51 protein-coding genes (1 of these 51 running past the window's edge) are annotated in these 56,591 nt (G+C 63.7%); 30 read left to right on the plus strand and 21 right to left on the minus strand.

What is annotated here, in order from left to right; translation table 11 throughout:
• Positions 1-127 precede the first annotated feature (127 nt).
• The 9 genes from KJB29_RS16705 (at position 128) to KJB29_RS16745 (ending at position 10,115) form a co-directional block, all read left to right on the plus strand.
• The gene (locus KJB29_RS16705; RefSeq protein ID WP_215735480.1) at positions 128-352 is read left to right on the plus strand and encodes a hypothetical protein; all 225 of its coding nucleotides are present in this window, start codon (positions 128-130) and stop codon (positions 350-352) included.
• 76 nt (positions 353-428) lie between these two features.
• Entirely contained in the window at positions 429-1,415 is a 987-nt protein-coding gene (locus KJB29_RS16710) for an alpha-ketoacid dehydrogenase subunit beta (protein ID WP_215735481.1), read from the plus strand.
• A gap of 23 nt (positions 1,416-1,438) precedes the next feature.
• Positions 1,439-2,734, plus strand: a complete 1,296-nt coding sequence (locus tag KJB29_RS16715; protein WP_215735482.1) for a dihydrolipoamide acetyltransferase family protein — start codon at positions 1,439-1,441, stop codon at positions 2,732-2,734.
• 46 nt (positions 2,735-2,780) lie between these two features.
• Positions 2,781-3,506 (plus strand): cobalamin B12-binding domain-containing protein, encoded by a 726-nt coding sequence (locus KJB29_RS16720; protein ID WP_246561816.1) that lies wholly within the window; start codon positions 2,781-2,783, stop codon positions 3,504-3,506.
• A complete protein-coding gene (locus KJB29_RS16725; protein WP_215735483.1) occupies positions 3,503-4,525 on the plus strand; it encodes a uroporphyrinogen decarboxylase family protein in 1,023 nt (340 codons plus the stop codon). The genes KJB29_RS16720 and KJB29_RS16725 overlap by 4 nt, the downstream gene beginning before the upstream one ends.
• Positions 4,522-5,118, plus strand: a complete 597-nt coding sequence (locus tag KJB29_RS16730) for a DUF1638 domain-containing protein (RefSeq protein WP_343213576.1) — start codon at positions 4,522-4,524, stop codon at positions 5,116-5,118. The genes KJB29_RS16725 and KJB29_RS16730 overlap by 4 nt, the downstream gene beginning before the upstream one ends.
• Complete coding sequence (locus tag KJB29_RS16735) at positions 5,111-6,961, plus strand: GAF domain-containing protein (RefSeq protein ID WP_215735484.1); 1,851 nt, start codon at positions 5,111-5,113, stop codon at positions 6,959-6,961. The genes KJB29_RS16730 and KJB29_RS16735 overlap by 8 nt, the downstream gene beginning before the upstream one ends.
• Positions 6,958-7,599: a lipoyl(octanoyl) transferase LipB gene (gene lipB / locus KJB29_RS16740; protein ID WP_215735485.1), complete on the plus strand. Its 642-nt coding sequence runs from the start codon at positions 6,958-6,960 to the stop codon at positions 7,597-7,599. Before KJB29_RS16735 ends, lipB begins: the two co-directional genes overlap by 4 nt.
• Before the next feature lie 65 nt (positions 7,600-7,664).
• Positions 7,665-10,115 (plus strand): Lon protease family protein, encoded by a 2,451-nt coding sequence (locus tag KJB29_RS16745; protein ID WP_215735486.1) that lies wholly within the window; start codon positions 7,665-7,667, stop codon positions 10,113-10,115.
• A 74-nt stretch (positions 10,116-10,189) separates the two neighbouring features.
• On the opposite strand, the gene KJB29_RS16750 is transcribed toward KJB29_RS16745, so the two are convergent.
• The 6 genes from KJB29_RS16750 to KJB29_RS16775 form a co-directional block, all read right to left on the minus strand.
• A complete protein-coding gene (locus tag KJB29_RS16750; RefSeq protein WP_215735487.1) occupies positions 10,190-11,656 on the minus strand; it encodes a S8 family serine peptidase in 1,467 nt (488 codons plus the stop codon).
• The gene (locus KJB29_RS16755; RefSeq protein WP_215735488.1) at positions 11,653-13,566 is read right to left on the minus strand and encodes a RiPP maturation radical SAM C-methyltransferase; all 1,914 of its coding nucleotides are present in this window, start codon (positions 13,564-13,566) and stop codon (positions 11,653-11,655) included. The genes KJB29_RS16750 and KJB29_RS16755 overlap by 4 nt, the downstream gene beginning before the upstream one ends.
• A gap of 10 nt (positions 13,567-13,576) precedes the next feature.
• Positions 13,577-15,418 carry a RiPP maturation radical SAM C-methyltransferase gene (locus KJB29_RS16760; RefSeq protein WP_215735489.1) on the minus strand — a complete coding sequence of 614 codons (1,842 nt, stop codon included), beginning with the start codon at positions 15,416-15,418 and terminating at the stop codon, positions 13,577-13,579.
• 75 nt (positions 15,419-15,493) lie between these two features.
• Entirely contained in the window at positions 15,494-16,909 is a 1,416-nt protein-coding gene (locus tag KJB29_RS16765) for a hypothetical protein (RefSeq protein WP_215735490.1), read from the minus strand.
• A gap of 113 nt (positions 16,910-17,022) precedes the next feature.
• Positions 17,023-17,541 carry a hypothetical protein gene (locus tag KJB29_RS16770; RefSeq protein WP_215735491.1) on the minus strand — a complete coding sequence of 173 codons (519 nt, stop codon included), beginning with the start codon at positions 17,539-17,541 and terminating at the stop codon, positions 17,023-17,025.
• A 7-nt stretch (positions 17,542-17,548) separates the two neighbouring features.
• Positions 17,549-19,645, minus strand: coding sequence for a hypothetical protein (locus tag KJB29_RS16775; protein WP_215735492.1), 2,097 nt, complete (start codon positions 19,643-19,645; stop codon positions 17,549-17,551).
• 483 nt (positions 19,646-20,128) lie between these two features.
• Here KJB29_RS16775 and KJB29_RS16780 point away from each other — a divergent pair, with 483 nt between their 5' ends.
• Together KJB29_RS16780 and KJB29_RS16785 are read left to right on the plus strand one after the other, a co-directional pair.
• Positions 20,129-20,704, plus strand: coding sequence for a ComEA family DNA-binding protein (locus KJB29_RS16780; RefSeq protein WP_215735493.1), 576 nt, complete (start codon positions 20,129-20,131; stop codon positions 20,702-20,704).
• A gap of 48 nt (positions 20,705-20,752) precedes the next feature.
• Positions 20,753-21,160, plus strand: coding sequence for a YidB family protein (locus tag KJB29_RS16785; protein WP_215735494.1), 408 nt, complete (start codon positions 20,753-20,755; stop codon positions 21,158-21,160).
• An 82-nt stretch (positions 21,161-21,242) separates the two neighbouring features.
• Here the strand turns inward: KJB29_RS16785 and KJB29_RS16790 are convergent, their stop codons facing one another.
• Positions 21,243-22,301 carry an Ig-like domain-containing domain gene (locus KJB29_RS16790; RefSeq protein ID WP_215735495.1) on the minus strand — a complete coding sequence of 353 codons (1,059 nt, stop codon included), beginning with the start codon at positions 22,299-22,301 and terminating at the stop codon, positions 21,243-21,245.
• A 201-nt stretch (positions 22,302-22,502) separates the two neighbouring features.
• A complete protein-coding gene (locus KJB29_RS16795) occupies positions 22,503-22,985 on the minus strand; it encodes a hypothetical protein (RefSeq protein ID WP_215735496.1) in 483 nt (160 codons plus the stop codon).
• 154 nt (positions 22,986-23,139) lie between these two features.
• Here KJB29_RS16795 and KJB29_RS16800 point away from each other — a divergent pair, with 154 nt between their 5' ends.
• Positions 23,140-24,012, plus strand: a complete 873-nt coding sequence (locus KJB29_RS16800) for a diacylglycerol/lipid kinase family protein (RefSeq protein ID WP_215735497.1) — start codon at positions 23,140-23,142, stop codon at positions 24,010-24,012.
• Here KJB29_RS16800 and KJB29_RS16805 read toward each other — a convergent pair.
• Positions 23,969-25,078, minus strand: a complete 1,110-nt coding sequence (locus KJB29_RS16805; protein ID WP_215735498.1) for a TIGR04283 family arsenosugar biosynthesis glycosyltransferase — start codon at positions 25,076-25,078, stop codon at positions 23,969-23,971. The two genes, KJB29_RS16800 and KJB29_RS16805, sit on opposite strands and share 44 nt — an antisense overlap.
• A gap of 99 nt (positions 25,079-25,177) precedes the next feature.
• Here KJB29_RS16805 and KJB29_RS16810 point away from each other — a divergent pair, with 99 nt between their 5' ends.
• Both KJB29_RS16810 and KJB29_RS16815 read left to right on the plus strand, forming a co-directional pair.
• Positions 25,178-25,495 carry a DUF4258 domain-containing protein gene (locus KJB29_RS16810; protein WP_215735499.1) on the plus strand — a complete coding sequence of 106 codons (318 nt, stop codon included), beginning with the start codon at positions 25,178-25,180 and terminating at the stop codon, positions 25,493-25,495.
• 5 nt (positions 25,496-25,500) lie between these two features.
• The gene (locus tag KJB29_RS16815) at positions 25,501-25,734 is read left to right on the plus strand and encodes a type II toxin-antitoxin system MqsA family antitoxin (protein WP_215735500.1); all 234 of its coding nucleotides are present in this window, start codon (positions 25,501-25,503) and stop codon (positions 25,732-25,734) included.
• An 89-nt stretch (positions 25,735-25,823) separates the two neighbouring features.
• Here KJB29_RS16815 and KJB29_RS16820 read toward each other — a convergent pair whose 3' ends face one another.
• From KJB29_RS16820 to KJB29_RS16840, 5 genes are all read right to left on the minus strand, one after another.
• The gene (locus KJB29_RS16820) at positions 25,824-26,762 is read right to left on the minus strand and encodes a chemotaxis protein (RefSeq protein ID WP_215735501.1); all 939 of its coding nucleotides are present in this window, start codon (positions 26,760-26,762) and stop codon (positions 25,824-25,826) included.
• A 161-nt stretch (positions 26,763-26,923) separates the two neighbouring features.
• A complete protein-coding gene (locus KJB29_RS16825; RefSeq protein ID WP_215735502.1) occupies positions 26,924-28,984 on the minus strand; it encodes a molybdopterin oxidoreductase family protein in 2,061 nt (686 codons plus the stop codon).
• A 163-nt stretch (positions 28,985-29,147) separates the two neighbouring features.
• Positions 29,148-30,713, minus strand: coding sequence for a sensor histidine kinase (locus KJB29_RS16830; RefSeq protein WP_215735503.1), 1,566 nt, complete (start codon positions 30,711-30,713; stop codon positions 29,148-29,150).
• 6 nt (positions 30,714-30,719) lie between these two features.
• A complete protein-coding gene (locus KJB29_RS16835; protein WP_215735504.1) occupies positions 30,720-31,583 on the minus strand; it encodes an ABC transporter substrate-binding protein in 864 nt (287 codons plus the stop codon).
• A 20-nt stretch (positions 31,584-31,603) separates the two neighbouring features.
• A complete protein-coding gene (locus KJB29_RS16840; RefSeq protein ID WP_246561820.1) occupies positions 31,604-33,379 on the minus strand; it encodes a TonB-dependent receptor in 1,776 nt (591 codons plus the stop codon).
• A 501-nt stretch (positions 33,380-33,880) separates the two neighbouring features.
• On the opposite strand from KJB29_RS16840, the gene gptM reads away from it, so the two are divergent.
• The 3 genes from gptM to KJB29_RS16855 are packed head-to-tail and all read left to right on the plus strand — an operon-like array spanning position 33,881 to position 35,880.
• The gene (gene gptM, locus KJB29_RS16845) at positions 33,881-35,173 is read left to right on the plus strand and encodes a geopeptide radical SAM maturase (RefSeq protein ID WP_215735506.1); all 1,293 of its coding nucleotides are present in this window, start codon (positions 33,881-33,883) and stop codon (positions 35,171-35,173) included.
• 33 nt (positions 35,174-35,206) lie between these two features.
• On the plus strand, positions 35,207-35,440 hold the full coding sequence (locus tag KJB29_RS16850) for a DUF4160 domain-containing protein (protein WP_215735507.1): 234 nt from the start codon (positions 35,207-35,209) through the stop codon (positions 35,438-35,440).
• Positions 35,437-35,880, plus strand: a complete 444-nt coding sequence (locus KJB29_RS16855) for a DUF2442 domain-containing protein (RefSeq protein ID WP_215735508.1) — start codon at positions 35,437-35,439, stop codon at positions 35,878-35,880. Before KJB29_RS16850 ends, KJB29_RS16855 begins: the two co-directional genes overlap by 4 nt.
• 66 nt (positions 35,881-35,946) lie before the next feature.
• Here the strand turns inward: KJB29_RS16855 and KJB29_RS16860 are convergent, their stop codons facing one another.
• The gene (locus KJB29_RS16860) at positions 35,947-37,041 is read right to left on the minus strand and encodes an AAA family ATPase (RefSeq protein WP_215735509.1); all 1,095 of its coding nucleotides are present in this window, start codon (positions 37,039-37,041) and stop codon (positions 35,947-35,949) included.
• A gap of 140 nt (positions 37,042-37,181) precedes the next feature.
• On the opposite strand from KJB29_RS16860, the gene KJB29_RS16865 reads away from it, so the two are divergent.
• The 5 genes from KJB29_RS16865 (at position 37,182) to KJB29_RS16885 (ending at position 40,365) form a co-directional block, all read left to right on the plus strand.
• Complete coding sequence (locus KJB29_RS16865) at positions 37,182-37,736, plus strand: chromate transporter (RefSeq protein ID WP_215735510.1); 555 nt, start codon at positions 37,182-37,184, stop codon at positions 37,734-37,736.
• Positions 37,736-38,260 carry a chromate transporter gene (locus KJB29_RS16870; RefSeq protein WP_004511729.1) on the plus strand — a complete coding sequence of 175 codons (525 nt, stop codon included), beginning with the start codon at positions 37,736-37,738 and terminating at the stop codon, positions 38,258-38,260. Before KJB29_RS16865 ends, KJB29_RS16870 begins: the two co-directional genes overlap by 1 nt.
• A gap of 94 nt (positions 38,261-38,354) precedes the next feature.
• Positions 38,355-38,600: an AbrB/MazE/SpoVT family DNA-binding domain-containing protein gene (locus tag KJB29_RS16875; RefSeq protein WP_215735511.1), complete on the plus strand. Its 246-nt coding sequence runs from the start codon at positions 38,355-38,357 to the stop codon at positions 38,598-38,600.
• Entirely contained in the window at positions 38,597-39,007 is a 411-nt protein-coding gene (locus KJB29_RS16880) for a type II toxin-antitoxin system VapC family toxin (RefSeq protein ID WP_215735512.1), read from the plus strand. The genes KJB29_RS16875 and KJB29_RS16880 overlap by 4 nt, the downstream gene beginning before the upstream one ends.
• Before the next feature lie 8 nt (positions 39,008-39,015).
• Entirely contained in the window at positions 39,016-40,365 is a 1,350-nt protein-coding gene (locus tag KJB29_RS16885) for a radical SAM family protein (RefSeq protein ID WP_215735513.1), read from the plus strand.
• Here KJB29_RS16885 and KJB29_RS16890 read toward each other — a convergent pair.
• Positions 40,340-40,618, minus strand: coding sequence for an acylphosphatase (locus tag KJB29_RS16890; protein WP_215735514.1), 279 nt, complete (start codon positions 40,616-40,618; stop codon positions 40,340-40,342). The genes KJB29_RS16885 and KJB29_RS16890 overlap by 26 nt on opposite strands.
• A complete protein-coding gene (ligA, locus tag KJB29_RS16895; protein WP_215735515.1) occupies positions 40,615-42,630 on the minus strand; it encodes an NAD-dependent DNA ligase LigA in 2,016 nt (671 codons plus the stop codon). Before ligA ends, KJB29_RS16890 begins: the two co-directional genes overlap by 4 nt.
• Before the next feature lie 250 nt (positions 42,631-42,880).
• Here ligA and KJB29_RS16900 point away from each other — a divergent pair, with 250 nt between their 5' ends.
• The 3 genes from KJB29_RS16900 to KJB29_RS16910 all read left to right on the plus strand — a co-directional run bounded on the left by KJB29_RS16900 (position 42,881) and on the right by KJB29_RS16910 (position 47,261).
• Positions 42,881-44,077, plus strand: a complete 1,197-nt coding sequence (locus KJB29_RS16900) for an OmpA family protein (protein WP_215735516.1) — start codon at positions 42,881-42,883, stop codon at positions 44,075-44,077.
• A gap of 84 nt (positions 44,078-44,161) precedes the next feature.
• Positions 44,162-45,013 carry a KPN_02809 family neutral zinc metallopeptidase gene (gene ypfJ / locus KJB29_RS16905; RefSeq protein ID WP_215735517.1) on the plus strand — a complete coding sequence of 284 codons (852 nt, stop codon included), beginning with the start codon at positions 44,162-44,164 and terminating at the stop codon, positions 45,011-45,013.
• A 211-nt stretch (positions 45,014-45,224) separates the two neighbouring features.
• The gene (locus tag KJB29_RS16910; protein WP_215735518.1) at positions 45,225-47,261 is read left to right on the plus strand and encodes an ATP-dependent helicase; all 2,037 of its coding nucleotides are present in this window, start codon (positions 45,225-45,227) and stop codon (positions 47,259-47,261) included.
• 160 nt (positions 47,262-47,421) lie between these two features.
• On the opposite strand, the gene KJB29_RS16915 is transcribed toward KJB29_RS16910, so the two are convergent.
• On the minus strand, positions 47,422-48,087 hold the full coding sequence (locus KJB29_RS16915) for a peroxiredoxin (RefSeq protein WP_246561823.1): 666 nt from the start codon (positions 48,085-48,087) through the stop codon (positions 47,422-47,424).
• 156 nt (positions 48,088-48,243) lie between these two features.
• On the opposite strand from KJB29_RS16915, the gene KJB29_RS16920 reads away from it, so the two are divergent.
• The gene (locus KJB29_RS16920) at positions 48,244-48,759 is read left to right on the plus strand and encodes a peptidylprolyl isomerase (protein WP_215735519.1); all 516 of its coding nucleotides are present in this window, start codon (positions 48,244-48,246) and stop codon (positions 48,757-48,759) included.
• A gap of 126 nt (positions 48,760-48,885) precedes the next feature.
• Here KJB29_RS16920 and KJB29_RS16925 read toward each other — a convergent pair whose 3' ends face one another.
• The 3 genes from KJB29_RS16925 to KJB29_RS16935 are packed head-to-tail and all read right to left on the minus strand — an operon-like array spanning position 48,886 to position 52,593.
• The gene (locus KJB29_RS16925) at positions 48,886-50,946 is read right to left on the minus strand and encodes a diguanylate cyclase (protein ID WP_215735520.1); all 2,061 of its coding nucleotides are present in this window, start codon (positions 50,944-50,946) and stop codon (positions 48,886-48,888) included.
• A gap of 26 nt (positions 50,947-50,972) precedes the next feature.
• Positions 50,973-52,355 (minus strand): TldD/PmbA family protein, encoded by a 1,383-nt coding sequence (locus tag KJB29_RS16930; RefSeq protein WP_004511740.1) that lies wholly within the window; start codon positions 52,353-52,355, stop codon positions 50,973-50,975.
• A complete protein-coding gene (locus tag KJB29_RS16935; protein WP_004511741.1) occupies positions 52,348-52,593 on the minus strand; it encodes a DUF4911 domain-containing protein in 246 nt (81 codons plus the stop codon). The genes KJB29_RS16930 and KJB29_RS16935 overlap by 8 nt, the downstream gene beginning before the upstream one ends.
• Before the next feature lie 413 nt (positions 52,594-53,006).
• On the opposite strand from KJB29_RS16935, the gene KJB29_RS16940 reads away from it, so the two are divergent.
• From KJB29_RS16940 to KJB29_RS16955, 4 genes are all read left to right on the plus strand, one after another.
• A complete protein-coding gene (locus KJB29_RS16940) occupies positions 53,007-53,885 on the plus strand; it encodes a formylglycine-generating enzyme family protein (protein ID WP_004511742.1) in 879 nt (292 codons plus the stop codon).
• Entirely contained in the window at positions 53,882-55,687 is a 1,806-nt protein-coding gene (gene recQ / locus KJB29_RS16945) for a DNA helicase RecQ (RefSeq protein ID WP_425514125.1), read from the plus strand. The genes KJB29_RS16940 and recQ overlap by 4 nt, the downstream gene beginning before the upstream one ends.
• 58 nt (positions 55,688-55,745) lie before the next feature.
• On the plus strand, positions 55,746-56,303 hold the full coding sequence (locus tag KJB29_RS16950; RefSeq protein ID WP_215735521.1) for a hypoxanthine-guanine phosphoribosyltransferase: 558 nt from the start codon (positions 55,746-55,748) through the stop codon (positions 56,301-56,303).
• Positions 56,304-56,398: 95 nt separating this feature from the next.
• Positions 56,399-56,591: the 5' portion of an NCS2 family permease gene (locus tag KJB29_RS16955; protein ID WP_215735522.1), read on the plus strand. 1,118 nt of this gene lie beyond the right edge of the window; only the first 193 of its 1,311 coding nucleotides appear in the window; the start codon lies at positions 56,399-56,401; the stop codon falls past the right edge of the window.

The following is a 56,591-nucleotide window of genomic DNA, read 5'->3' on the forward strand; positions in this document are numbered from 1 at the left end:
GCCTACTTCCTTCTGAAAGTCCACCAGCACTGCGGACTCCTCAACCAAAGGCGCTTCAACTAAAAAACGAAAGACTCCAAAAAACAAATATGTCCTCGATGAGGAAAGAAGGTTCCAAAGGCAGTTGGTGGCAGCTTGGGCGGCGATAATTGTCGCTCTTCTTACTGGTTTATATGGCGTTTACAACAATAGCCAAAATAGCAAAACCCAGGAGTTACAACTCAAAACGCAAATTGAGGAAAACAGGAAAATTGCAGATTCTATCATCAAGAAAATAGATGCAATGGAAGCGTCTAAGATTGATTATCGACCGGTTTTCAAAGAGATATCTAAAGAGCTGCAACGGAAATGAAACGTTCAACCAGCGCCAAGACCGGCCCAAAAGCAGGCCGGTCAGGCTTTTGGCGTTACAGTAACGGAGGTTTCCTATGCCTGAAATGACCTACCGCGATGCCCTGAACATGGCCCTGAAGGAAGAGATGCGGCGCGACCCGTCCGTGGTTGCCTGGGGTGAGGACGTGGCCCTGTACGAGGGCTCCTTCAAGGTGACCAGGGGGCTTCTGGCCGAGTTCGGCGAGGAGCGGGTGAAGGATACCCCCATCTCCGAGAACACCATCATCGGCGTCTCCATCGGCGCGGCCATGGGTGGCTTGAGGCCCGTGGCGGAGCTGATGACGGTGAACTTTGCCCTCCTGGCCATGGACCAGATCGTGAACCACATGGCAAAGATCCGCTCCATGTTCGGGGGGCAGACCCGCCTCCCCATGGTGGTCCGTGCCCCCGGGGGCGGGGGGAGCCAGCTGGGGGCCCAGCACTCCCAGAGCCTGGAGACCTACTTCATGCACTGCCCCGGCATCCACGTTGCGGTGCCGGCCACGCCTGCCGACGCCCGGGGGCTTCTGAAGGCCTCCATCCGCGACAACAACCCGGTGATGTTCCTGGAGCACGAGCTCCTCTACAACAGCAAGGGGGAGGTGCCCGACGACCCGGAGTTCCTGGTCCCCCTGGGGAAGGCCGAGGTGAAGCGGGAGGGGAAGGATGCCACCATCGTCGCCTATTCGCGCATGACCATCCTGGCGCTGCAGGCGGCGGCGGAACTGGAGAAGGAGGGTATCTCCTGCGAGGTGGTGGACCTGCGGACCCTCTCGCCCCTGGACACGGAGACCTTCGTCGCCTCCGTGAAAAAGACCGGCCGGGCAGTGGTGGTGGAGGAGTGCTGGCGCGCCGCCGGCCTGGGGGGGCACCTGGCCTCCATAATCGCCGAGGAGTGCTTCGACCGGCTCCTGGCGCCGGTGCGGCGGGTGTCGGGGCTCGACGTCCCCATGCCTTACTCGCGCAAGATCGAGAAGCTCTGCATCCCGCAGGTTGAGACCATTGCCGCGGCTGTGCGGGATGTCCTGAGTCAGAAATACTGATAAATAAGGATAAGGAGGCACGGATGCCAACCGATATCACCATGCCCAAACTCTCGGATACCATGACCGAAGGCCGCCTCGTTTCCTGGAAGAAGAGCGTGGGCGAGCGAGTGGAGCGGGGGGAGATCATCGCCGAGGTGGAGACCGACAAGGCCACCATGGAGCTGGAGGCGTTCGCCTCGGGAACCCTCGCCGAGCAGCGGGTGAAACCGGGGGAGCTGGTGGCCGTGGGGACGGTGATCGGCGTCATCGGCGCGGGCGGGGAGATTCCCCCAGTCGCCCCGGAGAAGCCGACGCCATCGCCGGAGGAGCCCAAGCCATCGCCGGAGGAGTCGAAGCCGTCGCCGCAGAAAGCCGAACCGCAGCCGACGCCGGAAGCAACCCCTGCCGCTCCGGCGGGTGACGTGCCGGAGCGGGTCATGGAGCTTCCCGAGGAGAAGGCGTCCGCACCGGCCCCGCCGGAAGCGGAACGCGGCGAGGGTGAGCGGGCTGCCCCCGTGGTTAGGCGGATGGCGCGGGAGCGGGGGATCGACCTGAGCCTCGTGACCGGCAGCGGCCCCGAGGGGAGGATTCTCCAGGAGGATCTGGAGCGGTACCTGACGGAGAAACCGAAACCGGAGAGTGCTGTCGCCGCCGGCGAGGGGAGCGAGGGCGAACCCCTGTCGCGGATGCGGGGCGCCATTGCCCGCGTCACCAGCCAGGCGTGGCAGACCATCCCCCACTTCTACGAGACGGTGGAGATCGCCATGGAGGAGGGGGTTGAGATCGTCCGGGAGCTGAAGGGGAGCGGGAACGAGGTCACCTTTAACGATCTCGTGGTCAAGGCGGCGGCCATGGCCCTGGCAAAGTATCCGAGGCTGAACGCATCCTTCGCCGGCGACCGGATCGTCACCCACGGCGAGGTGAACATCGGGATCGCCGTGGCGGTGGACGACGGCCTCCTGGTGCCGGTGGTGAAGGGGTGCCAGGGGCTCGCCCTGAAGGAGATTGCCCTGGAAACGGTACGCCTCGCGGACCGGGCCCGCAGCGGCAGGATCAGCCAGGAGGAGATATCCGGCGGCACGTTCAGCATCTCGAACCTGGGGATGTTCGGCATCGATGAGTTCGCAGCGGTGATCTTCCCGCCCCAGGCGGCAATCCTGGCCGTGGGGAACGTGGCTGACCGCCCGGTGGTCCGGGACGGCCGGGTGGTGGCGGCGAAGACCATGCGGGTGACCCTCTCCTGTGACCACCGGATCGTTGACGGCGCCTATGTGGCCCAGTTCCTCGGGGAGTTCCGGCGCATCGTTGAAAAACCTGTCCTGATGTTGTTGCAATAATTGCAACTTTGTGGCATTTAGTTCACATCGCTTAGTGTAGTCCACGATGAACGGGGTGAACATGGCGGCGCCGATGCCTGATATGACCAGAGAGGGGACGACGCTTCAGAAGCTTGTTGCTGAAGTGTTGCGGTGTATCAACGATGCCGACCGGGACGGGGCAAGCCGGCTCGTGGACCAGTGGGCGGCAGTTCACGGCTATGGGGACGCCATTGCGGAGATCCTTGAGCCGGTTCTTCGGGCGGTGGGCGACCGGTGGGAGCGGGAGGCTATCTCCCTGGCCCAAAGCTTTGTGGCCGGGAAGGTGGCCGAGGATATCCTGAACAAGGCCCTGGCCGCCGCCCCGAAGGGGGTGTTCGGCGAGGTCAAGGGGCCGGTGGTGATCGGCAACATCGAGGACGATTATCATTCCCTTGGCCGCGGCATGGTCGGCACCTTCCTCCGGGCCGCCGGTTGGGCCGTGATCGACATGGGAAACGACGTGAGCCCTGCCGAATTCGTCGACCGGGCCGTGGAAGCGGGCGCGCGGGTTATCGGGGTCTCGGCCATGATGTTCGTCACTGCCCGGGGAATCCGCGGGGTGCGCGACGAGCTCGACCGGCGGGGACTCTCCGGCAAGATCATGCTTGCGGTGGGGGGGGCCGTTTTCAAGGTCCGTCCCGAGCTGGTGGCGGAGGTGGGGGGCGATGGCACGGCCGGCAGCGCCATGGATGCGCCTGTTCTCTTCAAATCCCTCTGGGAACGCTCGCTGGACGCCGGGGGAGAGCAATGACCGCCGCCGAGAGGATCATGGCCGTCTTCACCGGGGAAAAGCCTGATCGGCCTCCCTTTGCCCTGACCCTGAGTCTCTACGGCGCCCGGCTGATCAACGCCCCCCTGGCCCGCTACTATGCCGATCCGGCCCTCTACGCCCAAGGGCAGGTGCGGGTTGCCGAGCTCGTTTCCCCCGACGTCATCTTTGGCCCTTTTGCCCTGGCCCTGGAGGCGGAGGCATACGGCGCCGAACTCCTCTACCATTCCGACGGCCCCCCCATGGTCCGCCGGCATCCTTTCCGTTCCCCCCGCGACGCCGCATCCCTGTCGCCTCCCGCCATTGATACCTGCCCCGGCCTTGCCTATCTCCGTGGGAGCGTCCGGCGGCTGGCGGACCATTTTTGCGGGAGCGTTCCCCTGGCCGGGGTCCTCACCGCGCCGGTGGATCTGCCGGCCATGCTCATGGGGCTCGACGGATGGCTTGAAACCCTCCTCTTCGAGCCGGCGCTGGCGGAAACAGTGCTGGCGGCCGCCACGGAGCACTTTGCGGCCATGGTCGGGGCCCTGGCCGCGGCAGGTGCCGCCTGCATCGCCATCCCCCTCATGCTGGCAAATCCGACGCTCGTTACTCCCGCGGTCATTTCCCGCTCCATCGTCCCGCCGCTGGCACGGGCCTTCGCCCGAACCCCCATCCCCATCATCCTTCATCACGGGGGCAACCCGGCCATGCCGTTCTTGCCGCTTATGAAGGCCCTTCCCAATGTGGCGGGGTTCGTCATCGGCCCCGGCGACAGCTTCGCCGAGGCCCGCTCCATCGTGGGAGAGGAGAAGCTGCTCCTCGGCAACCTGAACGGGCCGGTCCTGAACCGGCTTACCCCGGAACAGGCAGGGGCGAGGGCCGCCGCGATCCTTGCCGACCGCCGGGATGACCCCCACTTTGTCCTGGCGTCGTCATCCGCGGACGTTCCCCTCGACACGCCGCTGGAAACGCTTCTTGCCGTGCGGGCCGCGGTCGAGGGCCACGGAGGCGGGCGGTGAGGGGCGAAGCCATGCCGGCCGATGTGCTGGTCGTCAGCTGCGGAATCTTCCGTGACGAGCTGGCGGCCCTCGGGCGGGCGGGGAAATTCCCCTGGCCCGTGAGGTTTCTGGATTCCATGCTCCACATGGAGCCGGAACGTCTGGAGCAGGCCCTGACGGCCCTTGTCCAATCCCTCGCCGGGCAGCGCATCGTGCTGCTCTTCGGCGACTGCCAGGCCCGGATGGATCTGCTTACGTCCCGCGAGGGGGTCTGCCGGGTGAAGGGGCACAACTGCTGCGAGCTGGTGCTGGGGAGGGAGGAATACCGGCGGTTGCGGAAAGAAGGGGCCTTTTTCCTGCTTCCCGAATGGACCGCGCGCTGGCGGGAAGTGTTCCGGGAGCGGCTTGGTTTCGTTACCCCGGAAAGCGCGCGGCTCTTCATGCAGGAGATGCACCGGCGCATCATCTATCTCGATACGGGAGTGGTGCCGGTGCCGACGGAAACCCTTGCGGAGATAGGGTGTTACGTCGGATTGCCGGTGGAGGTTAAGGCGGTTGCGCCCGATCGCCTGGCCGATGCCGTCAGGAAGGCGCTGGAGGGTTTCAATGAGTGACGACTCCTATCACAAGTCGTTGAATTTCCTCTTTGTGGAGTTGCTGGAGAATATCCTGCGGCTGGCGGAGAACCCGGGGGAGTGCGGCAGCTACATCACGGCGCAGATCCGCGAGCTGATCGGGGTGCGGATTGTGGCGCTGATGCAGTGCGTCCCGTCTTCCGCGCGGCCGGTGTATGAACTGGTGAGTGTCTGCCCCGGCCGGGCGCAAGGGGGGGAGCGCCCGGAATCCTTGCGGCGTCTTGCCGCACGAAGCCATGCCGTTCATGGGCCCGTTGTCTGGTCGTCCGGGGAGAGCCCGCCGGAGGCGAAGGAGCTTCTCGCCCCGGCGGAAGAATCCGACAGCCTGGTCTTCCCCCTCGATGCCGGCGGTGAAAGGGTCGGCGTCCTCATGCTGCTGGGGGTCATGGAGAGCACCGGCTTCGACACCATCTACGCCTCCCTGGCACGGCTTTCGGGCGTTCTGGCCCTCGTGCTCCGCAACAGTCTCCTCTACAAGGACCTGGAGCGGAAAGTGGCGGAGCGGACCGAGAAGCTGCTGTGGCAGGCGCGGGTGGACGCCGCCCTGGCCGAACTCTATCCCCCCCTCATCTCCACCTATGCCACGTTCAGGGACATAGCGCTCATCGTCCTGGAAAAGGCCAAGGAGTTGACCGGGAGCGACCACGGTTACGTGGGAATCGTCGAGTCGGAAACCGGCGTCATGCACTTGAATCTCACCACCGACATGATGGAGAGGAGTGACTATTTTGCCTCCTCGGGAGGGAAACTGTCGTTCATGCCCGATGCAACCGGGCACTATGGGGGATTGTGGGGGCACTCCCTCAACACGCGCAAACCGTTTTACACCAACGATCCGTCCTGCCATGGCGCCGCATCGGGGGTGCCGCAGGGGCATCTCACCGTTCATCGGTTCCTGTCGGTGCCGGTGGTATTCGGCCACGCCCTCGTCGCCCAGATTTCCCTCGCCAATCCGCCGCGCGATTACACGGACACGGACCTCGGCGCCATCTGCCGGATGTCGGAGTTTTTGGCCCTTGCCATCCAGCGGTTGCGGAGCGAGGAGGAGATCCGCCGGCTCAACACCGAACTGGAGCGGCGGGTCCATGAGCGGACGGCCCAGTTGGAGGCCAGCAACCGGGAACTGGAGAGTTTCTGCTATTCGGTATCCCATGACCTGCGGGCTCCGTTGCGTCATATCGAGGGATACAGCGCCATGCTAGTGGAAGATTACTGCCGGGAGATCAACGACGAGGCCCACGGTTACCTTGAGCGGATCAGAGGTGCTACCGCCAAGATGGAGCAGCTGATAGACGCGCTGCTGAACTTGTCGCGGCTGTCGCGGGAGCCCCTGAGGTGTGTTTCCCTCGACCTGTCGCAGATGGTACGCAAGGTGGCCGAGGATCTCGCACTGTCCGAACCTGCCCGCAGCGTGGCCTTCAGGATCGCCGAAGGGGTTCGGGTGCATGCCGATCCCGTGCTGATGGGGGTGGTCATGACCAACCTCCTTCACAATTCCTGGAAGTACACCGCCAACAAGGAGGATGCGCGGATCGAGTTCGGCACCGCCGAGGCAAACGGCGAGACGGTGTATTTCATCCGCGATAACGGCGCCGGGTTCGACATGCGGTACGTGGGGAAGCTCTTTGGCGCCTTCCAGCGGCTCCACTCCGCCGAAGAGTTCGAGGGGATCGGCATCGGGCTGACAACGGTGCAACGGGTCATCCATCGCCACGGTGGCATCATCTGGGCCGAGGGAAGGCCCGGGGAAGGTGCCTGCTTCTCATTCACCCTTGGCAGCGAAACTCCCCCTGTCCCGCCGAACGTTGCCGACCCGGCATGATGATTCGTGACCTGGGGGAGTTGGAGTTCGAGGCGGCGCTGGCCATTCAGGAAAAACTGGCGGCCGGGGTGGCTGCCGGCACGGCGCCGGAGACGCTTCTCCTGGTTGAGCATCCGCCGGTCTACACTATTGGTCGGGGCGGTTGCCGGGAAAATGTGCTCGACCCCGGAATCCGGGTGGTGGAAACCAACCGTGGCGGCGACGTGACGTTCCACGGGCCGGGGCAACTGGTCGGCTACCCCATCATCGACCTGGGGCGCCGGGGCCGCGACCTTCACCGCTACCTCCGTTTCCTCGAAGAACTACTCATCACTGTGGCGGCCGAATTCGGCGTCGCCGCCCGCCGCGAACCAGGCCGCACCGGCATCTGGACCGACGGGGGGAAGCTGGCTTCCATCGGCGTCGGCGTTCGACGCTGGGTGACGATGCACGGTTTCGCCCTCAACGTCGCCAACGAATTGGCCCCCTTCCGCTCCATCAACCCTTGTGGCATTGTTGCCTGCCCCATCACCTCTCTCTCCGCCATCCTCGGTCGCCCCGTCCCCCTGGGTGACGTCCGCCGTTCGGTGGCCGGGCAGTTTCCGTTCCTCCTCGACGAGCGGCTTCCTTTCCTTGAGACGGCTGAACCGGCCCCCTGACCTTACAAATCCTGAAGGCGTGGTATACTTATTCAATTCAAATGCAATGAATAAGGAGGCCCGTCATGCCACTCCCCAGCCAGAGGAAACTTCTTCCCGAGCAGCTCCGCTGGACCTGCGATCCCGGCCAGTTCGATTTCACCACCACCGACGACCTCCCCGAGCTGGAAGGAACCCTGGGGCAGGCCCGGGCGCTCGCTTCCATCGACTTCGGCCTCGACATCCGGGAGAGCGGCTTCAACCTCTTCCTGACCGGCGAGGCCGGCACCGGTCGCACCTCCACCATCAAGAATATCCTGAAGAAGAAGGCCAAGACCGAGCCGATCCCTTCCGACTGGGTCTATGTCAACAACTTCAAGAGCCCTGACCTCCCCATTGCCCTCGCGCTGCCGGCAGGGAAGGGGACCGAGCTTTCCCTGGACATGGATGAGCTGATCACCACGGTTCGCTCCATCATCCCCAAGGCCCTGGACAGCAAGGAGTACGAGAACAACAAGGCCACCATCGTCGAGGCATACCAGGAGAAGAACAACGAGCTGTTTGGGCAGCTGGAGGCCGAGGCCCAGGAGAAAGGGTTTGCCCTGCAGCGCACCGTCTCGGGGCTCGTCATGGTTCCCCAGAAGGAGGAGCGCAACTACACCCAGGAGGAGTACGAGGCCCTTAGCGACCAGGAGAAGGGGAAGCTGGAGGAGGGGGGGCAGGAACTGACCGAGAAGCTCAACGACGTGCTTCGCCAGGTGCGCGACAACGAGAAGCAGACCAAGGAGAGCCTCGCCCAGCTGGACCGGGACCTGGGCAATGCCTCGGTGGGGCACCACATCGATCCGCTCCGGGAGAAGTACGGTGAGTCCCCCAAGGTTCTGGAGTATCTGAACACCGTTCAGGAGGACATCATCGCCAACCTGGAGGACTTCAAGCCCCAGCAGCAGGTCCAGTCCCCTATTCCGGGGCTCAAGCTCCCCCGCCAGGAGCCCTCCTTCGAGCGCTACCAGGTGAACGTCTTCGTCGATAACCATGACGCCGAAGGGGCGCCGGTGGTCTTCGAACCAAACCCCACCTACAGCAACCTCTTCGGTCGCACCGAGCACATCATGCAGATGGGGGGAACGGCTACCACCAACTTCACCATGATCAAGCCGGGGGCGCTCCACAGGGCCAATAGCGGCTACCTCATCGTCGACGCCCGCGAGGTCCTCGTCAACCCCTACTCATGGGATGCGTTGAAACGCTGCATCCGTAGTGCCGAGATCAAGTTCGAAGACCCCCTGGAGCAGTACCGCTTCATCACCATCGTCTCTATGAAGCCTGAGGCAATACCCCTCCAGGCCAAGATCATCATGATCGGCTCGCCGTGGATCTACTACCTCCTCTACCACCTGGAGCCCGACTACCGGAAGTTCTTCAAGGTGAAGGTGGATTTCGACAGCCGCATCGCCCGCACCCCGGAGGTGCTGAAGGACTATGCCCTCTTCGTTTCCACCCACTGCAAGAACGAGAAGCTCCTCCCCTTCGACCGCAGCGGCGTGGCCGGGCTCATCGAGTATTCGGCCCGGCTGGTGGAGGACCAAGAGAAGCTCTCCTCCCAGTTTATGGAGATCGCCGACCTGATCCGCGAGGCGAGCTACTGGGCCGGCAAGGCGGGGGGGCAGACGGTCACCCATGCCCACGTGGCCACGGCCATCGAGCAGAAGATCTACCGGAGCAACCGGATCGAGGAGCGGATGCAGGAGCTCTTCGACGAGGGGACCATCCTGTCGGCCGTGGACGGCGAGATCGTGGGGCAGATCAACGGCCTGGGGGTGATGCAACTGGCTGACCACACCTTCGGCCGCCCCTCCCGGGTCACGGCGCGGGTCTGGCTTGGCCGGGCCGGCATGGTCAATATCGAGCGTGAGGTGAAGCTCTCCGGCCCCATCCACGACAAGGGGGTCCTGATCCTTACCGGCTACCTGGGCGGGAAGTTTGCCCACGACAAACCCCTTTCCTTCTCCGCCTCCATCTGCTTCGAGCAGAACTACGAAGGGGTGGAGGGGGACAGCGCCTCCTCCACGGAGCTTTACGGCCTCCTCTCCGCTTTCTCCGGCGTGCCGATCCGGCAGGGGATCGCCGTCACCGGCAGCGTGAACCAGCTCGGCATGGTGCAGCCCATCGGCGGGGTCAATTTCAAGATCGAGGGGTTCTACGCCGTCTGCAAGTCCAAGGGGCTCACCGGTGAGCAGGGGGTCATCATCCCGAAGACCAACGAGCGGCACCTCATGTTGAACGACGAGGTGGTCCAGGCGGTACAGGACGGAAAGTTCCACATCTGGAGCGTGGAGACCATCGACCAGGGGATCGAGATCCTCACCGGCGTTCCGGCCGGCGAGCGGCAGGAGGACGGGACCTGGCCGGAAGGGACCATCAACGGCTTGGTGGACAAAAGGCTTCGGGATATGCTGGAAAGCCTGAAGAAGTTCGGGGCGGACAAGGAGGAGAAGAAGGAGCTTCCCGCCGCTGCGACGAACGGAGGCCAGTGACCATGAAACGGATGCTGGCGAATCTTGACAGCATGCTGCAAACGGGCCGCCCGATGATCGGACGGCCCGTTTTGTTACCTGCGCGCTTGCATTCTCGGACCAGACCCGGCCCGCCGCCGGAGCAGCGCCGCGCCCAAGGCACGGGCCGCGCTGGCCATGCCGGCACCCTGCATCCCGGTGGGGAGCCCCAGGTCCACGGCGGAGCGCTGGATCAGGTCACGGACCGCTAGGGGCTGGTTGACGTCGCCGGTCCGAATCTCCGGGTAGGCCTCCAGGATGAGCGCCGCCACCCCCGCAATGAAGGGGCAGGCCATGGAGGTGCCGTCCCACGCGGCATAGCCGTCGGGAACGGTGGAGGGAATCGCCACACCCGGCGCGCAGACGGCGATCTCCGGCCCCCAGTTGGAAAAGGAGGCGAAGAAATGCCGGCCGTCCCGGCCGTAATAGTCGCTGATCTTCAGGGCGTGGGCGCTGTCGGACGGGAAGGTCCCGATGCGGCCTATGGCCGAAACGGCAATCACCTCCGGAAAGGCAGCCGGGTAGCCGACGGCGCCGCCGTCGTTACCCGCCGCCGCCACGCAGGTGATTCCCCGGCCGTGGGCCTCGGCCAGGACCAGGGCCACCTGCTCCGACGGCCAGGGACTTCCCAGGCTCATGCTGATGACGTCGATGTAGTTGTCGATGCACCAGTTGACCGCCTCCAGGAGGTCGCTGAACCTGCCACTGGGGAAGACCTTGAGGGAATAGACCTCCGCCCCCGGCGCCACTCCCCGTATTCCCACCCGGTTGTCGGCCCTGGCCGCCATGATGCCGGCGCAGTGGGTGCCGTGCCCCTTTTCGTCCACATTCCAGGCGGCCGGGTCCTGGCCGTCAAGGGTGTTGAAGCCGCCGCCGGCTGTCAGGTCTTCGTGGTCGGCGATCCCCGAATCGATCACCGCGATCTTGACCCCCTTGCCGGTGAACGCCTTGCTGATCCGGTCCACCCCCAGGGCCCCATGCCCCCAGGTGAAGCCCCCCCGGACCGGGAGTTTCTTCAGGGTCACCGTCAGCTCCTCCTTTGCCGAAACCGTGACCGACGGCACCAGGCGGGACCAGAACCCCTGCGAGGGCGAGGCGATGACGTAGGGGAGAAACCGCTCGTGGACGATCACCTTTGCCACCCCTTTGGCGTCGGTTTTTCCCCGGTAGCTCACCTCCTTGCCGGCGGCGATGACGGTGGCCTCGGCCACCGGCGTTCCGGCCTCGTCGGTCACCTTCACCCGCATGGTGACGGCGGGGCCCTTGGGGATGGCCGGCGGGAGGCCCGGCATGGGGTGGTAGAGCTCCAGTTCCCGGTCCTCCTCCACGATGAGGTCGGGGCGCCGTGAGGCGAGCTTCTCCGCCTCCTCGCGGGTCATCTCCAGCACCCGCTGCCCCCCCTTCAAGGCCCGGAGCGGCTTGGCCCCCGCCGCCGCGGCCAGGCTCTCCAGGGCGGTTTCAACCTCCCGCGGCACAACGGCGCCGCTGCGGCAACCCACCAGGTATCGTCTCTTCTCGGTCATGAAATGCTCCTTGAGTGTGAAGTTATTTTCTTCCTGTCTTGCACCGGCACCGCCAGGCTCAGGTACCGCTCCTCCTCGGCCGCCATGAAACCCAGGGCCACCATGTCGTCGAGGAACTCCCGCACGTCCCGTTCGCGGATGGCAACGGAGGGGAAGCGCTCACGCATCATTGCCACAAGATCGGTCACGGGGCGGATAACGCTGCAGGCCGCGTAAAGCTCCCGCTGGGGCCCTGTCAGCGTCACCTGCCGGTGCATGGCGCCGGGACGGCCGTCGGTGATACGCAGGGTGTCGGTGCTGGGCGCTTCGGCCGAGAGAACCGCACCGGCGGCGTGGGCTTCCTGCCAGTGGGTCACCGCGGCGGAAAAGGGCTTCTCCATGTCCGGTGGCGCCACGTCGGGCCGGTAGTCGAAGTCGAAGAAGTAGGCGATGTTGGCCAGGGCGCCATCGTCCACCGGGTAGAGGTGGCGGTAGAAGGGCTTCGGGCGGACGTTGAGGATGCCGTGGCGCTCCGCCTCGTCGAAATAGGGGCTGAAACGCTGGAGACAGAAGCGCGAAAAGCCGCTGGGGGGCGGCAGGTGATGCACCCGCTCCATGAGGGAGATCATCTGCCGGTAGTCCTCTTCCTGCTCTCCCGGGAAGCCGGTGAGAAAGTTCCAGATGGGATGGACGCCGAATTCGGCGCAATCCCTCAGTAGCTGGATGTTGCGGAGCGCCGTCACCCCCTTGCGCATCAGCTTCAGCACATGGGTGGAGAGGCTTTCGATGCCGGGCTGGATCCAGAGGACCCCGGCCCGGTGCAGCTCCCGCACCTGTTCCCGGGAGAGGTTGGCCTTGGTCTCGTAGAAGATACCCACTGGCAGGGCCATCTCCCGCAGTTTCGGCAGGAGCCCCTCGAAGTAGTCCATGGCGAAGATGCTGTCCACCATGGTCACCTGGCCGATGCCGTGGGGCTTCATGTATCGCCCGTGGAGGTCCCGCAGTTCCGCCGCCGTCCGGTCGGGGCTTTTGCGGCGGAAATGGATTGTCTCGGCGTTCAGGCCGCAGAAGGTGCACTTGGACTTTTCGCCCCACCAGCACCCCCGGGAGCTCTCCATGGGGATGCCGCCCCCCTGGTTGGCGAGGGCTGGCAACCGCCACTGGCGGAGCTGGGCGAACCAGTCGTCGTAGTCGGGAGGGGGAATGGTGTCCAGATCCTCCGCCAGCCGCGGCGGGCCGGTGGCTACCGACTGGTCTCCGTCCCGCCAGACAATCCCCGGTATGTCACCCACTTGCGCCCCCGCGAAAATCCGGCGTACCAGGAGCGGGAAGCTCAGGTCGGCTTCGCCGGAGCAGACGTAATCGATCCACGGGAACTGCCGGTGGAGCTCCACCCCCATGGCGCCGTCGCAGTTGGCCCCGCCGAAGATGACGGCGATATCCGGGTAGTGTTCCTTCACCCGCAGGGCTAGGGCCAGGGACGCCAGGTTCTGCTCGAAGACGCTGGTGAAGGCGACTATCCGGTACTCTTTCCACGGGATGTCGGCGAGACAGGCATCCAGGAACGGGACGGCCAGTTCCCGGACGGCCCGGAACCGCTCCGCCGAGTACCCCGGCTCCTGCCGGAACCGCCCCGCCGCCAGCAGCTCATCGTCGACGCCGGGAAGGAGCCGGCCGAAGAGGGGGCGGGCGAAGCACCACTCGCCAATGAGGGTGTCGCCGTCGTCCCCCAGGTAGTCGCAGATCTTCTCGTAGGTTTCGATCCCCGCCAGGGCGGCGAAACGGAGGTTCAGGTAGCGGATGTCGCACCCGATCCCCTCGCGGCCGAGGATCGACTTCAAGGTGCTGATCCCCGGCGCGGGCCGCTTCACGGAGTAGAAGGGCATGGCGATCAGGAGCACCTTCCCGGGCGGCGCGGTGGCCTCGGTCATGGCAGTCACCTCAGGAGGCCGGGATCGCCAGGCTCAGGTAGCGGGAGTTCTCGCTGACCATGTAGTCCAGCGCCACCATCTCCTCCAGGAAGTCCCGCACGTCCCGCTCCCGCACGGGCGAACGGCTGAAGGTCTCCCGGGTGAAGCCGTAGATGGACGAGAAGTCCCGGGCGCTGCCGCAGAACTCGTAGATCGCCTTGTGGGAGCCCTCAAGGTGCATCAGCAGCTGGCGCGCGGTAGAGCGGGTGTCGCGGATCACCAGGTCAGCCGTCGACTCGGCCCTGCTCTCCAGGTTCTCGCCCCGCTCGGCGCACTGGCGCCAGAACTCCACCGCCTGCTCCAGCTCCTTGTCCCAGCCCGGGGGCGGGGCAACCTTCTCGTCGAACTGGAAGTCGAAGAAGTAGGCCAGGTTGGCGATGCTCTCCTCCCCGAAGGGGTAGATGAACCGGTACGACTCCTCCGGCGTGATGCTGGCGATACCGAAATCCTTGGGGTTGTTGAAGTAGGGGCTGAAGCGCTGCATGCAGAGGGGGATGAACCCCTCCGGCGGCGCCAGGTGGGTGATCTTGTAGATCAGGTCGATCATCTGCCGGTAGTCCTCGGGCTGCTCGCCGGGGGAGCGGTAGATGATGTTCCAGGTGGGGTAGACGCCGAACTGCTTGGAGTGCTTCAGGAGCTGCACGTTCTGGAGCGCCGTCACCCCCTTCTCCATCAGCTTCAGGATGCGGGTGTTGAGGCTCTCGATGCCGGGCTGGATCCAGGCGATGTTGGCCTCAGCCAGCATCCGCACCTGCTCCTCGTTCAGGTTCGCCTTCACCTCGTAGAAGAGCTTCACCGGCAGCTGGAGCTGTTTCAGCTCCGGCAGGAGATCCTTGAAGAAGTCCATGGAGAGGACGTTGTCCACCATGGAGATCAGCTTGAGATTGTGGGGCACCGCGTAGGTGTCGATCAGGTGGAGGAGCTCGTCCACGATCCGCTCCTTCGACTTGCAGCGGTAGCGGATCGCCTTGCCGTTCAGCCCGCAGAATTTGCACTGGGACTTGGCCCCCCACCAGCAGCCCCGGGACGACTCCATGTGGATCTCATAGCAGGCCTCCGGCGGCAGGGCCGACTGGTCCATCTGCCGGAAGTAGTCGCTGTAGTCGGGGACCGGTACGGTGTCAAGGTTCTCCACCACCCGGGCGCCGTGGGCCATGACCGACTCGCCTCCGTGGCGGGTCACCACGCCGGGAATCGAATCCACCGGTTCTCCCTTTGCCAGCCGCTTCACCAGCTCCGGAAAGGTCTCGTCGGCCTCGCCGGAGCAGACGTAGTCGATCTCCGGGAAGCGGCGGTGGAGCTCCACCCCCATTTCCCGTTCGCAGTTGGCCCCCCCGAGGATGATGGTCTTCTCCGGGTACCGCTTCTTGATGGCCCGTGCCAGGGTGAGGGAGGAGAGGTTCTGCTCGAACATGCTGGTGAAGCCGATGATGTCGTAGTCATCCCAGGCCACTTCCGCCAGGCAGCGGTCGATGAATGGCCCGATCTGCGCGCCCACCGCGAAGAGCCGGTCGAAGGAGGCATCCACCGGCCCCTTGTAGACCTTCTGCAGGTAGCGGCGGTACTCCTCGTCAGGGGGGAGGATGCTGCCGAAGTATTCCTTGGCGAAGAGCCGCTCGCCGAAGATGTAACGGGGGTAGATGGCGATGTCCTCGTAGGTTTCCAAGCCGATCATCTGGGCGAAGAGGATGTTGAAGTACCGGATGTGGCAGGGGATCCCCTCGGCTTCGAGCCGCGGTTTCAGGAGGCTCACGCCGATGGCGGGCCACTTGGTGGAGGCGAAGGGCATGGAAATGAGCAGTACGTTCTTCATGGGTTCTCCGTAGGCTAGGGGTGGGAGGGGGTGGAATCCCCCCTCCCGTTGTCGGTTACCGTTGGCTGTGTGGTTTTACCAGAATATCGGCCGTGTCAGCGGCCGCGTCCACGGAAACACCCCTGGCCTGATGATGGGGTACACCGCTGTCATGCCTCCCTGCGGAGTCACCGGCGTAAAGGGGCGGTCCATGGGGCGGGTCAAGGGCCTCTCGATGGGACGGGTTATTGGTCGTTCGATGGGACGGGTTATGGGGCGCTCGATCGGTCTGGTGATGGGGCGCTGAACAGGCCTGGTGATGGGCCGTTCGATGGGGCGGGTTATCGGCCGTTCAATGGGACGGGTCACCGGACGGTCAATAGGTCTGGTAATGGGCCTGGTAATCGGCCGTTCGATGGGCCGAGTCACCGGGCGGTCAATGGGCCGTGTTATGGGGCGCTCGACGGGCCTGGTGATGGGACGCTCGATGGGTCTGGTGATCGGCCTTGGGAGGGGGAGTGCCGCTGCGTATCCCCCTTGAGGAGTGGGTTGGGTAAAAGGCCGGTCCATGGGGCGGGTCAAGGGCCTCTCGATGGGACGGGTTATCGGCCGTTCGATGGGGCGCGTTATGGGGCGCTCGATCGGCCTGGTGATGGGGCGCTGGACAGGCCGCGTTATGGGCCGCTCAATGGGTCGCGTAATCGGCCGTTCAATGGGCCTGGTGATGGGCCGCTCGATGGGCCGGGTTACCGGACGGTCAATGGGTCTGGTAATCGGTCTCTCGATGGGCCTGGTGATAGGCCGCTCAATGGGACGGGTGATTGGTCGTTCGATGGGCCTGGTGATCGGCCTGAGGATCGGAGAGGGAGGCGTTGGGAGCCCTGCCGCTTCCGTGCCGTACCCGCTTTCATAACCGCCGTAGCCGCCCAGTGACGCCTCGTAGTCGGCCATCCCCTGGTAGTAGGCATCGGCGTAGGGGTCTGATGTCTCCTCGTACCCGCCGTAACCGCTGAGCGCTGCCTCGTAGTCGGCCATCCCCTGATAGTAGGCATCGGCATAGGGATCTGATGTCTCCTCGTACCCGCCGTAACCGCCGAGCGCCGCCTCGTAGTCGGCCATCCCCTGGTAATAGGCCTGGGTCACCGGGTCATCCCCGCCTTCCTCCGCGCCATAGCCCAATGACGCCTCGTAGTCGGCCATCCCCTGGTAGTAGGCCTGGGTCACGGGATCGTCCCCGCCTCCCTCCGCGCCATAGCCCAATGACGCCTCATAGTCGGCCATCCCCTGGTAGTATGCCTGGGTGACCGGATCATCGCCGCCTTCCTGGGCGCTTCCGCCGCCGGACAATGATGCCTCATAGTCGGCCATCCCCTGGTAGTAGGCGTGGGTAATCGGATCATCGCCGCAACCGCAGCAGCATCCGCCGGCTGCCGCTGCCGCGTCGGCCATCCCCTGCTGATATGCCTGCTCTTCCGGTGTTGCGCCGTATCCCTGCTGTTCGTTTGGATTCATCGTTCAGGTCCTCCCTTTCATGGTGGCAATTCGCCAAGTCTCGTTATTATCAATCGGTGCGAGGTGTTCGTGTGCAGGTATCCCTCCTTTCGCACATCGTTGTAGTGGTCAGGTTACGGTAGTACCTCTATGTCCAGCGTGTTCGAGACGTACTCTCCGCGGGGGACCTCTTTGAGTAACCGTTTGATCTCGTCGTCCCGGGGGACGTTTAGCCTGCCGAGCCATTCCTCCTCGACGCCGGTGGTGTCTATGGTGAGGCTTACCCGATAGCTCCCCGGCGTCGCGGGGCGGAAGTTGAGGAAGGCTGCCAGGGGGAGAAAGGCTGCTCCGTTGGAGGTCATGCGGGGATCAAACCCCTCGCCCGGCATCAGCAAGCGCATGTCCTGGGGATGGATCTGCGCCACGGTGCCGCACCAGAAGACGCTGCCGGGTTCTTCGCCGGCGTTCGGTCCATTGATCACCGGACGGTATTTGGGGAAACGGAACCCGGCCTCGGAGCCGTCCAGAACCCCCGCCATCCGAAGCGGGCGGTCGGAGACATTTCGGACCTCCACGGAGATGGCGACCGGCTCCCCCACCCGGCAGGGGGTGGCGGGGCCGGTCAGTATGACGGCGAGGGGAGGGGCGGGCATCCGGCTCTCACTCCTCGAGGGCCGCGTCGGCTTCGGCCGTGATCTGCTGCAGCACGGCTGGCTTCAGCCCCTTCTTCGTGAAGGTGTCCACCATCCGGTCGCGGGTATCCTTCGCGTTTTTCTCCTTGCCGGCCGTTCTGTACGCCTTGATCAGCGCCCGGAACGACTGGTTGAGGGTGATGTTGTCGACCCCGACACCGGCCTCGCTGGCATCGGCCACCGCCGTCAGCAATCGGGCGCTCTGGTCCGCCTCCGGCTTGCGGACGGTGAGCTTCTTGTCAGCGGTGATGGTCTTGAAGGCCCGCCCCGCATTGATTCCCCGGACCAGCCGGGCGTAAACCGCCAGTTTGTGCTTGCCGTGCTTGTCGATCACCAGGTCGAAGGCGTCGTTTCCCGCACGGAGTTCATCGGCGTCGGAACCGAGCAGGCTCAGCAGCGTCCCCTGCTCGTTGCCGAAGAAGAGATCGGCCACTTCCTCGTCGGCGGCCGCATGGGGTGAGCGAACCCGCAGGGTCAGGGTGTCGGAGACGATCTCCGAGCCGTCGGGGGCCCGATAGGTCGCCCGCAGATGGTAGAAACCGGGCTGGTCGAAGTAAAAGCCCCCTTTGCCGAAGCCGATGTAGGCGCTTTCGTAGACGGTTGGCCTGGAGGCGTCGAGTTTCACCGGCGGCGAGAAATCGCAGTGCTCGATGAGGGGCTCGTAGGCCACCACCTGCCCATTGGGTTTGCGGATGCCGATCCGGACGTACCCCAGGCTGGGGTGGAGCTGTGCGTGGGCCATCCGGCCGCTCAGGTCCGTTGCCTTCAGCTTGATCTCCACCACCACCGGCTCGCCGAACAGGAAGCTCGCCGGCGCCTCCAGGGCCAGCTTCAGCCCCGACTGGTCCATGAGCGGCTGGGCGAAGGCCTGTTCATTCTGGAGCGCCTCCAGGGCCGAGCCGACGGTGAAGTTGTTCCCCCCCATGATGATGGCGTTGCGGTAGGCGTGGCGCAGGTGGACCACTTCGGGGTCGTCGAAGATGAAGCCGAAGGCGTTCCAGAAGGCCGGCTCGCCACCCGGCGGGTAGAGGTGGGGGTAGTTCATCCACGACAGGGCGTTGGGCCGGTTCGCCACCGCCGGCACGGCATCGGACTTGCCGAAGGAATGGAGCAGGTTGAAGGTGTGTCCCAGTTCGTGAACCGCCGCGAAGAGCTGCAGCCGCTGCTTCTGGGCCGTGGCGCCGCCAAGCCCCTTGTAGAAGGTTGCTGCACCCTGGCGCTGTTTTCCCTGTTGGTCGAACATGATTCCCAGGAGGCCGGGATTCTCGTGCTCGTAGGCGTGGAACAGCCAGGCCTTCCACTGGGGGATGTCATGCCAGAGGGAGAAGTGCTTCACCATGGAGGCGTGGAGCTCGCTGTCGCTCCATTTGAGATTTGTTCCGGCCTCGGCGGTGGGGATGGTGTCGGTGGTGCCGGCAGCGACCATCTCGACCCCGGCCTCGGCGTAGGCGCCTGCAACGGAAAGGGTCCGGGCCGCGCCGCCGGCGGGGAGCGAGCCGGTGTTGTAGGAGCTGAAGGGAGTCACACCCTGCTCGTTGTCCTGCTCCAGTTGCACGGAGCGGAAGTAGATCGACTCGAACGCGCAGACGTATGTTGCCCCTTTGGCCCCTCCCGTGCTGAAGAAGGTCAGGGTCGCGTTGGCCATGGGCTGGAAGATGGTGGTGCGGGAGATCACCACCTGCATCACCGGGTAGGATGTGCCGTAGGAGTAGCTGCCGGTGCCGGTGATGGTCACGGTGGTGGTCGAGACGCTGACCGTGGGGGAGGAGACGACGAAGCTGCCGAAGTAGCTGACCGTGGCGCCGCTCACCTGGTAGAAGTCGCCGCTCACCCGGTTCATGGGGCGGGTGCGATCCACATCCACGCGCAGTTCCAGTATCCACGGCGCTCCACTGCTCCGGTAGCGGCCGCTCACCGGCCGCTTGCGGAGGATGGGGGGAGGGATCGGGCCGGGAACCACCGGGCCCACGGGAAGCCCTCCCGGCCGCGAGGTGGGTTGGTTCCACTGCTCCATCGTTTCGGGATAACAACATGCATCGGGTGAGGCCGGGTCGTAGTTGCACATGGGCTTACCTCCTCAGGGTGCGGTTGCAGGGCGTCTAACGGGACGCCGTACCGTAAACGGAACGGAAGATTCAGGATGCAGGGGGGCGTGAGCGCAGAGGCGCCGCCAATCTTGAATCGTTAAATAACGATGAAAAATGTTGAGCGGTTCGGACTGGTAGGTACCTGTACCGGAAAAGGGAACGGGTGACGCTGAAGCCGGTGACGCCCTCCTGGCGTAACACGTACTGCGGTGCTCCTGGTCGAGGACTCCTCCTGAGCCATTAAATAGGGGTATCGCGGTGGGGACGGATCGTTTTGATCTACTCTAGCAGAGGCCGTGTTCTGCGCAAGGAGAGGGAGTAATTTTTTCGAGGGGTTGAGCGCAGGTTGTTCTCGCAATCCTTTGCTTTGCTTGACTTTTCGGCGAATGTTGATATTAATTTATTGAAATTTGGCAAGGTGAAGTTTTTTTACTACATGACAGGACATGAAAGGGGGAGGTATGCAGCAGAAGGTATCGCGTTGGATTGTTTCTCTGATGGCAGTGGTGGCGTTGGCAGTTTCGGTGCCGGCCTTGGCGGCTCCGAAGGCCAGAGATGTGAAAGCCGTGGCCACAGGTACGGTTGATCTCAATACCGCAACCCAGGCGGAGCTGGAGAAGCTGCCGGGAGTTGGCGCCGCAACGGCCAAGAAGATCATGGCCGGCCGTCCCTACGCCTCGACATCTGAGCTTTCAACAAAGGCAAAGCTGCCGGCCAAGACGGTGGAGAAGATCTCCCCACTCGTCACTGTTGGTGGTGGCGCAAAAGCGGCAAAACCGGCGATGCCGGCTGCGCCCAAGCCCACCATGACCGTGCCAGCCGCCAAGACCCCGGCGATGCCCAAGGCCGCTGCTCCCGCCAAAGTCGCTGTCCCTCCCGTCGGCAGGGGGATGGTCTGGGTGAACCCCGATTCCAAGGTCTATCACAAGGAAGGGAGCCGCTGGTATGGCAAGACCAAGAAGGGTAGCTACATGACCGAGTCCGAGGCCATCAAGGCGGGCTACCGGGCGCCAAAGCAGGGTGGCAAGGAACAATAACCCGCTCGAGGCTTTGGATTTCTCCATCACGGACAGAGGAGGATTATCATGGGACTGCTTGACGAGTTGGTTAGCAAGGCGACGGGAATGCTGGGCGGCGGTCAGGGAGAGGGACAGGAGGGGTTGCTCGGCGGTGTGATGGAGATGCTCGGCGGCCAGGGGGGACTGGGCGGCCTTGTCCAGAACTTCAAGGACAAGGGGCTCGGTGACATCATCTCCTCGTGGGTCAGTACGGGTCAGAACCTCCCCATCAACGCCGACCAGATCAAGGAAGGGCTCGGGAGCGAGACTATCCAGAACCTGGCCGCCAAAGTGGGGATCTCCCCGGACGACCTGAGCTCGAAGCTCTCCGAGCTCCTTCCCGGCGTCGTCGACAAGCTCACCCCCGACGGGCAAATCCCCGAAGGGGGGCTCCTGGAGAAGGGGTTGGAGTTCCTGAAGGGGAAGCTGGGGTAGGGTAAACATCACCGAGGTTGGAACGGAAAGGGGGGACGATGCGGCGCATCGTCCCCCCTTTTTGTGCATGGCGCACTCCGTTTCACGGAAGGGATGTCGGGGTAGCGCCTGTCGTGAATTGCCACTGGGATGTAGTGGCCATTGAGTTGCCGGCCAGGTCTGTCACCCTGATGGAGACCGTGTAGGTAGTGTTGGCTGTCAGCAGGGTCGTTGGTTTCATGGTGACGGTGTTGGTGGTGTAGTCGATGTCCACCTTCGTTGGGTAACCGTTAATGGAGCCGTAGTAGAATGGGGCTATCGGTTCATTGAACGAGACGGATATTGGCGTATTGCGGGGCACGTCGGTGGAGCCGTCCAAGGGAAATTCTGATCCGGGACTCATGATTGGTGCTTCAGTGTCCTTGGCGGGAGGTGGTCTAGTAGTGAAATTCCAGGGGGGAAGTGCTGTCATGTTGTTACCGACCAGATCTGTCGCTGTTGTAGCGATGGTGACTGTATAGGAGGTAGAATAGTCAAGGAGAGTGTCCGGTGTAAAGACCGCCGTATCACCGATGAAGCTGAAAGTTCCGGAAATTTTCTTGGTCGGGTCCGCGGTCGGGGTCAGCGAGAACGCAGCTTTTACGGAGTCGGTATTCATCGGTTCACTGAAGGTTATGGCGATGGTTGAGTTGATGCCGACGCCGGACCCGGTCGGTGCAACGGACTGGACAGTTGGCGGCGTGGTGTCCGGCCCTATGCCGGTTGTGAACGTCCAGGCATGATCGCTTCCCAGGCTGTTTCCCGCCATGTCCTTGGCAGTGGCGGCGATGGTGGCGGTATATGGTGTGTTACCGTTGAGGGCAGGGGGGGTGAACGTTGCCGTGGTGCCGTTATAGCTGAAGGTGCAAGGAATAGTGGTTGAACCTGTGGCCAATGAAAAGGCGGCTTTCACAGAGTCCTGATTCATCGGTTCGCTGAAGGTGATGATGATGGGGGAGGTGGTCCCCACGTTGGTGTCACCGTTGGCTGGCAGGGTCTGGGATATTTCGGGCCGAATGAGATCGATGGTGGTGACTCCTCCCCCACCCCCTCCGCTCCCGCATCCGACGACTAAAGCGCAAAGAACGATTGCGGCGAAAAACAGCTTAATAAACCCCTTCATCACTACTCCTCCTCCCTTGCATCTTGCGGTCTAATCTCCAATACTACCGGTTACATCGTCGATCCAACAAAGTAAGTATTGAATAATATTAATTGACATTCTTTTCCCGTCAAGGAGCTGAGGCGAAAAACAGGATCGCTGAGAAGAAAAAGGCCACCCACGTGGGCGGCCTTTTCTTCGGTTGCAGTGTAACGGAAGGGGCTATTTGACATCACTCGTCGGCTTCGGACCTTGTTTCACCCGGTTTTTCCGCTTTTCCCACCGCTCCTTGGCCTTTTTCCGCATGTCATCGGCTTTCTGGCGCTGTTCGGCGGTTAGCTGCTCACCGATTCTTGCGTGATACTTGTCGCGCATCTCCTGCATCTTTTCACGCTTCTGGACGCGGGTGAGGGTGGTGTCGTTGCGGATGGCCTGCATCTCCTGTATTTCCTCCTGGAGAATCGGCCTGATCTTCTCCTTCTGCTCGGCGCTGAGCCCGAGGTTTGCCTCCATTCGTTGGAGCATCCGTTCCGGGTCCATTTTCCGCATCTTGCCCGCGCCCCTCTTGGGCCCTGTCCCCGCTCCCGTTCCCGCACCCATGCCCGCTCCATCTCCCGGCCCGATCTGGGCCCATGCCCCCTGGTTGATTCCGGCAAGGGAGACGACGACCGCGGCAGCCGCCAGCGCAAAACTGATCCGTTTCATCTCAGTACCTCCTTTTGTTCGGTGGGTTAGCGTATAATATCAAAAACGCGCCATCGGGAATGCCGGTTGACACGGCCGTCCATCAAAATCGTGGTCCCTCTCCCGAGGGGGGTGCTATACTGCCGCCACATGCCATTTCACAAGGAGTTGTTTCGTGCCCCGTTCCTGCACCCTCATCATCAATCCCACGTCGGGGAGCTATTCCGCGTCACTGGTCGACCGGGTGACGGCTCTCCTGGCCGCAGCCGGCTTCTCCCCCTCAGTGCTCCTCACCGGCGGTCCCGACGATGCCGCCGCCTTTGCCGCCCGGGCCTGTGCGGAGGAGGATCATCCCTTTATCGTGGCGGGCGGGGGGGATGGAACCATGAACGGCGTCATCAACGGCCTCGTGCCGGGCAGGGCGACCTTGGCCTTCCTCCCCCTGGGCACCGCCAATGTCTGCGCCCGGGAGCTGGGGATCGGCTCCGTGGACGAGGCGGTGCGCCGGATCATCCGGCAAGAGGCCCGTCCCCTGTCGGTGGGGCTCCTGGAAGGGTTCGGCGTCAGCCGCCGCTTCTTTCTCATGGCCGGCGCCGGGTTCGACGGCTTCGTGGTGGAGGGGGTAATTGGCGAGGAGAAAAAGCGCTTCGGCAAGGGGGCCTACCTCCTCTCGGCCCTGCGGACCCTGTCCGCCTGGGATGGGAGGCCCGTGGAGGTGGAAGCGGCGGGGGCGCGCCGCTCCTGCCACAGCGTCATCGTCTGCAATGCGGCCCACTACGGCGGGAGCTTCGTCCTGGCCCCCGGCGCGAGCCTCTTCGAGCCCCGCTTCCGGGTGGTCTGCGTCGAAGGGGGGAGGCGGCGCGATTACCTCCGGCTCGCCCTGAGGGTGGCTGCCGGGCGCGGAGCCGCCGGTGCGGGGGTCACGGTCTTCGATGCCGATACCGTGACCATCGGCGGCAACAAGGCGGTGCAGGTGGATGGTGACTTCATCTGCCACGGCCCGGTCACGATCCGTTCCCTTCCGGATTTCGCGCGGCTGGTGGTGTAAGGGGCTCCCGGAGGAGCGACAGCCGGAACCAGATCCAGACCAGGAGCGCCGTTGCCCGATGGCCGGCCCCGTTGTCGGTGAGCCGGTCGAAGATGCGGTCGTGGAGATCGAGGCGCGGCGTCTCTCCTTCGCCCACGGGCGTCCCCTGCCGGAAGTGGCGCCGCACGTCGAGGAAAAAGGGAATCTGCCAGGCGTTGGACCGCACGTAACGCCCGGTCTCGCGCCAGAGCCTCCCGCGCTCCCGGCGGGGAAGGGGGCGGAGCAACCTGGCGATGAGGCGGAGTACCGGACCGAGGAGGAGGCGTCCGGCCCGGTCCTGGCTCTGGTAGAGGCGTGGCAGTTCCGCCAGGAACGGATCCCAGCCCATGGCCGCGAAGTTCATGAGGAGGGCGTTCAGGGTCTGGCGCTCCCGCAATCCTTCCGCCTCGAAGCGGCGGGCCGAGGTGACAATCTCTGCCGGCAGGAGCAGCCACTCCCCCAGGGCCGCGATCCGCTCTGCCAGCCCCACGTCCTCCAGGATCGGGAAGGACTCGTCGAAGGGGCCTGCCTCGGCAAAAAAGCGCCGCCCGAGGAGGAGCCCCTGGTCGCCGTGGGTGCATCCGGACCGGTGGAGCCGGGCCTTCCACTCGTAGAAATAGTAGGGGAGGGAAGGGGCGGAATCTGTGCGCTCGAAGCGGAGCCGGAAGTGCCCGGCCACCCGGTGGCTTCCCCCGGCGGCAACCGTCTGCGTGAAGACATCCAGGGCGGTCCGCAGGGCCAGGGGATCGGGGAGCGCGCAGTCGGCGTGGAGAAAGAGGAGAATGTTGCCCGAGGCAGCCGCGGCGCCGGCATTCATCTGCCGCCCCCGTCCCCTGCCCGCTTCGATGACCTGTGCCGCAAAGGGGGCTGCTGCGGCCAGCCTCCGGGCGCTCTCCGGCGTTCCGTCCGTGGAGCCGCCGTCGGCGATCACCAGCTCAAACCTGACCCCCTGCTGGGCGGAGAGCATCGCGAAGAAGCGTTCGAGCCCCTCAGCCTCATCCAGGGACGGGACGATGATGGATACGGCGTTTGAGGTTGTATTTCGCATGGAGATCAAGCCCTTTGGGTTTTCGCTATCATATCATTGTTCAATATCTCAGCGGATTACTTCTTGACAGCGGGCGTCCAGACGCTATAGACAAATTGTATGGCCTTGGATATTAACCGCATCCACTTGCTTGCAGCGTCCGACAGAATTGCCCTCAAGCGTCATTCGATTCTTCGGATGCATCAACGACGTATAAATGCTGACGAAGTGAAAGAAGCTCTTCTGTCCTGCACCCTGGTAGAGGATTATCCTTCCGATCGTCCTTTGCCGAGCGGACTGGTCCTTGGCCGGACAAGCGATGGGAGGGTAATGCATGCGGTGGTTGCGATAGATGTAGTTGAACCGATGCTGTGGGTTATAACCGTGTATGAACCGAGCCTTTCCGATTGGCTGGAAGGCTTCGAGCAAAGGAGATAAGCTCCATGAACTGTCCGCTTTGCAAGGGGAAGATGCTTCCTGGAAAAACCAATTTGCCGTTCACCGTCGAGGGGGAAGGTAACGTCATCGTCGTGATTAACGTTCCAGCCCTTGTCTGTGAACAGTGCGGCGACGATTTTGTCGAGATCGACGTGGTGCGGAAGGTGGAAAATATCATTGACCGCATTGAGCGAGATGGCATCAGTATGGGACTTGTGGAATACGGTAAAGCCGCCTGACAATCTCGTTCCTGTTTTTCGCTGCACGCAAAAGGCCCCGGAGGAATAACCATCCGGGGCCTTTTGCGTGCTTGATGGAGTCGGTGTCGTCAGTTCATGACACCATCCGCGATCTTTACCAGGTTCGGCAGGTCGGGCTTGGTGACGATGTCCAGCGCCCCCAGGTCCTTCCATTTACGCCGGTTATCCTCGGTGGCCAGGGACGAAAAAATCAGCACCGGCAGCTCCTTGAGCACGTCGTCCTTCTTCACGAGGGAGGTGAGGTGGAGGCCATCCATCTTCGGCATCTCCACGTCGGTGATGAGGAGGTCCAGCTCGCTTCTGAGGGGAGTTCCGGTCGACCGGCAGTGGGAGAGCTTGGCGGTGATCATGTTCCACGCCTCTTCGCCGTTCTCCGCCTCCTCCACGTTGTAGCCGGCGGCCCGCAGCGACGAGCAGATGCTGTTGCGGATGAAGGTCGAGTCGTCCGCCACGAGGATGCGGTGGCGGCTCCGGTCGAGGATGGCCCCCTCCAAGAGCTGGTCATGGCCGATCTCGTGGAGGACGTCCATGCAGCAGATCTCGCCGACAATTTTTTCGAAATCGAGGATCAGGATGATCCGGTCCTCCATTTTCACCATGCCGGTCACGTAGGCCGACTCGATGGCCCGTACCGGCGGCTCCACCTGCTCCCACGAGATGCGGTAGATGCGGGAGACGCCGTTCACCAGCACGCCGATCATCATCCGGTTGAATTCCAGGACGATGACCCGGTCCGGGGCGAGGCAGCTCACGCTCTTGCCGAGGGTGGTGGCCAGATCCACCACCGTGATGACCTTGTCACGGAGCTTCATCATCCCCGCGATGGCGGGATGGGCGTTGGGAACTTTCCACATCTGGGGCTTGCGGATGATCTCCCGGACCTTGGCCACGTTGACGCCGAAGTAGGAGGGGATCGCCTCCCCCTTTTCATTGTGTTCATTGAGCATGAACTCGACGATCTCGAGCTCGTTGGTGCCGCTTTCCAGCAGGATAGTGTGGTCAGCCATGGGCGCGTTCCCCTCGTCGCTGTGATCTGCCTTCCGACCGAAGGCCTGATACTCGTATCGGCGGACGTTGGGAAAACTTTAGCGTTAAAGGCCGGGACCGGGGACCAGGGACCATATAATTCCTAAACCATGCGTCTCGATATTTCGTGGTTCTACTCGAATCAGTCTTTCGGCGCTTGGCTTTTACCGGTCCCTGGTTCCCGGTCCCCGGTCCCGGCCTTTATCTCTATCCTCGTGTCATAGAACGTGCTCCCGTTCCCCCGGTCGGTGAGGCGCTGGCTGGTGAGGGCGTTCACAGTCCGGTCGCCGGGGGCGTGCTCCGACCACCAGACTCCCTCGGCCACGGCCACGCCGGGAGGGACCCGGTCGGTCACCGCAAGGGTGAACTCCACTTTGCCCCGTTCGTTGCAGGCGATCACCCGCTCGCCGTCCCCGATTCCCCGCGTCTCGGCCTCGACCGGGTTCACCATGAGGCGCATCCCCCCCTGCCTTTCCCGTAGTTCATCCTGCTCGTAGAAGGAGGCGTTGAGGGCGTAGAGGGTCGGCGCGGTCATGAGCATGAGGGGGAGATTCCCCTCTTCCTCGTGGGTGGGGAGATGCCGGGGAAGGGGTTCCGGCTCCCGGTGGTTGAGGATTTCCACTTTCCCCGACGGGGTCCGGAAGGTGCGGGGGGTGTCCGGGGCCAGGGGAAGCTCCACCCCCTTCCCTTCCTCGAAGCGGGCCAGGTCGATCCCATCCCTCATGGGAGCGGGGATCGCTACAAGGTGCTCGATGATCTCCTCCTCGGTCTGGCTGAAGTACGGTTCGTCGAACCCCATGGCCTCGGCCAGAAACGCGAAGGTGTCCCAGTTGGACCTGCTCTCCCCCACCGGCGGGATGGCCGGCCATGCACGCTGGATGCAGTAGGTGCCGTAGGCCCGGTAGACATCCCCCGTCTCCAGGGACGAGCAGGCGGGGAGCACCACGTCGGCCCATCGGGCCGTGTCGGTCATGAACCGTTCGTGCACCACGGTGAAGAGGTCGTTGCGGGCAAGTCCTCGAAGGATCGCGTTCTGGTCCGGGGTCACCGATGCCGGGTTTGAGTGGTAGACGTAGAGGGACTTCACTGGCGGGTCGGCCAGCTCCGTCAGGGCGTGCCCCAGGCGGTTCATGTTCACGATCCGGGTGGGGCGCAGCATGAAGTCCTCGCGGGTCACCTCCTTCATGGCAAAGGCGGCGCCGGTGCTGGTGGAGGCCAGGAGCCCTCCCCCTCGCTTTCCGTAGGCCCCCACCAGGGCTGGCAGCGCGCAGATGGTGCGGACCGTCATGGCGCCGTTGCCGTAGCGGGAGAGCCCGCTCCCCAGCCGGATGAAGGGTGCCTTTGCCCGGGCGTAGCAGCGCGTCATATCTTCGATGACCGAAGCGGGAATGCCGGTCATGGCGCTCACCCGTTCCGGCGGGTAGCCGGGGAGGACCTGCTCCGCCAGTTCGGCAAAGCCCTGGACCCGCTCCTCTACGAAGGCCTTGTCGATGAGCCCTTCCCGGGCGATGACGTGCATCATCCCCAGGGCCAGGGCGCCGTCGCTTCCGGGGCGGGAGAGGATGACCCGGTCCGCCGCGGCGGCGGTGGGGGTCTCATAGGTGTCGATGAGCCAGACCTGGGCGCCCCGCTTCCTTGCCTCCCTGACTCCATGGAGGAAGTGGATGTTGGTGGCCGCCGCATTGATCCCCCAGAGGATCACCAGATCGCTTTTCGCCACCTCGTCCGGGTGGGGGGACGGCGTATCCCCCATGATCGCCTTCCACCCCGCCTCCTTGGCCGGCGAGCAGATGGTCCTGTCGAGCCGTGACGCCCCCAGCCGGTGGAAGAACGCGTGGCCGCAGTTGCGGTGCACGAGCCCCATGGTCCCGGCGTAGGAGTAGGGGAGGATTGCCTCGGCCCCGTAGCCGGAGATAATCTCCTGCCAGCGGGCCGCGATTATGGCAACCGCCTCGTTCCAGGTGGCGGCGCGGAACTCCCCCATTCCCTTGGGGCCGATGCGGACGAGGGGGGTTGTGAGGCGCAGGGGAGAGTGGACCGTCTTCTCATAGTGGAGCATCTTGGGGCAGAGGGTGCCCCGGGTGAAGGGGTGCTCCGGGTCGCCGGAAACGCGCATGGCCCGGCCGTCCTCCACCTCCACCAGGAGGCCGCAGGTGTCGGGGCAGTCGTAGGGGCAGACAGAGCGTCTCATTTCGGTGGGCATGGGTACCTCGTGGATGTGAAATGCCGGATAACGACTACAAGAATAACACAGAGCAACTGAGCAACTGAGAAATCAATACGGTAATCCAGTTTACTGCCTGACTTGAGGGGGTTAGCAGCTTATATTCTCTTTGCTTTTCTCTGTTGCTCCGTTGCTCTGTGTTTTAGATGCCTTTCGTGGACGACGGCGAGCAGGAAGGCAGGGTGAAGTAACAGGTGGTTCCGGCCCCCGGCGTGCTTTCGAGCCAGACGCGGCCGTCGTGGCGCTCCATGACCCGGTGAACGATGGCGAGCCCCACCCCGGTGCCGGGGAACTCATCGGGGCCGTGGAGCCGCTCGAAGGGCTTGAACAGTTTGCCCACATAGGCCATGTCGAAACCGACCCCGTTGTCTCTCAGGAGGAAGACCTTCTCCCCGTCCCGCTCGATGCTGCCGAACTCGATGCGGGCATCGGGGGTGCGCGACGTGAACTTCCAGGCGTTCCCCACCATGTTCTCCAGGGCCGTCCAGATGAGTTCCGTGTCGCCGTGGGCCGTCACTTCTGGCCCCACCGTCAGCGCCACCTCCCGCAGGGGATCGGCCTGCCGCAGCGTCGCGACGATCGCCCGCACCATGGCGCCCAGGTCCATCTCCCGGCAGGTCATTCCCCGCCGCTGCACGTTGAACAGAGTCGACATGGTAGAGATCACCCGCTCCATCTGCCTTCCCACCGTGGCGATGCGCCGGATATACGCGCGGGCCTCCTCGTCGAGCCGCTCGCCGCAGTCCTCCTTCAGGGCCTTGCAGAGGCCGTTCAGGCGCAAGAGCGGCGCCCGCAGGTCATGGGCGGCCGAATAGCTGAACGACTCCAGTTCCCGGTTTACCGCCTCCAGCTGGGCGGTCCGGTCAATGACCTTATCCTCCAGACGGGCATTCAGCTCCCGCAACTGCCTCTCCGCCTCGTCCCGTTCCTCCCGTCGCTGCCTGAGGGCGTTCACCATCCGGTTGTAGGATGCGGTGAGCTCGCCGATCTCGTCCTCCGATTCCACCGGGAGGAGTACGTTCGTCTCTCCCCTTTCGATGGCCCTGACCTCATCCGACAGGTGGGTGAGGGGACGGGTGATGCCGCGGATGATCAGGTAGACCAGCCCCATTCCAACGGCCAGAAACGCCAGCGCCCCAATGACCGCCGTGGCGGTGAGGCGGCGGACGTGGGCATGGACCTTCTCTTCATCCATCACGACCCGCACCGTCCCGAGGCGCTGGCCGGCCTGGGGCGGCTGTTGCGCCGGCGAGAAGTAGAGGTCGTCATCGTTCCCCTTGCCCTGGAGCGCGAAGACCGGCTCCGAAAACTCCTGCGTCAGGGCGGCGCTGCTCCCGCCATCGCTCACCGATTGCCGGGCCGCGCGGGCCAGGGTCCGGCCATCCCGGTCGACGATGGTTACCTCCAGCACGTCGGGGGTCCGTATCACCCCATCGGCCAGGTCGGCGAGCTGTTCGCGGTTGGCGGCAAAGAGCCCCAGACGGGCGTTATGGGCAAGGAGGCGGGTCAGGAGCTGACCCTCGGTGACAAGATTCTCGTGGAGTATGGCGTGCTGGTTGGTGAGGAAGAAGACGATGAAAACAGCCGAGAGGATAACGATGCCGGCGGCTGTCGTCGAGAAGAGTTTGGCGCGAAAGCTCCCGCGGACGTCCCGTGGCGGGGTGGGGCTCGCCGGTTGGAAAGAATCACAGGGGGAGTTCTTATCCATGGGGGGTCACTCCTTCAACGTGATGCCCAAGTGTTGCGCCACGGAGTGGTTCACCTTCAGGCGCGTCTTTGCGGGATGCTCCGACGTTTCCGCTTGGGGCGAAGCGCCGTCCAGGATGCGGCGGGCCATGCGGCCGGCCTGCCGTCCCATGTCGGCCGGGTCCACCTCGATGGCGGCAACGGCCCCCTGCTGCAGGTACTTGGCGGCAAAGGCCACCACCGGCACCCGGTTTTGCTGGGAGAAGAGGGCGAAGGACTCCATCGTGTCGCGGGTCACCACCGTCGGGTCGGGGAGGAGCCAGAGGGTGTCCACCTTCCCCTTGAGGGAGGAGAGTTCGCGGACCGCCTCGCGGGGGTCGTCGGCCCTGCGGACCACCAGGGTGATGCCGAGCCGCTCCGCCGCCTGGCGGGCCTCCTGCACCAGCGCACCGGTCTTGGCCGGGTTGTAGATGATCCCCACACGCTTGCCACCCAGCCCATTTCCGCAGAGGGAGAGGTAGCGCTCCGCCGGCACGTCCATCTCGATGCCGGTCACGTTGCGTCCCAGGGCGTCGGCGGTTGCGGAGGGGGGCACCATCACGTAGACCACCGGAATCTCGCGGATCTCCCGCACCCTCGCCAGGGCGTCGCGGCCAACGGCCAGCACGAGGCGGGGGCGGGCCTCCCGCACGGCCCGAACCACGTCGGCACCCCGCAGGTCGGAGAGCACGAGCCGCTCCACGGAACGCACGCCGGCCGCGTCCTTGAAGCCATGGAATGCGGCCTCGAAGGGTGCCATGCGCTCGCCCTGCACCACCACGACTTCCGCGGCGAAAGCCGGGAAGCCCCAGAGGAGCAGTACAGCGAGTATGTGGAGGATCAGTCGGTTCATGCGTTCCTAAATCGTTTTCGTTACCACTTGATGCGGAGGCCGCCTTCGAACCAGCGGCTGGGGTTGACAAAGATTTCGTTCGTGTACTGCCTGCCGTTGAACAGGTTATGGCCCGTGAAGAAGAGCTCCGCTTCGGCGTTGGTGCCCTTATAGGCCTTCCAGCCCAGGTTCAGGTCCCAGATGAAGTCGTCGTAGCGGGCATTGAACGCAATGCCCCTCGCAGAGGGTTCGTTCCACCAGATATAGTGCCCCAGGAGGGCGCCCCGGAAGGTGCGGTCGTCATAGTGGAGCCCCAGGTCCCACGTCTGGCGGGGAATTTCCTGAAGCCGCTGGTCGGTGTCGGCGTTCCTGGCGTCGATGAAGACGTAGCCCAGGGAGAGCCAGGTATCAAAGAAGGGGGTGGTGCGGGCCTCCACCTCGAACCCTTGCTTGAGCTGTTTCAGCCGTTCACCGTTGAAGGCGACATCCCGGGCGGTGTTGCGGAACCATCCCGCCTTGAGCCAGAGGAAGGGGATTTCCGTCGTCTCGATTCCCGCGTGGATTGCCCAGATCCGTTCGTTGGTGAAGGTCGGGTCGAAGTTGATGGTCGACAGGCTGTACCCCCGGGCGTAGTTGGCCCGCAGGAGGGTCCGGTCGGTGAGGCTGAAGGTTGCCCCGAGGCTCTGGCTCCAGAACTCGCCGTCGCGGCTGGTCCGGTCATAACGCAGCGCCGGGGTGAGGGTGAACCGCTCCCAGCCGATGGTGTCGTTCAGGAAGAAGCCCCACTTGTCGTTGGTTCCCTCGTTCGACAAAGGCAAGGTGCCGATCAGGGTGAAGGTGTCGCTACTGGTTTTTGTATGGCCGTGGTCGAAATCCATGCCGCCGACCACCGTGTGGAGCCCCTGCCGCCAGGTGAGGAGGGCACTCGCTCCGGCGGTTTCCTCTTTGTTGCCGACGAGTTGGAATGTGTCGCCGGAAGTCAGGAAGAAACGCTTGCTATCCGCATCAAGGAGGGAGCCTTTGAGCGTCAGGTCAAGGGCGAGCCGCTCGGTGAGGTGGTAATTCAGGGCAAGGGTCGAGGTGAGTCGGCTTGTCTCTAAATCGGAGGTGACTCTGCCTTCGGACAGAATGGGGAGCAGTCGGGCGGGGAGCGGGAAGACCCCTTCGCCCGCTGAACCCTTGAGGTAGTTGATGGTGAAGCGGATGCTCCCCTTGTCGCGGAGGCTCCAGAGGAGCTTGGCATAGAGGTTGTTGCTGTCGGAGGCATTATGGGGGCGGAAGCCGTCGGACCGGACGTTGCTGCCCGAAAGGTAGTAGCCCAGCCGTCCCATGGTCCCGGTCAGCTCGCCTTGGGCGTCGCGGGTGCCGCGCTCTCCCCCGGAGAAGGAGGCGGACCCGCCGGGGATGGCAGTTTCCCGGGGGGATTTGGTGATAACGTTGATGACCCCCCCCAGGGCGGAACCCCAGGCCGTGGAGGCCGGCCCCTTCACGATTTCGATCCGTTCGATGTTCCCCACCGGGATCTGGGCGATGACCGCGGCGTTGTCGGCCAGATTGCTCATGGAGACACCATCCACGAGGACCAGAACTTGGCGGAAACGGGAGCCCTGCAGCGAGTAGTCGGCGACGAGTCCACCCTGCAGGTCGACCTGGACCCCGGGGACCCTGTTCAGCACCTCTGCCAGGTTATGGGCGTTCTGGGCTTCGATCTCCGCGGCGGTGACCACGGTGATGTCTTCGGCGCTGCGGGAAAGGGGGCGGGGGGAGCGGGTGGCGGCCGATACCGTCAAATCGCTGGACTCGTAGTAGAGCTCCAACAAATTTGAGTCACTCTCTTCTGCGGCGTAGACGGGGGGGAAGCAGGTAAAAAGAAGGGTAAGACAGACGAAAAATACTGAGATAACCAGTCTAATCAGCGATGTATTTGTCCGGCTCGCCAAGGGGGGCCGGGGGGATCCAATAACGTCGTTGATTGATGGCGATTCGGGCATGTGAGTTGCTTGTGTAATTGATGTAATTTTGGTTATTTGACGTTCGGGGAGGTGTGAAGATTTCATGACTTTTTAGCAGGAAAGTTTTGTTGTGTCACCCGTTATTTTGATGTTGTCGAAAGGGGCGAGGTCAACGGAAGGAGGTGAGCGCCATGACTGAGGAACGTGAGGAAGTGGTTGTTCTCGACGAAGGGGTTGAGGAGTCGGTCGATGGCCCGCTGGCCTGTTGTTCAGCGAGTTTTGGTTTCGTCATTTAACTGATGCTTGCGATGGCGTGCGGTGCATTTAGCCGGGGGACGGGTTCCCCCGGCTCTTTTGGGGGTACCCATGATCCTCTCCCGCCACGTGAAAGTCTTCCCCTGCACGGAGCGGCCGGGCCAACTCATTCTCTTCTCCTGCCGCACCGGCGCGGTGCTCCGCGTACCCGCCCTCCTCCTCGAAGCCGCCCGCGGCGGCACCCTTTCGCCTAAGCCCGCCGAAACCCTCGCCCGCCGCGGCTTTCTTGCCGAAGACCCGGAAACGGAGCGGCGGGAGATGCTCGCCTGGTTCGACCGGATCAACGCCCGGCGGCGCCGCTGCAGTGCCGTGGTGGTCCTGACCCGGGCCTGCAACCTCGCCTGCCCCTACTGCTTTGAGGCGAGGCAACCGGGCCTGCACCAGATGGACGGGGAGACCGCCGATCTCTTCGTATCCTTGGTGGAGCGTGAGCACCTGGCCCGGGGACGGAGGGTCACGCTTAATTTCTACGGCGGCGAGGCGCTCCTGCGCCCCGATTTGATCCGGCGGATCGCCGAACCGCTGCGGGAGGCCGGCGGCGACCGGTTTTCCTTCAGCCTGGTCACCAACGGAACCCTCCTTACCCGGACGCTGGTGGAAAGTCTTCTCCCCCTCGGCCTCGACGGCGCCAAGGTGACCCTCGACGGCCCGCCGCAAATCCATGACCGCCGGCGTCCCTTTGTCTCGGGAGCGGGGAGCTTTGCCGCGATCATCGCCAATCTGCGGGAGGTGAGCGGACTGATCGGCATCGCCATCGGCGGGAACTACACCCGCGACACCTGGCGGGAGTTCCCCCAACTCCTCGACATCCTCCCTGTCGCGGGGCTCACCCCGGAGCGGGTCCGTCTCGTCAGGTTCGATCCGGTGATCGGCCGGGAGGGTGTTGCGGGGCTGCCCGACTTTTCGGAAGGGTGCGGCGGCCTCACTGAGCCGTGGCTCGTGGAGGCGTCCCTCGTCCTTCGGGAGGAGATCGTGAAACGGGGGTACCTGACGTCTAAACCGGCTCCGGCCGCCTGCATGGTGGAGTTCGACACCGATCTGGTGGTCGACACCGATGGGGCCATCTACCGCTGTCCCGCCTTCATCGGCCGGCCCGCGTTCGTTGCCGGCCGTCTACGAAACGGCGCCGGCAGCGCAGGGGACGCGTACGGGATGGACGTCTGGAAGCAGGAGGAGTGCCTCGACTGCACCTATCTCCCCTTGTGTTTCGGTGGGTGCCGCTTCATGAGGTTGGCGGAAACGGGCGCGGTGGATGTCGTAGCGTGCCAGCGGGAGTACCTGGACGCGACCATTGAGGCGATGGTGCGTCGGGGCGTGGACAAGGAGAATCAATTGCCGGCTTGACTTGGTGAAACCATTGCACTACCATTGCCATATATGCCGACAATCAAGCACTTCCGACACTGCCGTCTGACCATCTACCCCAACGAGCACGGGACGCCCCACTTTCACCTTGAATTCACCGACGGGGACCGCTGCTCCGTCGCCATCGAGACGCTGGAGATACTCATCGGCGAGGTGCGACCGGCGCGGAAGATGGCCGAGGCCATGGCATGGGCCGGCGAGAACCGGGAACTGCTGCTGGAAAAATGGAAGGAGATTACGCGATGAACAAGCCGCCGCGGATCGAGGAAGTGACCGCCACCCCCCCGGCGACCCTGACCATCCGCTGGTCCACGGGGGAAATACTGGCCGCCGATATCGGCGACTGGATCAGCCGCTTCGCCCTGCTGGCGCCGTTGCGGGACGGATCGGTCTTTTCCGGCGCCCGGGTGGGGTGGTACGGGCACAGCGTCGAGTGGGGTGAAGGGGTGGAGCTTGGCGCGGACCAGCTCTACTCCCGCTGCCGCGCCCAGGCGGGCGAGCCGTCACCGGCCGAGTTCGATGCCTGGATGCGGGCCAACAACCTCTCCCTGGCGTCTGCCGCCGAGGCCATCGGCATGTCCCGGAGGATGGTCGCCAACTACCGGACCGGCAGCAAGCCGATCCCGCGGCACGTCTGGCTTGCCTGCATCGGGTGGGAGACCATCAAAGGGCGCCGGGCGGCGTAGGTCAGGTATCCCCTCACCCTCCTTCGGGCACCCACTCCCTTGGGGAGAGGGGCAGGGGTGAGGGGACTATGACAGCATCCGGTCCAGTTCGTCGAAATCCAGCACCTTTTCCGCCTGTGCCTTGACCAGGTCGATCTTCTCTGCGTCTTCGGCGCTGATCTTGGAGACGTGGTACTTCATGGCAGAGAAGACGTCGGCGGTGGTTTCGTGGATCCGGATGTAGGGGATGGAGCTGTCGTCGAGGATCTTCTGGGTGATGGCGGAGACCGGCGCGTGGCCGGGAACCACGAGGCCGGCGATCTTCTCCCGGTAGGCGGGGATGTTGTAGAGGGACGAGAGGGTGACGAGGAGTTCGTCCCGGGAGCTGGTGACCAGGAGCATGGTCGATTCGGCAAGTCCGTCGATGACCTTCTGGGACGAGGCGGCGCCGAGCTGGATATGGTGGATGATCCGGGTCCCCTGGCTCTGGTCCCCCCTGAGGGGGTGGGCCAGGAGCCGCGCGATGTTGTTCAGGGTTGGGTTGGCGAGGATCGGCGACCAGTCGAAGGCCCCGACGACGTTGATGCCGTGGGGGGTGAAGGCCCGCTGGAGGTAGGAGAGGGAGGTCTCCCGTTTCTCAGGGATGAGCTTGTTGACCAGGAGCATCCGCAGGTCGGCCCCCTCCATCCGGTAGAGGGGGAGGTTCAGCTGGACCGAGTCGATGACGTTGCCGATGCCGCCGCCGGAGACCATGATGACCGGCGCATCCACCAGCTTGGCCACCTTGGCGTTGTTCATGCCGATGACGGAACCGACCCCGCCGTGGCCCGATCCTTCGATGATGAGGTAGTCGTTTTTCCGCTCCAACTCCCGCACTGCTTCGGTGATCCGCTCCGCGGGCCAGAGGGTGGGGATCTCCCCGTCGATGAAGCGCTTGGTGGAGCCCCGCTCCAGCACCACCGGCGACATATGGTTGATGTCCCCTTCGAGGCCGAAGATGCGCGCCATGAGGGCCGCGTCCATGTCGACGGTGATATCGTTGAAGAACTGGCACTTGGGGCCGATGGCCTTGATGAAGCCGACCCTGCCGTACTTTTTCCGGGCCAGGTGCATCAGCGAGACGCTGATGGTGGTCTTGCCCGAGTTAATTCCCGTTGCCGCGATGAAAACCTTCTTGCACATGGTGATCGCTTCCACCTCTGACCGCTGAGATCCACTACCCAAACGACAAGTATAATTTTACCAGAAGATTCTATGCAAGCACGTATACCGTATGGCTTTTCCCTTGCCCCCCACGGATGCCCCTTGCTATAAGGAATTCCATGGAAACGACAGGTAACCGGGTATCCCTCGGGGAAATTTTTCGCACGTTCCTCATCATTGGCGTTACCGGCTTCGGCGGGGGGATGGCGGTGGTGGCCCTGGTGGAGCGGGTCTGCGTCCACGACAAGGAGTGGCTCAGCCACGAGGAGTTCATGCACGGCCTCGCCTTCGGGCAGTTCCTGGGCCCCTTCTCCCTCAATTCCTGCACCTTCGTCGGGTGCACCCTCCGGGGCCGCATCGGGGGCACCGTGGCCGCGTTCGCCTTCATTCTCCCGTCGTTTCTGATTGTCTCATTCCTTTCGCTCCTCTACTTCCGCTACCATGAACTTCCCGAACTCCAGTCGGCCCTGCAGGGGACCAACCCCGTCATCATCGCCCTGATCCTGGTGGCGGCCATTGGCATGGGCCGCAAGATTCGCGGTGTGGAGCCGTGGGCCATCGCCCTTCTCACCTTCGGGCTCGCCGCGTTCTTCCAGGTGAACGGCCTCGCGCTCCTGGCTCTGACCGCCCTCTGGTCCCTGGCCCGGGCCCGGTTCCGTCAGGTGCACCACTGATGGGGTCCCTTGCCACCATTGCCTGGACGTTCCTGAAGATCGGCCTGGTCTTCGTGGGGGGAGGGTACGTCCTCATTCCGCTTCTCCACCGGATCATGGTGGACCAGTACCACTGGCTCACCATGAAGGAGTTCCTGGACGGACTGGCCCTCTCCCAACTCACCCCCGGCCCCCTGGCGATCCTCGCCACCTTCGTGGGATACCGGGCCGGAGGCTTTGCCGGCGCCCTGGTGGGGACCGTCGCGATCTTCCTCCCCTGTACCGCCCTCATGGTCTTCCTTACCCGGCGCTACGAGCGGCTGCGGAACATCCGCCTGATCCGCGAGGTGCTGGACGGGGTCGTGCCGGCCGTGGTGGGGCTCGTGGCGTCCGCCGGCTGGAAGCTGGGGAGCACCTCCCTCGGCTCGGCGCGGGACATTCTCCTCTTCGTCGCCGGCTTCGCCATTCTCCAGTTCACGAAGGTGAGTCCCCTCTTCGTCATCCTCGGCGCCGGAGCGCTGGGGTATTTTCTTCATTTTTCCTGAAAAATCACACTATATTCTGAGCATTTACTTTGTTTGATATTTCACGTATCCTTACTCTGTGGCCTGAGTAAGAAATTGCATGGAGGTAAGAATCATGCTCTCAACGGTTACGTCGAAGGGGCAGATTACCATCCCGAAGGAGATACGGTCGCTCTTGAACATCAAGGCCAACGACCGGGTTGATTTCGTCATCGAAGGGGGAAGGGCCATCCTGGTGCCGGTGAAGACCCTCCGGGACCTGCGGGGCGCCGTGACTCCCCAGGAGGGAAGCAGCTTTGCCGGGGAGCGTGAGGCCGCGAAACGGGCCGTTGCCCGGCGCGTCCGCGAGGAGATGGAATGAACCGCTGCTTCGTGGACACCAATCTCTTCATCCGGTATCTCACCAACGACGACCCCGCCAAGGCCGACCGCGTTGAGCAGCTCCTGGACGACGCAGCCCGGGGCGATATCGCCTTGGTGACCACGGAGATGGTCATGGCCGAGGTGGTCTGGGTGCTGGAGTCCGCCTACGGGCTCAAGAGCATCGACGTCTCGCCCCTCATCAGGGGGATTCTGGCCACGCCGGGGCTGGAGGTCATCAACGGCCACCTCGTCTCCCGGGGGCTGGAATTCTACGAAACGCACAACATTGACTTCATTGACGGCTACATTGCGGCAGTGATGGAAAAGCAGGGGATCACGGAGATCTACTCCTTTGACCGAAAGCACGTCTCCCGCCTGAAGGCCATCAGCCGCAAGGAACCGTAGGGCTGACCATGAAACGAAAAACCCTTCCAAAACTCCTCTATGCCGACGCCAAGGGAAACATCTTCGACCACCCCGACCTCTGCATGGCCGGCATGAGCGGCCCCGAGGCGGTCCTCCCCGAGGGGGTGGAGTTGATTCCGCTCCCCGAGGGGAGCCGGCTCTTCACCATCCCCGATACCCCGCCAGTTGCCTGGGACGAGAAGCAGCGGAAATTCGTGACCGTGGCCACGGTCCGGGAAGGGCGGCGAAACCTGCCGGTGCAGGCGGTGTCGGCCTTCATGGCACCGGGGTACGTGCGGACGCTGCTTCCTGCCTGCGATTACGGCAAAAAGAAGGTGCACCTGCCGCTCTGGTCCTACACCGCCGTGGGGTGGGACGAGGAGCGGGACTGCTTCGTGGTGGCCGCCTCAAGGGTGGATACCAACGACAACTGGAACCCGAACAACTACGACGACCGGAAGCTGGACCCCCTGGTGCGGCAGCGGCTGGCGGAGATGCCCAACAACCGCCTCCTGGAGCAGCTTGCCCGCTGCGCCGTGGATTACCACTGCTTCGCCGCCAAGAACCTGTTCTTCCGCCGTTGGGAGGCGCCGCTTCCCACGTCGCCGGCCTGCAACTCCCGCTGCCTGGGGTGCATCAGCCTCCAGCCCTCGGACTGCTGCCCCTCCAACCAAGAGCGGATCGGTTTCATCCCCACGCCGGAGGAGATCGTGGAACTGGCCCTGCCGCACCTGGAACAGGCCCCGGAACCGATAGTCTCCTACGGCCAGGGGTGCGAGGGGGACCCCATCATGCAGGCCGACACCGTGGCGGAAGCGACGCGGCGGCTCAAGAAGGCCACGAGCCGTGGGACCGTGAACTTCAACTCCAACGGCTCATTCCCCGATCGCATCGCCCTGCTCTGCGACGCGGGGATGGACTCCATGCGGTTCTCCATGAATTCGGTGCGGGAGGAGTTCTACGACACGTACTACCGGCCGGTGGGGTACCGCTTCGCCGACGTGAAGGAGTCGGTGCGGTTGGCCAAGGAGCGGGGGCTATTCGTGATGATCAACTACCTGGTCTCGCCGGGGCTCTCCGACAACGCCGACGAGGTGGAGGCGCTCCTGCGGTTCATCGGCGACACCGGCCTGGACATGATCCAGATGCGGAACCTCTCCATCGATCCCGACTTCTACAATAAACGGATGGGGGTCACGGGACGGGGGATCGGCATGTACCGGATGCTGGAGCGGGTGAAGCGGGAGTTTCCCCGGATCCAGTACGGCTACTATAACCGGACCCGGGAGAAGTTCTACCCCGAGGGGCTGGAGAAGAGCTGGCCGATACCTCTCAGTACCGCACGTCAAAGCCGCTGAATTCGCCCCGGAACTCCCCCCGTTCGATGAGCACCCGGTCGACCCGGGCGCGGGAGGGGCCGTGGTGACACCATTGTGCGAGGGCTTCCACGGCGTCCTCGCCCCCCTCGAAGCACCCCCGCACATCGCCGTCGGGAAGGTTCTTCACCCACCCGGTGACGCCGAGCCGCTGTGCCTGCTGAACCGTGTTATTGCGGAAGGCGACCCCCTGCACGAGCCCCTTCACGGTGACGATGGCGCGAATTTTCTTCATTGCTCTTCCCCCATCATTTCCAGAAACTGATCTTCCGTGAGGACTGTGACCCCCAACTGTCGGGCCTTCTCCAGCTTGCTCCCCGCCTCGGCCCCGGCCACCACGTAGTCGGTCTTCTTCGACACCGACCCTGCCGCGTGCCCCCCCTCGTTCTCAACCATCTTCTGGGCCTCGCTCCGGCTGAAGCGGGTGAGCGCCCCGGTGAAGACGAAGGTCTTGCCGGTGAACTTTCCCCCCACCTTTTTCTCTTCAACCGTCGGCTCCACGCCGGCTTCGACCATCCGCCGGATGGTTTCCCGGTTCCCCTCGTTGTGGAAGAAGGTGGTGATGCTCTGTGCCACTTGGGGGCCGATCTCGCGGATGGAGAGGAGTTCCTCCTCCGTGGCCCGGGCCAGGTTGTCGATGCTCCCGAAGGCCGTGGCCAGGAGCTTTGCCGTGTGCTCCCCAACGTGGCGGATGCCGAGGGCGAAGATGAAGCGGGAGAGATCCCGTTTCTTGCTGGCCTCGATGGCGCTGAGGAGATTTTCCGCCAGCTTGTCCCCCATCCGGTCGAATTTCATGAAATCGCCCTTCGCGAGGGTGTAGAGGTCGGCCACGTTCCCCACGAGCCCCAGCCTCAGGAGCTGCTCGATGTACTTCTCGCCGAGCCCCTCCATGTCCATGGCGTTGCGGGAGGCGAAGTGGATGATGGATTCCCGGATCTGGGCCGGGCAGGAGAGTCCCATGCAGCGCACCGCCACTTCGTCGGGGATCTTCACCACCTCGGAGCCGCACTCGGGACACGCGGCGGGAATGGGGAGGAACCGCTCGCTCCCCGTGCGCTTCTCGGTGAGGACCCGCACCACCGCCGGGATGACGTCGCCGGCCCGCTCGATCACCACGGTGTCGCCGATGCGGATGCCTTTCCGCTCCATCTCCTCCCAGTTGTGGAGGGTGGCCCGGGAAACGGTGACGCCGGAGACCTCTACGGGGCGCAGGTTGGCCGTGGGGGTGATGACTCCGGTGCGCCCCACGGACGGGACGATGTCCTCGATGATCGTCACCGCCTGGCGCGGGGGGAACTTCACCGCCACGGCCCAGCGGGGTGAGCGGCTCTTCTCCCCCAGCTCCCGCTGGAGGGGGAAGGAGTCCACCTTCACCACGACACCGTCGATCTCGAAGGGGAGGGTGTCGCGCTGTTCGGCCATCTCGCGGTAGTAGGCGAGGACCCCGGCGACTCCCGACACCTGCCGTGCCAGGGAGGTCACCGGAAGGCCCCGCTGCCTGAGGGCGGAGAGAAACTCCCCTTGACTGCCGAAGTCTGCGCCGCGAATCTCTCCCGGCGCATAACAGAACATGGTGAGGGGGCGCCGGGCCGTGATGCGCGAGTCCAACTGCCGGAGGGAGCCCGCCGCCGCGTTGCGGGGGTTGGCGAAGGGGGGCTCTCCCTCCTCCTCCCGCTGGGCGTTCAGCCGCTGGAAGGCCGCCAGGGGGAGAAACACTTCGCCCCGCACCTCCAGGAGCTCCGGGGGATTCTCCCCTTCGAGCCGCAGGGGGATGCTCTTGACGGTTTTCAGGTTCTGGGTAACGTTCTCCCCCACGACCCCGTCGCCCCTTGTGGAGCCCACGGTGAGCGTGCCGTACTCATAGACCAGTTCCACCGCAAGCCCGTCCAGCTTCGGTTCGCACACGTAGGCGATCTCTTCCCCGGCCGGAAGCGCCAGGGCGCGCTTCACCCGGGCGTCAAACTCGGCGATATCGCCATCGGTAAAGGCGTTTTCCAGTGAGAGCATCGGGATCCGGTGGGTCACCTGCTTGAACTTCTCCAGGGGTGCCCCCCCCACCCGCCGGCTAGGGGAGTCGGGGGTGACCAGCTCGGGATGCTCCTCTTCCAGCTTCAGCAGTTCGCGATAGAGAGCGTCGTATTCCGCGTCGGTGAGCTCGGGGCGGTCGAGGACGTAATAGAGGTGGTCATGGCGCCTGATCTCGGCGCGCAACTCAGCAATGCGCCGCTCGGCGGCGTTTCTGTCCATGGTGAATCTCCGTGGTTTGATGATAGGTGCTTATAGCATAGCGGGGATGTCATGGCAATTTGTCGGGATGGTTAACAGGGCTGTGCAGGGATTGGTTACAGGCGCCTCTGGTTTTCGGTAGAGCAGGGTACAAGGACGCGACTTTTCGCTAAAACCTCGAAAGGATTGAATGTCGCAATAAGTATGTTTTAATTGTCACTGCCGGACACGGCGCGAATAGTGGTGATTGCCACGTCACAAGGAGGGAGCCATGGCGACGAACCTGTTGGAGCAGCTTAGCGGGATGTTTACCAGTGACCTAGTGGGGCAGATCGGCCATTTTCTGGGGGAGGGAACGCCGGCCGTCCAGAAGGGGGTGCCGGCTGCCCTTTCGGCGCTGGTGGGAGGGGTAGCCTCCAAGGGGGCGACGACAGAGGGGGCGGCGCAGATTCTCGGTCAGGTCCGCTCCGGCGGGTTCGGGGAGAATACCCTCTCGGGCATGGCCGCGTCACTGGCAGGGGGTGAGGCGACCAAGGGGCTCCTGGAGCAGGGAAACTCCCTCGTCGGCTCGCTCCTCGGCAACAGGGCCGGCGGGGTTGCGGAGTGGCTGTCGTCCGTGAGCGGCCTCGGAAAGGGGAGCGCCCAGTCGCTGCTGGCTCTCCTGGCCCCCTTCGTCATGGGGAAGATCGGCAAGGAGGCACAGGAGAAGGATCTGGGGGCGGTGGGGCTTTCGGGGCTCCTGGAAGGCCAGGGGCCATTTCTGCAACAGGCCGCCCCGGCGGGACTGGCCGGCCTGCTCGGCCTCTCCAGCCTGTCGGGCCTCGGGGGCGGCGCGTGCCCCAGCGCCCTCTTCTCCGGCCCCCTCTCGAAGATCGTCTGGATTCTGGCCGGCATCGTGGTTGCCTTCCTCCTGTACACATTGCCCCAGCGCTGCTCCATGAAGACTCCGGCAATCCAGCCGGCGCCGCCCCAAGTGCAGGCACCGGCCGTCAAGGTTGATCCGAAGCTGGGAGCCTTCGGTGATGTGACGCTCCCCGACGGCGTCACCCTGAACATTCCCGAATTCGGCATCGAGCGGAAGCTCCTCGCCTTCATCCAGGATGGGGCGAGACCCGTGGACAAGACCACCTGGTTCACCTTCGACCGGCTCCAGTTCGAGACCGGCAGCGCCGTGCTGAAGCCTTCATCCCAGGAGCAACTCGGCAATATCGCCGCGATCCTCAAGGCGTTCCCCCAGGTGGCCATCAAGATCGGCGGCTACACCGACAACGTGGGTGATCCCCAAGCAAACCTCAAGCTCTCCCGGGACCGGGCAAGCAACACCATGCAGGAACTGGTGAAGCTGGGCATCGATCCCTCCCGCCTTGAATCCGAAGGGTACGGGGAGGAGCATCCGGTTGCCGACAACGCCACGGAGGAAGGACGGCAGCAGAACAGAAGGATCGACGTCCGGGTGACAAAGAAATAGCTGACACGGGGCGCGGATGGTTCATGGGGGTTATCCGCGCCCCGTGTGCATTCAATCGGCAGACCATGACAGGAGTGCCTTGCCATGCGATGGAGTGACGGACGGAGAAGCGACAACGTGGAAGACCGCCGGGGGATGACCGTTGGCCGGAAGGCGGTGGGGGGCGGCATCGGCACGATCATTCTCGCGCTGGTAGCCATGTACTTCGGCATCGACCCGTCGGTGGTCCTGCAGGGGGGCGCTCCCCTCACAGCGCCGACAGAGACGAGACAGGCCGGCAAGCCTCCCGCCAGTGACGAACTTGCCCAGTTTGTGTCGGTGGTTCTGGCCGACACCGAGGATACCTGGCACGAGCTCTTCCGGAAGAACGGCAAGACCTACCAGGAGCCGAAGCTGGTCCTCTTCACCGGCGCCGTGGAGTCGGCCTGCGGCTATGCCCAGGCCGCCATGGGCCCCTTTTACTGCCCCCTGGACCAGAAGGTCTACATCGACCTCAGCTTCTACCGGGACCTGAAGGAGCGCTTCAAGGCGCCGGGGGACTTTGCCCAGGCGTACGTCATCGCCCACGAAGTGGGGCACCACGTCCAGTCGCTCCTCGGCATTTCGGAGAAGGTTCATGATCTGCAGCAGCGGAGCGGCAAGGCCGAAGCGAACCAGCTCTCGGTGCGACTCGAACTCCAGGCCGACTGTCTGGCCGGCATCTGGGCCCACCACGCCGACCGGAGCCGGCAGGTACTCGAAAGCGGAGACGTGGAGGAGGCGCTCCAGGCTGCCACCAGCATCGGCGACGACCGCCTCCAGCAGCAGGCCCAGGGGTACGTCATCCCCGAAAGCTTCACCCACGGCAGTTCCGAGCAGCGAGTCCGCTGGTTCAGGTCCGGCCTCGAAAGCGGAAGCTTCGGGGCGTGCAATACCTTCGGGGGCGGCACGCTGTGAGGATATGACGGCATTGGGATGGATTCAATTCCAGCAACCCTGTGGTGCCAGAGCTGTTGAAGCATCTTTGCCTCCGCCGCCTTACGCACGTCACCTTGGCACGGTAATCGCTCCCTTGCATTTCTCCTGATACCTCTGCTATCAATGATGACAGCCGGGCCAATCAGCCCGGCTGTTGTGCGTCTGGAGCACCGATTCCGAGGTTTATTCCATGCTTGACCTTTCCACCCTCAATCCCCCCCAGCGGGCCGCCGCGGAACATACCGAGGGGCCGCTCCTGGTCCTTGCCGGCGCCGGCTCCGGCAAGACCCGGGTCATCACCTACCGGATCGGCCACCTCCTCCTCGACAAGAAGGTGAAGGCCGAGAACATCCTGGCGGTTACCTTCACCAACAAGGCGGCCGGCGAGATGAAGGAGCGGGTGCGGGAACTGGTGGGGCGGAGCCGCGCCAAGGGGATGGTCATCTCCACTTTCCACTCCCTGGGGGTCCGGATCCTGCGCCGGGACATCGAGCGGCTCGGTTACAAGAAGAATTTCAGCATCTACACCACCTCGGATCAGATCGGCCTCATCCGCCAGGCCATGCGGGAGGTGAACGCCGACGGGAAGAAGTTCGACGCCGAGACCCTCCTCTGGCGGATTTCTGGCTGGAAGAACGGGCTCATCACCCCGGACCGGGCCGTTCCCCGCTACGACGATCCCGACGAGCTCCTGGCCTGCGACGTCTACCCCCGCTACCAGGCGCTCCTCCACGCCTGCAACGCCATCGACTTCGACGACATCATCATGCTGACGGTGCGGCTCCTCCAGGACTACCCCGAGGTGCTTGACCACTGGCAGGAGCGGTTCCGCTATATCATGGTGGACGAGTACCAGGACACCAACGCCTCCCAGTATCTCTTCATTTCGCTCCTGGCGCGGAAGTACCGCAACCTCTGCGTGGTGGGGGATGACGACCAGTCCATCTACGGCTGGCGGGGGGCCGACGTGGGGAACATCCTCGACTTCGAGCGGGACTACCCCGGCTGCCGGGTGGTGAAGCTGGAGCAGAACTACCGCTCCACCGGGACGATCCTGGAGGCGGCGAACCAGGTCATCAAAAATAACGCGAAGCGGAAGGAGAAGCGCCTCTGGACCGACGTGGGGGAGGGGCGTCCCATCGACATGGTCATCGCCCAGGACGACGAGGAGGAGGCGACCCTGGTGGTGGAGCGGCTCCAGATGGAGCGCTACCAGCACAACCTCACCTTCGGCGATTTCGCCATCCTCTACCGGACCAACTCCCAGAGCCGGGCCTTCGAGGAGCAGCTTCGCTTCGAGGACATCCCCTACGTGCTCGTGGGGGGGATGCAGTTCTACGAGCGCAAGGAGGTTAAGGACGCCCTCTCGTACCTGAAGGTGATCGACAACCCCCTGGACGAGCAGGCGCTCCTGCGGGTGGTTAACTTCCCGCGGCGAGGGATCGGCGACGGCACTGTGGTGAAGATCAACCAGTGGTCCCTGGAGCACCAATGCCCGCTCCTGGAGGCCATGGGGCGCGTGGAGGAGATCGAGGGGATCACCGAGGCGATGCGGGAAAAGGTTCTGGCGTTCCACCGGCTCATCACGGGCGCGGCCGGGGAGTTCCGCCGTCCGGGAGATCTGGCGGCGCGGGTGAAGGGGTTCTACGACCGGATCGGCCTTGAGGAGGAGCTCTACCGGACCATCGAGGAGCCGGCCACGGCCCGGCGCAAGGTGGAGAACGTGGAGCAGATCATCAACTCCATGGCGGGGTACGAGGAGCGGATTCCGGGGGCGACCCTGTCGGGTTTCCTGGAGAAGGTCTCCCTCATGGACGAGGACCGCTTTAGCGGCAAGGACAAGAAGGAACACGGCAAGGATGCCGTCACCCTCATGTCGCTCCACTCCAGCAAGGGGCTGGAGTTCCCCTTCGTTTTTTTAGTGGGGTTCGAGGAGGAGATCCTCCCCCACAAAAAATCGGTGGAGGAGGGGATGAGCATCGACGAGGAGCGGCGCCTCTGCTACGTGGGGATCACCCGGGCCCGCCGGCACCTCACCATAACCCGCTGCCTCCACCGGAAGAAGTACGGCAAGCTCCTGGAGCGGCAGCCGAGCCGCTTCCTGGAGGAGATCCCGGAGCGACTCGTGCAGGTTCATGAAGGTGAGGTGAAGAAGGCCGCCACCGAGGAGGAGCAGGAGGCCATGGCCCAGGATTTCTTCGCCCGGATGCGGGAGAAGCTGGGGTGATTGAAAACGGCAGCTTAAACACAGAGCAACTGAGCAACAGAGAAATCAATTTGTTTAAGGCAATTCTCTGTGTGACTTTTCGGAGATAGTTTTAAACAGATAATTCTCCGATCTTACTCGGTTGCTCTGTTGCTCTGTGTTTCAAAGGATTATTACAGGTTTACTTGATCGTCTTCTCCCCCGGCTTCCACCCCAGGGGGCAGAGCTCGCCGGTCTGGAGCGCTTCCAGCACCCGGAGGGTCTCATCCACGCTGCGCCCCACCGAGAGGTTGTTCACCACCTGGTACTGGAGGACACCGTTGGGGTCGATGATGAAGAGCCCCCGCAGGGCTACCCCCTCCTTTTCGTCGAGGATGCCGTAGCGGGCCGTTGCCTCCTTCTTGTTGTCGGCCAGGAGAGGGTACTTCAGGTCGCCCAGGTCCCCCCGCTTGATCCAGGCCAGGTGGGAGTACTTGCTATCCACGGAGGCGCCGAGGAGTTGGGCATTGAGTTCCGTGAACCGGTCCATGGCCTTGTTGAAGCCAGTAATTTCCGTGGGGCAGACAAAGGTGAAGTCGGCGGGGTAGAAGAAGAGGACCACCCACTTGCCCCGGTAGTCGCCCAGGCTCACCTTCTTGAATTCCTTGTCCACCACCGCATCGAGGGTAAATGACGGAGCCGGTTCCCCCACCTTGGCCACCTCGGGAGCGGTGCGGACCATCCCCTTGTGGTGCTGGACCATGAGCTCCGTGGCCTTGGTCATGTCGTCGGCGGGGGCGGCGCAGGCTGTGCCCGCAAAGAGCGAGGTGGCGAGGATTGCAGCGAGTAGTGCTGTTATGCGGTTCATGGGAACCTCCTGGTGGGATTTATTGACGACGGAAACGTCACAAGCATATCCCCATCAAAGGAAGTTGCAAGTGGGCAGGGTGATTCAGAAAACGGTTCTCCTGCCACGGCTTTTGTGGTACAAGAGAGCGATTTTTCATCGAGAAAGGAGCACGCCATGGGCGAAGAAACCAATCCCCGCGTCGTCATCGAGACATCCCAGGGGAACATCACCGTCGAACTGTTCAAGGACAAGGCCCCCATCACCGTCCGCAACTTCATCTCCTACGTGAAGGAAGGGTTCTATGACGGCCTCATCTTCCACCGGGTCATCAAGAACTTCATGGTCCAGGGGGGCGGACTCGACGAGAATATGCAGCAGAAAAAATACAAATTTGCCATCAAGAACGAGGCCGCCAACGGTCTCAAGAACAACAGGGGAACCCTGGCCATGGCCCGGACCGCCGTGGTGGACAGCGCCACCTGCCAGTTTTTCATCAACCTGGTGGATAACGCCTTCCTCGATCACAAGGGGAAAACCCCTGATATGTTCGGCTATGCCGTGTTTGGCCAGGTTGTGGAGGGGATGGATGCGGTGGATGCCATTGCCCAGGTGAAGACCGGCAACAAGGCCGGCCACTCCGATGTGCCGGTGGAGCCGGTATTCATTACCAAGGCTGCGGTGGTGGAGTAGGCCGGATTTGTCCCCTCACCCCCGCCCCTCTCCCCTGTGGAGAGGGTGGCCGAAGGCCGGGTGAGGGGAAATAGAACAGGTTGAGGGCAGATAAAAAGGCCGTCCGAATCATCGGGGCGGCCTTTTTCATTGTGCGGTTGTCGCTGTCTTGAGGCGGGTGCCGTGTTCCTCCTCGGCCGGCGGTGGGCCGGAGATAACCACCCGGTTGCGTCCCTCCGATTTGGCGCGGTAGAGGGCCACGTCGGCGGCCTTGACAAGTACTGCCTCGGTGTTGCCGTCCTCGGGGAAGGAGGAGACGCCGATGCTGGCGGTGAGGCGCCCTTGGGGGAGGTTCTCCTCGTGGGGGAATTCCTCCCCCTCGATCTCGCGCCGAATCCGCTCGGCCACAAAAAGCGATTCCTTCTTGGAGGTTCCGGGAAGGATGATGCAGAACTCCTCTCCGCCGTATCGGGTTACCACGTCCATCTGCCGGGCGGTGTCGGAGAGGATTCGTGCCATTTTCTTCAGTGCCCGGTCGCCGGCCAGGTGGCCGCAGAGGTCGTTGTAGATCTTGAAGTTGTCCAGGTCGATGAGCATCACGGTGAGGGAGAGGTTCTGCCGGATGCTCCGGGCCAGTTCCTCTTCCATGCGACGCTTGAGAAAGCGACGGTTATAGAGGCCTGTCAGCGGGTCAGTGATTGACAGCTGTTCCAGGAAGTCAGCCCGCTCGATGGACAGGGCCCGCTCGATCATGATGGAGGCATGGTCGGCGAAGGTGATGAGCAGATTCAGGTCATCCTCGGTGAAAATCCCCTGATTCTTCTTGTCCGACAGGTTCAGAACGCCGGCGACGCTCTCCCTGAGCTTGATGGGGATGCTGACGAATGACTTTGTCTTGAAACGGGGACGGTTGGGGATGCCGATCCGCTTGTCCTTCTCGATGTCGTTCACAAGGAGGGGGTTGCCGCTGGCCGCCACCTTGCCGGCAATGCCGCTCCCCACCTGGACCACCATGCTCTGGGCCAGCTGCATGTTCATGCCGAGGGCCGCCTCGATTTTGAGGTTTTCGCCGTTTTCGTCGATGAACATGAGGGAGCCGCTGGAGGCATCCGCCAGGTCGGCCGCCATGGCGAGGATTTGCTCGTTGAGCTCTTCCTTGGAGGTGGCCCGGGAGAGGGCGGTGAACATGGTCATGAGCTTGGTTGCCTGGGCATTGTCGGCGGAGTGCTTTTCCTCCTCCCGCAGGCGCAGGAGTTTCGCCGAGGCCCGGTCGGCGACCAGTTGCACGAGGAGCTTGTCCCGGCGGGTGATGGCCGCATCGAAGAGAACCATGATGCCGAGAAAATCACCGTTGGAGGCGAAGCGGATGCACAACCCCTGATTGGCGGCGATTTCAGGGAAGAGGGTCCGGCACTCATCGTCGAGGGTGACGACGTTCTCTTTCCGGTTGCGGGGAAAGATCGACAACGCCCGTGCCGCCGGCATGGTTCCCAGGTCGGGCTCCATCCCCCAGAGCCCCTTCATGGAGAATGTGCTGTTCCCTTCGGGGGAGAGCATGGCGATCCGGCCGATATCGAAGAGGATGCCGATGGTCTCGCTCAATAGCCCCAGGACTTCGTCGGCGGTCTTTGCCGCGTCGATGCCGCCGGCAACCCCGGAGATGGAGGCGAGCCGCCGCATGGTATTCTCGAAGATGAGGGAGTGGATGTTCCTGCCCAGGAGCGTCGGAAGCAGTTCGTGAATCTTGCGGGCAGTTTCGGCCACCTCCTCCTCGGTGACGGCGGGGAGGTTTTCCAGCTCTTCCAGAAGGGCAACAGCGTCCACGCTGTCTGTCTGGGCGAGGGATTCCATGGGGACCAGGTCGACATCTTTCTCCCTGACTCCGCCGCCGATGAGGCAGGTGAAGGGGATATCCCTCCCCCGGAGCGGCACGGCAAAATTGAGGAGTCCTGTCTGACACCGGAAGACCACCGCCCTGTTTTCGCCCATGGCCCTCTGGACTGCCTCTTCCACGGCCGTCTGGCAGGCCTTGCCGCAGAGCAGGCTCTGGGCGATGGCCTCGCAGACGGGGAAGAGGGACCGGTAGAGCGGCATTCCCCCTTCTGTCTCGGCGCAGAAGGTCAGCTGGTAGGGCGCGAGGAAGGGGTACGATTTGAGTACCTCAAGCAGCTCCACCGGCTGGATTGTAGTCAGTTCAGCATGGTGCACGATAGTTGTCCCGTTTCTTCCAAAGGTCAGGCGGCTCCGCCCACGGTTATTTCCTCGATGAGCAGCGTCGGCTGGGCATCGGACACCGGCACCCCCTGGCCGTCTTTGCCGCAGGTGCCGATGCCGAAGCCCAGGTCGCTTCCCACCTTCACGATCTTTTTCAGCACGTCGGGGCCGTTGCCGGTGAGGGTCGCACCCCGGACCGGTTCGGTCACCACCCCGTTTTCGATGAGGTATCCCTCGGAAACCTCGAAGACGAAATCCCCGTTAACCGTGTTCACCTGCCCGCCACCCATCTTGCGGACGAAGAGCCCCTTTTCGACCCCTCGGACGATCTCCTCCGGCGAGCTTTCCCCCGGCGCGATCAGGGTGTTGGTCATCCGGACGATGGGCTTTGCGTGGTATCCCTCCCGCCGGCCGTTGCCGGTGGAGGCGCACCCGTCCTTCATGGCGGAGAGACGGTCGTAGAGGTATCCCTTGAGGATGCCGTTTTCCACGAGCACGGTCCGCTGGGCCGGCGTCCCCTCGTCGTCGAAGGAGAAGGAGCCCCTGGCGTTGGGGATCGTGGCGTCGTCGATGACCGTCACCAGAGGCGAGGCCACCTGCTCCCCCACTTTGCCGGTGTAGACCGACATGCCGCTGCCGGCCAGGTCCGCTTCGAGGCCGTGTCCGATGGCCTCGTGGACCATGGTTCCCCCCGCCTCGGAAGAGAGGACCACCGGCATCAGCCCACCGGGGGCCTTGCGGGCGCCGAGCATCATCACGGCTCTCCGGGCAGCCGCCAGGGCAACCTCCTCGGGGCTCCGCTCCCGGAAGATCTCGTGACCCATGAATCGACCCACGGGCTCGTACCCGGTCTGGATTACATCTCCGTCCGCCGCCACTACTTGCGTCAGGAAGAGGGTGCCGGTCCGGAGAGCCTCCGTGAAATCACCAAGCGAATTGGCGATCTGAGTTTTGACGGCGCCGTCGCGGTAGACGGCCGTAACTTGGCGTATTCTTTTGTCGAAACCGCGCGCCGCCGCGTCGCCCCGGTTCACGAGCGCAACTTTGTCCTGAAGTGGTACGTTATCTGGCGGAATCTCGATGGGGAAGCCCGGTCCAACGAGCTTCGTCCGCATGTCGATGGCGCGGCCGAACTGCTCTCCCTTTACCGCCCTGCTCACGGTCTCAGCCAGCGCCAGGAGGGCCGTTTCGGTCACCTCGTTGGTGTAGGCGTAGGCGGTGCGCAGGTCCGAGATGACCCTGATCCCCACCCCCCGATCGGTGCCGGCGAGGACTTTCTCAATCTTTCCGTCTTCGCAGATAATGGAGGTGCTTGAGCCCTCCTCGTAGTATATGTCCGCGAATTCACCGCCTCCCGCAAGGGCGCGGCGCAGGATGACACTCAGGTTCATTCCGTCAAGCATGGCTGGAAAACTCCGTGGCTGACACCTCTTTGATAGCAATTTCGGTGCCGAGCGATTTGAGGAGGGCGTCTAATGTTCCCGCGAAATAACTATTATACGTGATGACGACAGTGCTGGTTTTCCGGTCAGCCGTACTGAGGGTGGCAAGGCCTTCGTAGGCTTCCACGATGAACTTCAGGTAGGCGAGGTCATGGCGCGGAACCTGGAAAAAGCGGGTGATTTCAGTGGGCTGGTACACGGTGCTCCCGAGAATGATAATTTGTACTTTTTAACACGCAAGTACTTAAAAAACAACATAAAAAAGTGTGCTTTGCAATGGCTGTATTACTCGGTGGTTAGCAGCCCGGCGGGTTAAATTCGTTGCCTCCGGGGCCCCTGGCGCGTAAAATGCGTTCGGTTTGCAGCAACCAGTTTTTCCTCATCTGAATTCTATTTTGTCGCACGGTGTCGGAAGGGGTGGAACTCTCGCTCCGAACCGATCCAGCGTCACCAGCCGGTCTTCGTGGCACGTAAACAGCTATTCCCGAGGCTTTCCCTCCGCTAGTGCCTAAGGTGGTTTTTTGCGGGGATCGCTTCTCCGCGAGAGCTCCACCCCTTCCGGGGACTAGCGGTGGAAAATGTGACATAAGTAGAACTAAAGGAGTATCGGATATGATGAATACCCACCGTCTGGCCACGGGAGCGGCGCTCCTGGCATTTCTCGTTATTGTATCGCCATTGGCTGCCGAAGTGAAACCCGCGGCAAAAGTTTCTTCGCCTCCCCCCGCGGCCGGCTCGGTTTTCCGCGATCGCCTGAAGAATGGCTCCTCCGGTCCCGAGATGGTGGTCATCCCCGCCGGCAAGTTCCGGATGGGGGCCATCTTCGGCGGCGGCGACCCCGACGAGAAGCCGGTCCACTGGGTATCAATCGCCCGCCCCTTTGCCATGGGGAAGTATGAGGTGACCTTCGGGGAGTACGACCGGTTTTGCGATGCCACCGGCCGGGAGAAGCCCAAGGACGGCCGTCGCTGGTTCGGTCCTCTCTCCCGGGACTGGGGCCGGGGACGGATGCCGGCCATGAACGTCAGCTGGGAGGATGCCGTAGCCTATGCCAAGTGGCTGTCGGAGCAGACGGGGCAGAAGTACCGGCTCCCCAGCGAGGCCGAGTGGGAGTTCGCGGCCCGTGGCGGCAAGGATACCCCCTTCTGGTGGGGGGGAACCGCCGGCGAAAAAAGGGCCAACTGCAAGGGGTGCGGCAGCAAGTGGGACAACAAGAAGGGTGCGCCGGCGGGCTCCTTCGCCGCGAATCCCTATGGCCTCTTCGATACGGCAGGCAACGTCTGGGAATGGTGCCTCGACACCTGGCACGACAGCTATACCGGAGCTCCCACTGACGGCTCCCCCTGGCTCGGCGGCGACGACACCCGCCGCGTCCAGCGGGGGGGCTCCTTCGGGAGCAAGGTCCGTTACATCCGCTCCTCGGCCCGGGGACGCGGCGCCCCCGATGGGCAGTATGTCTATCTCGGCTTTCGGGTGCTGAGGGAACTGTGATCGCCAACAATCCCCTCGACACCCTCCGGACGGTCTTCGGCTACCGCACCTTCCGCCCCTTCCAGGAGGAGATCGTCACCCGTCTCATCGGCGGCGGCGATGCCTTTGTCCTCATGCCGACGGGGGGCGGAAAGTCCCTCTGCTACCAGATTCCGGCCATCCACCGTCCCGGCGTCGGCATCGTGGTCTCTCCCCTCATCTCCCTCATGAAGGACCAGGTGGATACGCTGCGGGAGAACGGCGTGGCGGCCGCGGCCTACAATTCCGCCATGGGCGAGCGGGAGGCCCGGCAGGTCCTGGCCCGGCTCCACGCGGGCGAGCTGGATCTCCTCTACGTGGCGCCGGAGCGGCTCATGACCGACGCCTTCCTGGAGCGGCTCCGGGAGATCCCCGTGGCCCTTTTCGCCATCGACGAGGCCCACTGCGTTTCCCAGTGGGGGCACGACTTCCGCCCCGAGTACGTGGGGCTGGGGCGGCTGCGGGGGCTCTTCCCCGGCGTGCCGGTCATCGCCCTCACCGCCACCGCCGACGTCCAGACCCGCAGCGACATCATCGACCGGCTGGGGCTTCGGGACGCCCAGGTCTACGTCACCGGCTTCGACCGGCCGAACATCCGGTACACCGTGGTCGATAAGCAGAAGCCCTTTCACCAGCTCCTGGCGTTTCTGGGGAACCGCCCCCAGGATGCCGGCATCGTCTACGCCCTCTCCAGAAAGCGCGTGGAGGAGGTGGCCGGCAAGCTGCGGGATGCCGGCATCGAAGCGGCCGCCTACCATGCGGGGCTGGCCGACGGCGAGCGGAGCCGGGTCCAGGAGGCGTTCCTGCGGGATGATGTCCGCGTTGTGGTGGCCACTGTCGCCTTCGGCATGGGGATCGACAAGCCCAACGTCCGGTTCGTGGTCCACTACGACCTTCCCAAGAACATCGAGAGCTACTACCAGGAGACGGGTCGGGCCGGGCGCGACGGGCTGCCGGCCGAGGCGCTCCTTCTCTTCGGCTACGGCGACATCGCCGTTTCCCGTTCCCTCATCGAGTCCGGCAACAATCCGGAACAGGTGCGGATCGAGCTCCACAAGCTGAACGCCATGGTGGGGTTCGCCGAGGCCGGCACCTGCCGCCGGGAGGCGCTCCTTGGCTATTTCGGCGAGCGGCTTGCCGAGCCGTGCGGCAACTGCGACCTCTGCCTCGATCCCCCCGAGAGCTTCGACGCCACCGAGGATGCCCGCAAGGCCCTCTCCTGCGTCTACCGGGTGGGGCAACGCTTCGGCATGGGGCACGTAATCGATGTACTGCGGGGCTCGAAAAACGAGCGCATCCAGCAGCTGGGCCACGACCGCCTCTCCACCTACGGCATCGGCGCGGACCGCTCCGCCGAGGCGTGGGGAAGCATCATCCGCCAGCTTATTCATCGCGGGTACCTGGAGCAGGACCTGGCCAACTATTCGGTGCTGAAGCTGACCCCGGCGGCCCGCCCCCTGTTGCGGGGGGAGGTGAGCCTGACCCTTGCGAAGCCCCGGGTGAAGGTTGCCCCGGTCAAAAAGGAGCCGAAGCGTAAGGGTGCAGTGGCGTCGCTGGCCGAGGGGGACGAGGATCTCTTCCAGGCGCTGAGGGCTCTCCGCAAGCGGCTGGCCGACGAGCAGCAGGTTCCCCCCTATGTCATCTTCAGCGACGCCACGCTGGTCGAGATGGCGACCCTGCGTCCCGCAACCATGGACGACCTCCTGCGGGTGAACGGGGTAGGGGAGCAGAAGCTCGGGCGCTACGGCGCGGCGTTTCTTGAGGCGATTCGGAACAATTCGTGAGTAGTTGTTTCTGAGCGAAATTTTCATTTCCACTATTTATCAACGCCCGGAGGTTCCCATGTCCGTCACCCTCGACGAGGTAAAACAGGTCTACGCGGAGGCCGACTGCCTTTTCACCGTTCCTCAGGTTGAAGAGACCATCGACCGGATGGCGCGGGAGATCACCGCACGGCTGGCCGATGCCAACCCCGTCGTCTTCTGCGTCATGAACGGGGGGATCATCGTTACCGGCAAGCTCCTGCCGAAGTTGGAGTTCCCCCTGGAGGCGGAGTACCTCCACGCCACCCGTTACGGCCACAAGCTCTACGGCACCGTCCTCGACTGGAAGGTACGGCCGACCAAGGAACTGAAGGACCGCACCGTCCTCATCATCGACGATATCCTGGACGAGGGGGAGACCCTGGGCGCCATTGCCGACTGGTGCCGGGGCATGGAGGCGAAGGAGGTGCTGACGGCCGTCCTGATCGACAAGGAGCATGACCGCAAGGCCCGTCCCGACCTGGTCCCCGAGTTTGTGGGGCTCAGGACGCCGGATCGCTACCTCTTCGGCTTCGGCATGGACTACAAGGGGTATTGGCGGAACGCGCCGGGGATTTTCGCTCTCAAAGGGTTCTGAAACGCGGCACCGGCCCCTCACTCCCAGCCCCTCTCCCCGGGGGAGAGGGTGGCCGCAAGGCCGGGTGAGGGGGATGCTCGAGGTTGTTTCCTTATATGAATTTCGTTGCTTCGTTTTTCCGTTTCGACCACTACCGTACCAGCTTCCGGAAGGAGACCGTGGCCGGGATCACCACGTTCCTGACCATGGCCTACATCATCATCGTGAACCCGGCCATCCTGGAGGCGGGGGGGATCCCGCGGGGGCCCCAGACCACGGCCACCATCCTGGCCGCGGTCTTCGGCTGCG

The sequence above is a fragment of the Geobacter grbiciae genome (genome assembly GCF_018531165.1).
GTDB lineage: Bacteria > Desulfobacterota > Desulfuromonadia > Geobacterales > Geobacteraceae > Geobacter > Geobacter metallireducens.

Coding starts and splice junctions, on each gene's coding strand:
- KJB29_RS16855 (WP_215735508.1), top strand. CDS start 35,437: ATGAACAAGCCGCCGCGGATCGAGGAAGTGACCGCCACCCCCCCGGCG.
- KJB29_RS16900 (WP_215735516.1), top strand. CDS start 42,881: ATGGCGACGAACCTGTTGGAGCAGCTTAGCGGGATGTTTACCAGTGAC.
- KJB29_RS16880 (WP_215735512.1), top strand. CDS start 38,597: ATGAACCGCTGCTTCGTGGACACCAATCTCTTCATCCGGTATCTCACC.
- KJB29_RS16770 (WP_215735491.1), bottom strand. CDS start 17,541: ATGCCCGCCCCTCCCCTCGCCGTCATACTGACCGGCCCCGCCACCCCC.
- KJB29_RS16875 (WP_215735511.1), top strand. CDS start 38,355: ATGCTCTCAACGGTTACGTCGAAGGGGCAGATTACCATCCCGAAGGAG.
- KJB29_RS16775 (WP_215735492.1), bottom strand. CDS start 19,645: ATGTGCAACTACGACCCGGCCTCACCCGATGCATGTTGTTATCCCGAA.
- lipB (WP_215735485.1), top strand. CDS start 6,958: ATGATGATTCGTGACCTGGGGGAGTTGGAGTTCGAGGCGGCGCTGGCC.
- KJB29_RS16765 (WP_215735490.1), bottom strand. CDS start 16,909: ATGAATCCAAACGAACAGCAGGGATACGGCGCAACACCGGAAGAGCAG.
- KJB29_RS16830 (WP_215735503.1), bottom strand. CDS start 30,713: ATGGATAAGAACTCCCCCTGTGATTCTTTCCAACCGGCGAGCCCCACC.
- KJB29_RS16710 (WP_215735481.1), top strand. CDS start 429: ATGCCTGAAATGACCTACCGCGATGCCCTGAACATGGCCCTGAAGGAA.
- KJB29_RS16890 (WP_215735514.1), bottom strand. CDS start 40,618: ATGAAGAAAATTCGCGCCATCGTCACCGTGAAGGGGCTCGTGCAGGGG.
- KJB29_RS16780 (WP_215735493.1), top strand. CDS start 20,129: ATGCAGCAGAAGGTATCGCGTTGGATTGTTTCTCTGATGGCAGTGGTG.
- KJB29_RS16735 (WP_215735484.1), top strand. CDS start 5,111: ATGAGTGACGACTCCTATCACAAGTCGTTGAATTTCCTCTTTGTGGAG.
- KJB29_RS16870 (WP_004511729.1), top strand. CDS start 37,736: ATGGGGTCCCTTGCCACCATTGCCTGGACGTTCCTGAAGATCGGCCTG.
- KJB29_RS16790 (WP_215735495.1), bottom strand. CDS start 22,301: ATGAAGGGGTTTATTAAGCTGTTTTTCGCCGCAATCGTTCTTTGCGCT.
- KJB29_RS16835 (WP_215735504.1), bottom strand. CDS start 31,583: ATGAACCGACTGATCCTCCACATACTCGCTGTACTGCTCCTCTGGGGC.
- KJB29_RS16920 (WP_215735519.1), top strand. CDS start 48,244: ATGGGCGAAGAAACCAATCCCCGCGTCGTCATCGAGACATCCCAGGGG.
- KJB29_RS16940 (WP_004511742.1), top strand. CDS start 53,007: ATGATGAATACCCACCGTCTGGCCACGGGAGCGGCGCTCCTGGCATTT.
- KJB29_RS16825 (WP_215735502.1), bottom strand. CDS start 28,984: ATGCCCACCGAAATGAGACGCTCTGTCTGCCCCTACGACTGCCCCGAC.
- KJB29_RS16930 (WP_004511740.1), bottom strand. CDS start 52,355: ATGCTTGACGGAATGAACCTGAGTGTCATCCTGCGCCGCGCCCTTGCG.
- KJB29_RS16785 (WP_215735494.1), top strand. CDS start 20,753: ATGGGACTGCTTGACGAGTTGGTTAGCAAGGCGACGGGAATGCTGGGC.
- KJB29_RS16760 (WP_215735489.1), bottom strand. CDS start 15,418: ATGAAGAACGTACTGCTCATTTCCATGCCCTTCGCCTCCACCAAGTGG.
- KJB29_RS16795 (WP_215735496.1), bottom strand. CDS start 22,985: ATGAAACGGATCAGTTTTGCGCTGGCGGCTGCCGCGGTCGTCGTCTCC.
- KJB29_RS16885 (WP_215735513.1), top strand. CDS start 39,016: ATGAAACGAAAAACCCTTCCAAAACTCCTCTATGCCGACGCCAAGGGA.
- KJB29_RS16950 (WP_215735521.1), top strand. CDS start 55,746: ATGTCCGTCACCCTCGACGAGGTAAAACAGGTCTACGCGGAGGCCGAC.
- KJB29_RS16860 (WP_215735509.1), bottom strand. CDS start 37,041: ATGTGCAAGAAGGTTTTCATCGCGGCAACGGGAATTAACTCGGGCAAG.
- KJB29_RS16755 (WP_215735488.1), bottom strand. CDS start 13,566: ATGACCGAGGCCACCGCGCCGCCCGGGAAGGTGCTCCTGATCGCCATG.
- KJB29_RS16725 (WP_215735483.1), top strand. CDS start 3,503: ATGACCGCCGCCGAGAGGATCATGGCCGTCTTCACCGGGGAAAAGCCT.
- gptM (WP_215735506.1), top strand. CDS start 33,881: ATGATCCTCTCCCGCCACGTGAAAGTCTTCCCCTGCACGGAGCGGCCG.
- ypfJ (WP_215735517.1), top strand. CDS start 44,162: ATGCGATGGAGTGACGGACGGAGAAGCGACAACGTGGAAGACCGCCGG.
- ligA (WP_215735515.1), bottom strand. CDS start 42,630: ATGGACAGAAACGCCGCCGAGCGGCGCATTGCTGAGTTGCGCGCCGAG.
- KJB29_RS16850 (WP_215735507.1), top strand. CDS start 35,207: ATGCCGACAATCAAGCACTTCCGACACTGCCGTCTGACCATCTACCCC.
- KJB29_RS16815 (WP_215735500.1), top strand. CDS start 25,501: ATGAACTGTCCGCTTTGCAAGGGGAAGATGCTTCCTGGAAAAACCAAT.
- KJB29_RS16745 (WP_215735486.1), top strand. CDS start 7,665: ATGCCACTCCCCAGCCAGAGGAAACTTCTTCCCGAGCAGCTCCGCTGG.
- KJB29_RS16715 (WP_215735482.1), top strand. CDS start 1,439: ATGCCAACCGATATCACCATGCCCAAACTCTCGGATACCATGACCGAA.
- KJB29_RS16910 (WP_215735518.1), top strand. CDS start 45,225: ATGCTTGACCTTTCCACCCTCAATCCCCCCCAGCGGGCCGCCGCGGAA.
- KJB29_RS16915 (WP_246561823.1), bottom strand. CDS start 48,087: ATGAACCGCATAACAGCACTACTCGCTGCAATCCTCGCCACCTCGCTC.
- KJB29_RS16810 (WP_215735499.1), top strand. CDS start 25,178: ATGGCCTTGGATATTAACCGCATCCACTTGCTTGCAGCGTCCGACAGA.
- KJB29_RS16820 (WP_215735501.1), bottom strand. CDS start 26,762: ATGGCTGACCACACTATCCTGCTGGAAAGCGGCACCAACGAGCTCGAG.
- KJB29_RS16805 (WP_215735498.1), bottom strand. CDS start 25,078: ATGCGAAATACAACCTCAAACGCCGTATCCATCATCGTCCCGTCCCTG.
- KJB29_RS16750 (WP_215735487.1), bottom strand. CDS start 11,656: ATGACCGAGAAGAGACGATACCTGGTGGGTTGCCGCAGCGGCGCCGTT.
- KJB29_RS16720 (WP_246561816.1), top strand. CDS start 2,781: ATGAACGGGGTGAACATGGCGGCGCCGATGCCTGATATGACCAGAGAG.
- KJB29_RS16865 (WP_215735510.1), top strand. CDS start 37,182: ATGGAAACGACAGGTAACCGGGTATCCCTCGGGGAAATTTTTCGCACG.